Here is a 57,671-nt window from a genome sequence, read left to right on the forward strand (position 1 = left end):
TAATATTTTATTATATACTTATTAAACTGTTAAAGTTAATCGTTTTTTAGAAATATGTGAGGGATTATAATGAAGCAATCCATTTATCGTCTTTTTATTGAACTAACAAATAAGAAATGGTCCTCTTATATGATCAGGAAATTTGTACAGTCACCTTTGAGTCGGCCGTTTGTTTCATCATTCATTAAAACGTACAAAATAAATGTGGATGAAATAGAAGGTCGGGTAGCTGACTATAAAACATTACATGACTTCTTTATAAGAAACCTGAAGGAAGATGCGAGGGTCGTACAATATAGTGAGAAACAAGCAGTTAGTCCAGTTGATGGCTCCCTTGCCAGTACCGGAGTCATTTCCGAGTCCCTTGAAATAGAGGTGAAAGGAAAGACGTACTCCATTCTTGATATGCTTGGTAGTGCAGAGAAAGCTTCTGATTATTGCGGGGGAGAATTTGCGGTGTTTTATCTGAGTCCTGCAAATTATCATCGCATACACAGCCCCGTGTCAGGCACGATTCTCGGCAGGTGGTCACTTGGACAGCATTCTTACCCTGTTAATGAGCTGGGGTTGATGTACGGCAAAGAAGCACTTTCAAAGAATTTCCGCTCCATTACGGAGCTTCAACATGTAAAGGGCAAAGTGGCTGTAGTAAAGGTAGGGGCCATGTTTGTCAACAGCGTTGATTATGTTCATGAAGGAAAAGAGTGGAAACAAGGCGAAGAAGTCGCATACTTCAGCTTCGGCTCCACCGTGATCCTTTTATTTGAAAGGGATACATTCCAATTCTCAAGGAACAAAGAAATTCCAAGGAATGTAACCGTCGGGGAAACAATAGGAGATTTCACTCAATAAAAAAGAGGACGGATTTGATATAAATCCGTCCCATTTCATGTTAGTATTCTACGAAGTAGCTTTTATTTTATTAGTAAGAGATCGACGGTGAATTTCCATTTCGATGAGGCGAATGAATTCTGTATTGAGTTTCAACTCCAACGCTTTGAAATAAGAATCAATCAACAGTTCGTCCGATAATTTCCTCATTAATGCCACCTCCATAACCATCATCTTTTTTTATTTCGAAATATTAAGTTTTGTACGTTTTTAAGTAGTAATTAAACTTTACCAAATTTATTTTTTTAGAACAAGCGTTCCGTTATCCACAGTTCACGGTGGATAAGTTGTGACTAACTTGTATATAACTGGTAAATAAGCCATATTCATGTCTTGTATAATGTGAATAAGGTTATCCACAACCATGAAGGAAACTGGAAATTTGTCGAAAAATATTTATTCTCTTTGGGAATATTTATGGAATCCCAGGAATATATGTGATTTATTTTGAATCTGCAGGGAAAATTGGTTATCATTAATCTGTTATAGGTTAAAAGATACTAATAGAAAGAATTTGGAATCCGCAGAAATCAATGGACGTGGAGCTATACAATTTAAAAAAAGTAAAATATTAAAGTGAATAAATGATAAAGAAATTTGAGGTGCTGCAAGTGATAAAGCAATTTTTACCCGATGAACAGGTTCAGGATATTTTCAGTATCCGTCCGGAGTATTTAAAAGAAAAGGGAATTAAAGCGATCATTACAGATTTAGACAATACGTTAGTGGAATGGGACCGCCCCAATGCCACCCCTAAATTAATTCAGTGGTTTAAAGAGATGCAGGAACATGGAATCCTTGTGACCATTGTGTCCAATAATAATAAAAACAGGGTGGGAGCATTTGCAGAACCTTTAGGCGTTCCGTTTATTTTTCAGGCCCGTAAGCCAATGGGACGTGCTTTTAAGAGGGCGATTCAGGAAATGGGTGTGAAGAAGGAAGAATCGGTCGTGATTGGAGACCAGCTGTTAACGGATGTTTTGGGCGGAAATCGAAACGGTTTCCATACGATACTGGTTGTTCCCGTTGCTCAATCAGATGGGTTCATCACAAAGTTCAATCGTCGAGTTGAACGCAGAATAATGAAGTTTTTCAAGCGTAAAGGCATGCTTGAGTGGGAGGATAAAAAGTGAGTCAAGTTGTATGTATAGGATGTGGCGTTGAAATCCAGACGGAGAATAAGGAAGGAATGGGGTATGCACCTCCTTCGGCTCTTCAAAAAGAAGAGATTATTTGTCAACGTTGCTTTAGATTAAAGCATTATAATGAAGTCCAGGATGTCCCCTTAACGGATGATGACTTCTTGAAAATATTAAATGAACTTGGTGATTCAGAAGGGTTGATTGTCAAGATTGTCGATATATTTGATTTCAATGGGAGCTGGCTGCCTGGATTGCATCGTTTCGTGGGGTCTAACCCGATTCTGCTAATCGGAAACAAAGTGGATCTTCTCCCCAAGTCTGTGAAACCCTCCAAGCTGATTCATTGGATGAAGCATGAAGCAAGTCAATTAGGGTTAAAGCCTATTGATGTTCAGTTAGTGAGTGCTGCAAAAGGTCAGGGGATTACCGAAGCGATCGAAGCGATTGAACATTATCGAAACGGGAAAGACGTGTATGTAGTAGGGTGTACAAACGTTGGGAAATCAACGTTTATAAACCGTATTATCAAGCATGTATCAGGTGAACAAGATGTCATTACGACGTCTCACTTCCCTGGCACCACTCTCGATATGATTCAAATTCCACTTGATGACGAAGAATCACTCATAGACACGCCGGGAATTATTAATCATCATCAGATGGCCCATTTTATTGATAAACAGGATTTGAAAATCATTACTCCCAAGAAAGAGATCAAGCCGAGAACCTTCCAGTTGAATCCGGAACAAACCCTTTTCTTCGGTGGATTGGCACGCTTTGACTTCATGGCGGGTGAGCGTCAGGCATTTACCTGTTATTTCTCAAATGAACTATCCATTCATCGCACAAAGATTGAGAAAGCCGATGAGCTCTATATGAACCATGCAGGAGAACTGTTGCAGCCGCCAAGAAAAGATGATATGGGCACATTCCCTCTACTTGTGAGGCATGAGTTCAGAATTAAAGAAGCAAAAACAGATATCGTCTTCTCAGGTTTAGGATGGATTACAGTGAATGACAGAGGGGCGACCATTGCTGCCCATGTTCCTAAAGGCGTTAGTGTTTTCTTGAGAAAATCATTAATCTAGGAGGGATTCTGTGGCTCTATATGGTGTTATAGGAGATCCGATTGCCCATTCTATGTCTCCCGAGATGCATAATGCTGCGTTCCAAGAATGTGGAATGGATTCTGTATACGTGAAATTTCACGTGAGAAAAGAGCAGCTTTCCCAAGCCATTAATGGAATAAAGGCTTTGGGAATTCAAGGAGTGAATGTGACAGTTCCCCATAAGGAACATGTCATGCCTCTCTTAGATGGAATCGATCCATTGGCAGGGGCGATCGGGGCAGTGAATACGATTGTCAATGAAAACGGTAAGCTGATCGGTTATAATACAGACGGTCTTGGGTTTGTTGAAGGCTTGAAAAATATAGCAGATGACCAACTTGAAGATAAATCGATGCTGATTATCGGTGCCGGTGGTGCTGCGAGAGCCATTTATTATTCTCTTGCTTCTTTAGGAGTAAAGAGAATCGATGTGACCAACCGGACTGCATTGAGAGCAGAAAATATGATTAAAGCGTGCCCTTTCGATTTAAACTCGCGCTTTCTATCTCTTGAGGCTGCTGAAAACAGATTGGACCAATATGATGTAATCATCCATACAACATCTATAGGAATGTTTCCTCATATAAAAGGGAGTCCATTAACGATCAAAGAGTTAAAAGAGGGGTGCATCGTTAGTGACATTATCTATAACCCTTTAGAAACAGCATTATTAAAGCAAGCGAATCAGAAAGGTGCTCGTACTCAAAATGGTCTTGATATGTTTGTGTACCAGGGAGCCCTTTCATTTGAAAAGTGGACTGGAATCTTTCCACCGTATTCGATAATGAAAAACACCGTATTACAACAACTAGGAGGTCAACATGTTAACAGGTAAACAAAAAAGATATTTACGTTCAGAAGCACATCATTTAAATCCGGTTTTCCAAGTGGGAAAAGGCGGAGTCAATGAAAATATGATTAAAACAATCGGAGAAGCGATTGAAGTAAGAGAACTGATGAAAATCAGTGTTCTTCAAAACTGTGATATGGATAAGTCAGAGGTAGCTGACCAGCTATCAAAAGGCGTAGGAGCAGAGGTTGTCCAGGTAATTGGAAGTACCATCGTCCTTTACAAAGAATCGAAGGAAAACAAGCAATTAATCCTACCACGATAAGGATTGATAAAATGATGAAAAAGGTTGGACTCCTGGGAGGGACATTTAATCCTCCTCATATGGGCCACTTGGTTATTGCCGAGCAGGTGTTGAAGAAGGCAAATTTAGATGAAATTCGATTTCTTCCTAATCATGCCCCTCCTCATAAACAGGTGGATGATCGTGTAACGGCGAATCAGCGCCTCTTCATGCTGCAACAAGCGATTAAGGGCAACCCCCACTTTTCCATTGAGGTGATTGAATTGGAAAGGGAGGGTGCCTCTTACACCTACGACACCATCAAGCTATTAACCGAGAGGGAAGAGGAAACCGAGTTTTCTTTTATAATAGGCGGGGATATGATCGAATATCTCCCGAAGTGGTATCGAATCGGAGATCTTCAGGAAATGGTAAGGTTTATTGGTGTCAATCGTCCTTCCTATTCACATGAGACTTCGTTTGATGTTCAGTTGATTGAGGTTCCAGAAATTGATATTTCTTCTTCCTATATTCGCGACACAGTGAAAAAGGGACAATCGGTTCGCTACTTAGTTCCAGATGATGTGTGTCGATTCATAAAGGAGGAGAAGTTGTATGAATAGGGAAAAAGCCTTGGAAATCGTAAAAGACCATTTAACGGAACATCGCTATATACACACTTGTGGTGTCTTGGACACAAGTATAGAGCTTGCGAAACGGTATGGAGCCGATGAGAAAAAGGCGGAAATAGCGGCGATTTTCCATGACTATGCGAAGTTCCGGGATAAGCATGAAATGCGAAGAATCATTGTAGAAGAGAAGCTGGCTCAGGATCTTTTGCTGTACAATAGTGAGCTCTGGCATGCACCTGTAGGAGCCTTACTTGTAGAGCGTGAAGTTGGTATACAGGATGAAGATATTTTAAATGCCATTCGCTACCACACTTCAGGAAAAGAAGAGATGACCACTCTGGACAAAGTGATCTATTTAGCTGATTACATCGAGCCGAATCGACAATTTCCCGGGGTGGAAGAAGTGAGGGAACTCGCCAAAGAATCATTAGATCAAGGCATTTTAAAGGCTCTTCAAAATACAATGACGTTTTTAATGAAAAAAAATCAAGCGATCTATCCGGATACATTTCGCTTTTATAACGGATTAATTTTAAACCAGAGGAGATGAAGGAATGGAACAAAATTTAGTAGAATTAGCGTTTAATGCCGCTGATGATAAACGTGCTGAAGATATTGTTGTATTAGATATGAAAGGTGTTTCTTTAATTGCGGATTATTTCCTGATTTGTCACGGGAACTCAGACAAACAGGTACAGGCAATTGCCCGTGAATTAAAGGACAAAGCAGAAGAAAATGGCTATTCAGTCAAACGGTTGGAAGGATTTGATCAAGCACGCTGGATCTTAGTCGACTTAGGTGATGTAGTCGCTCACGTGTTCCATAAAGAGGAAAGAGGTTACTATAATCTTGAGCGCTTATGGGGAGATGCATCTTTCGTTGAAGTTGGACAAGGTGAGAGTCACTAAATGAGTTATGAACGTTTTGCTTATATGTACGATTATTTAATGCAGGACGTCCCATATGATGGCTGGTTGGAGTTTGTCGATAAACAAGCCAAGGCCCATTCAATCCAAGGGAAAAGTGTTCTTGACATCGCTTGTGGCACAGGGGAATTATCGCTGCGCCTAGTCCGGGACGGTTACGATGTAACAGGTGTTGACCTCTCCCAGGATATGCTGATGGTTGCTCAGGAAAAGGCATTAGAAATGAACGTAAAGCTTAATCTGTTTCAACAGGATATGTCAAAGCTTGATTCACTTGGTGAATACGATCTTATCACGATTTTTTGTGATTCCCTGAATTACCTGGAAGACGAACTTGATGTTGAAAATACGTTTAAAAGTGTATTTGCTCATCTGAAGCAGGGTGGCTTATTCCTATTTGATGTGCATTCCATTTTTAAAATGACGCAAATATTTATTAACAAGACGTATACCCTGACGGATGATCAGGTTTCATACATTTGGGATTGCTTTCCTGGAGAAGTGCCCAATAGTGTAGAGCATGAACTGACTTTTTTCGTGAAAGTTGAGGAAACGAATCAGTACGAAAGAGTAGAAGAGCTTCACAAACAGCGGACATACCCCATTCTTACCTTAAAGGAATGGTTAAAGGATGCAGGGTTCGAAGTGTTGGAGATCTCTGCAGACTTCACGGGAGAAGCTCCTACAGACCATAGTGAAAGAATTTTCTTTACCTGTAAGAAGAAATAATAAAAAGCCGGATCGTCTCTGAAAAGAGAAATGGTCCGGCTTTTTTGAATGGCCTTATCAAAAGGATTTATAAAAAAGTTCTGCAAAGTTTGTTGCTATTGTAGAGAAGAAAGTACTAGTTGATTTCCGCTCCAGGATGCTCGCTTTCCGCGGGGCTGGCGGTGAGCCTCCTCGGCTGCGCCTCCGGGGTCTCACCTGTCCAGCTACGGGGCTTAGGGGCTCGAGGTCATAAGCCAAGTCTGCCAAAAAGGCAAAGTGCGCCTTTCCGGCAGACTCGTCTTATGCTTGTCGCCCCTGAGCTAAGCCCCTCCGCTTTTCGTACTGTCCAGCTATTCCCGCAGGAGTCGAGCATCCTTCCGCTTCAATCAACATTCTGAGCATGTATCTTTAAGGAAATTAATCAGAACAAGAATTTTAGCAAACAACCTTAATTAAGGGTAGAGATTGATTTCCCTTTTATGAAAGAAGAATTATATTTTCTAGTTAAATGACTTTCTTGTACATGTTGAAGCTCTGTCACAGAAATTATGTTGAAGATGGTGAGGGGAACTGCGTAGACTCCTGCGGATGTACGGGCGTGCCAAGACCCCGTTCGGCTAAGCTGAGGAGGCTCGGCCGAACGCTAGCTGCAAGCGGAGCAGTTCCCCTCACCATCCAGCACACATTAATTGACAGAGCAATGCAGAACTTATGTTAAAAATAACAATCTTTGCGAAAAGAGCGTTAAAAAAGAAGGGAAAATTCATTTTATGTCGAAATATAAAAAAGGAGTCCTGCTAGACTCCAAATTGTGATTTCGTTCCTTCAATGTCATCCACGAACTTTTCTTGTGTAGCTTCAAATAATTTTTCGAAAACATCTCCTAATTCCCTTTCCATGACTGAAATGCCTATTCCGGTCACTCCACCTTTTACACAAACTTTCTCTTGAAGTGTCGGTAATGTATAAATATTTTTCTTTAATAAGTCCCCAAGACCAACTAGCATTTCGGATGCCAGAACAGTAGCCGTCTCCCTGTCAATTTCCGTCACTTCCACAGCAGCGTTAATAAATCTTTGTGTGACATAACTGAAAAAAGCCGGCCCGCAGCTGACAATGTCAGAAGCCACTCGCGTCACATTTTCATCAATCACTACAGGTGTGGAAATATGCTCAGCCAGCCTCGTTAAATCTCGTCTCCATTTATCTGAACAATGACTTCCATACGTTAAAAGTGACACCCCGCTTAGTGCGCGATTTGTAATGCTTGGAATGAATCGGGCGCAGGAACTGGTCAGTAACGACTCTAGCTGATCCACGCTAACTGGACTGGTTATCGAAACAACGCATTTGTCCTTTGTAAAGCTTTTCTTATTCTCCTGAATCACATCATACACATCATGAGGTTTCACACAAAGGAAGATCAAGTCAGATGACGCAATTACGTCTTCATTTGAATACCTCACATTCACTTTGTTCCATTTCTCTTTTATATCCTCGGCCTTTTTTATTGAACGATTCGTAATATGAAGATGTGAAGGAGAAATCGCTTTTGATTCAATGAGAGCTTCAATAATGATTTTCCCCATGTTTCCCGTTCCAATGATACCTACTTTCATGTGCAGCCCTCCTTCTATCACACTCTCTCCTAAAACTTATGAATTTCTTGCAATGAATATTCCACCAGAGGTGATTTCCTGTGCAGTCCCTAATTGAAAAATACAGAACAGTCCTTGTGATTCTGATGATTTGTGCCATTGTCCTGATTGCATATATATTAAAAAATGCTTCCGCAGCTCCAGTGAAAGAGGCTACTTTTACAGCAGCCCCTGCTAAAAAAGAAAAGGAGCTTGAAGAAGTGGAATCCGTCGAAAAAGTGTATGTTGACGTAAAGGGAGAGGTTGTTCACCCTGGATTGTATGAGGTGAGGCAGGGCGATCGGCTGAAGTTTGTAATCGATCGAGCCGGTGGTTTCACCGCAGAAGCAGATAAGAAAGTGATCAATTTAGCTGTAAAGGTATCAGACGAAATGATGATTTATGTACCCAAAATCGGAGAAATTGAAACAACCCGGCTGGCTCCTTCGATGCCCGGGGCCGATTCAGGAAAGGATGGAATAAACATTAATACTGCCACACAACAGGAATTCGAAACCCTGCCAGGAATTGGTCCTGCCAAAGCGTCGACTTTTATCCAATATCGTGAAGAAAATGGTCCCTTTAAGGCTATAGAAGAAATTAAAAACATCTCTGGAGTCGGTGAAAAAACCTTTGAGAAATTAAAAGAATATATTTATGTTCAATGAATTGACGAACATAGGAAGTCTTTATACACTTAAACAGACAAATAAAATGTAGCTAAAAATCAAAGAAGGAGGAATGGGGATGGAAAGAATCGCTTGGCATCAATATTTTATGGCTCAAAGTCAGCTCCTTGCCCTGCGCAGTACGTGTACAAGACTGGCAGTCGGGGCAACCATCGTTCGTGAAAAACGAATCATTGCAGGAGGTTATAATGGGTCCATTGCAGGAGGGGATCATTGTATAGATGAAGGATGTTATGTGATTGACAATCACTGCGTGAGGACGATCCATGCCGAAATGAATGCCCTGCTGCAATGTTCAAAGTTCGGCGTGGGAACGGAGAATGCGGATATTTATGTTACGCACTTCCCATGTCTTCAATGCTGTAAGGCTCTTATTCAGGCAGGAATCAAAACGGTTTATTACGCAAAAGACTATAAAAATCATCCTTACGCCATTGAACTTTTCGAAAAGGCAAGCGTCCATGTTGAGAAAGTTGCTTTTGACGAAAGCAGCACCGACGTAAAACACAAAGAAAAAGCCTCCATGATGGTCCAATTAATTGAAGACTTGAGAAAACAGGGTGCTGCAGAAGAAAAGCTCAATTACTATGAACAAGAATACATAAAACTCTTTAATGAATAGAGGAATATGCCTTTACCTGGCATTTTCAGTACTTTCAGGGACGCTGATGGCACTTCAATTCCATTGGGGTGCTGTCGTTCTTGCTTTGCTCCTTCTATCCCTTTTCCTCAGGAAAATGACCTTCACCGTTCTTCTTTTCTGCTTCTTATTTCTTTTCATTTCCTTTTTCAATACCACGATTCAAGAAAAAAGGCAGAAAACCGTTCTGCCATCAGAACCTGCACCAAACGTCTTTCAAATCGTAATCAATGACATACCAACCATCGATGGAAGTACCTTTGTTTCCTTGGCCAAAATAAAGAAGGAAAAGGTTCTCGTGCGCTTTTATTTCTCTTCAGAGGAAGAAAAACGACAATTTCAACAAGTGAAGCCCGGTTTTGTCTGCGAAGTGAAAGGAGAGTTGACAGAACCCAAACCGAATAAAAATCCAAACTTATTTCATTATAAAAGTTATTTAGCTCAGCGGGGAGTTTATTGGATTCTCGACGTACAAGCTTTCGGGGGATGCGTGGATCAAGGCAAATGGAAACACGCCCTCATACATCTGAGATTCAATGGACTGAAGAAAATCGAAAGGGAATTTCCATCTTCAACAGTAGGAGTGACCCAAGCGTTGATGTTTGGGGAAACGAATATGATCTCAGAAGATACGATGCAGGCATTCAGGGAGCTCGGCGTCGTTCATTTACTGGCGATTTCGGGCTTGCACGTCGGGTTGATCTTTGCCATTCTCCATTATTTCCTATTAAGAGTAGGCATTACAAAAGAAGCGGTGACATGGATAGGGATTTTTTTACTCCTATGTTACATCGTACTGACAGGAGCATCACCTTCTGTTATCAGGGCATCCTCCATGCTGATTGTGATTCTTATGAGCAGAAAAGTGGCAAAGGGCTTAAATACGATTGACAGTCTGGCGGTAGTGTTCATCATCATTGTATTATACGAACCCTTTTCTATTTTCAATGTGGGATTTCAGCTGTCATTTATAGTGAGTTTTTCTCTTGTTGTATCTTCATCAGCTATTTTATATACCTCTTCATCCATCGTTCAATTGCTTAAAGTAACGCTTGTTGCCCAGCTATCTTCACTGCCCATCGTCATCTATCATTTCTATGAATTCTCTTTGATAGGCTTTCTCACGAATCTTCTTTATGTACCCCTTTTCTCGATCATGGTTCTTCCCCTTTGCATCATTGTCTATTTTCTGACGTCTTTTCTATCTCTCGAGTGGTTGCTGCTCATTTATAAATACCTTCTGGATTGCATACAATGGATCTCTTCGGCGATTGCATCTTTTCCATTCAGTACAATTGTGCTGGGGAAGCCTCACTTTCTTTTGCTGCTCGGTTATTTCATCGTTATTTACGTTGTGTTCGTTTGGTTTGAACAAAGGAAATATATGCTTTCCGGATTGTTCTTGATTCTTTATGGAGCCTCGCACCTGCTCATCAACACCTATAATCCCTATGGAGAGATCGTATTCATGGATGTTGGACAAGGTGATGCTACATTGATCAAGCTGCCATACAATCGAGGAACCTATCTTATCGATACAGGTGGGGAAATGCAGTTTCCGAAAGAAAAATGGGAAGAGAGAAAGAATCGTTTTTCTGTAGGGGAAGACATCGTCGTTCCTTTTTTGAAAAGTAAAGGTATCACATCCATTGACACCCTGATATTAACACACGGAGATCTCGATCATATTGGCGGAACAGAAGCGGTTCTTGAGGAAATGAAAGTGAAGGAAGTCTTGATCAGCCCTAACAGCGAGGATAAAGGTGAAATGAAAAAAATCGTGAAATTCGCCCGGCAAAAGAGGGTTCCTGTTAAGGAAGCCCGGTATCCATTCAGTTGGGATGGTGATAAGGATGGGCTGCATGTTGTTTCGCCACAGGATGAGGAATATGAAGGCAATAATGACTCCATTGTCTTATATGGAGAAATCGGATCTTTGAAATGGTTATTTACCGGGGATTTAGAAGAGCGAGGGGAGAAAGAGTTCATCCGAACCTTTGATTTGCCGATTGATGTGTTAAAAGTAGGTCATCATGGGAGTAATACGAGTACAACTGAAGAGTTCCTCGTTGAAACGAATCCGTCTGTTGCGGTGATCTCTGCGGGTGAAACCAATCGATTTGGGCACCCTCATCCTGAAGTAGTGGAACGATTGGAGAGAAGAGGAATGACTATATATAGCACCGGAGAAAATGGGGCGATAACCTATCGTTTTGGGGATAAAAAAGGAACGTTTTCAGCCCACCTGCCATAGGATGTATTACAAAACAAATTAAGCGCTAATGAAAAAGGGGCAGACCCATCACAAAGAGTCAGGCGCCTTCAAACCATCTGTATGATACACCAGTACCATATATGGCGATTGAAGAAACCGGAATCTTTAAGGTCTGCCTCCTATCTTTCATTAAGAGCCAATTAACTTAATAACAGTTGCAATAACGAACATTGTAGCAAAGAATCCAAAAGAAACAATAAAGCCAACGCCTGAATCTACTGCATCATTTCTTTTTGATTGTACATTCTTTTCAAATTGGTTCACAACTACCCCTCCTATTTCTATTCTAGTATAGAACATCGCTATTAAAAAATCTATACTTCCCTTTACTTTTTCCTTTACTGACAAGAGTTGTCACCTATAAGTTCGCCATCCTGGGTGACACTAATCATTACAAAGGAAATACCGCTTAACGGAAAAGGTTCCTAGGTCTTCTCCGTTAACGTTAATATAGATATAGGGGGTGTCCCATATGACGGATGTCCCCTTTACCCCTTGTCAAAACCAAAAAGCTTTTTTACCATAGAGTAGAGAAAAGAATTAATGGAGAGTGCTGACTTGGTTATTGATATTTGGAAGAAAATAGAGAAATCTCAATTCTCAGCTATATATTTAGTTTACGGAAATGAGTCATTTATTATTAATGAAACGAAACAAAGAATAGTCTCAAGTGCCCTTTCAGAAGAAGAAATGGATTTTAATTTTTCCAGTTATGATCTGGAAGAAACTCCGATAGAAGTAGCGATAGAAGATGCAGAAACCTTTCCGTTTATGGGAGAGAGAAGGGTTGTCATTATCCAAAACCCTGTTTTTTTGACAGCTGAAAAAACAAAAGAGAAGGTAGAGCATAACATTAAACGATTGGAACAATACATACAATCCCCTGCTCCCTATACAGTTCTGGTCTTTACGGCGAATTATGAAAAACTGGACGAGCGTAAGAAGATTACGAAGTCCTTGAAGAAACTGGCAGAAGTCGTAGAGGCAAAAAAGCTGAACGAGTATGAGTTAAAATCGTGGGTAAGAGAACGGGCTGCCTCTAATAGTGTTCAGATAGATGAAGATGCAATTGAATTACTGCTCACCCTCGCTGGAACAAACTTAATGATGCTCACCCAAGAGTTGGACAAACTTTCCTTATATGCAAGCGATACAAATAGAATCGATGTGGAAGTGGTGGAACGATTAACAGCAAGGTCCCTGGAACAAAATATTTTTACCCTAGTGGATAAGGTCGTTCAAAGAAGGATTGATGAGGCATTAAGAATTTATTACGATCTCCTCAAGCAAAATGAAGAGCCATTGAAAATTCTTTCGATCCTGGCAGGACAGTTCAGGCTCATATACGGAACGAAAGAACTATCACGAAGAGGATACGGCCAGCAAAAAATCGCGTCCTACTTGAAAGTTCATCCTTTCCGGGTCAAACTGGCAGCAGGGCAGGCGAAGCACTTCAACGATAAACAACTTGCCCATATCATCGAATTGTTATCACAAGGAGATTACGAAATCAAAACAGGAAAAATCAAAAAAGAATTGATGATTGAAATGTTTTTGTTTAAACTTCATGATCAGAGCTTTACATGAAGACTTTCGATTCGTTAATGATAGAGATCAAAAGAAAAACCACCTGCCCTTGGGGCGAGGTGGTTTTTTCAATTAGTTCGCTTTTTTCATTAGGCGAGACTTTTGACGATCCGCAGCGTTTTTGTGGATAAGACCTTTTTGAGCTGCTTTGTCTAATTGACGAACCGCTTCTGTTGCTAATTCTTTTGCGTTATCTGCGCTGTTAGCAGCTGCAGCTTCTGCTTTCTTGATAGCAGTACGCATTGAAGATTTCACAGCAGCGTTTTGAGCGTTACGCTCGTTGCTAGTTTTTACACGCTTGATAGCTGATTTAATATTTGGCATTCCTGTCACCTCCTATAAAAGGATCGAGATTCTATGTGACTCGATTTAAATTCCTAAACAATAAGAACAAATGATATTTTATCAAACGAACAGTGATATTGCAATACTATGTAGTGAAATTAAACGTGTGAATGAACCCATACGAAAAAGGTAAACATAAAAAATAGTAGATAAGATCCCAAGCTTGGAGGTAGAGTCGAAATGAAGAACGAAGAAATCGATCTAAGTAAATATTCCGTACGTACCGATCTTGCCGTTGAAGCAAGAGAAATGGTGGTCAGTGATAAAGCGGAGGATACGTCATCGATACAAGGTGTCATGATTAAAGAGAAGGAAGAAGATGGGGTGAAAGTTTCCCTTGTCACCGTTACACCTGAAGGGGAAGAGAAAATCGGTAAAAAACCTGGTAATTACTTAACCATCGAGGCTCATGGAATTCGCCAGGAAGATGCAGAACTGCAACAAAGAGTAGAAAAAGTATTTGCGAATGAATTTAATCAGTTTTTAATTAACAATAATATCAGTAAAAATGCAAGCTGCTTGATTGTTGGACTCGGAAACTGGAATGTAACCCCCGATTCATTGGGACCCCGCGTATGTGAGGATATCATCGTGACGAGACATCTTTTTGAACTGCAGCCGGAATCAGTGGAAGAGGGCTATCGACCGGTCAGTGCCCTCGTTCCTGGTGTGATGGGGCTAACGGGAATTGAAACGAGCGATATCATTTTCGGTGTTGTGGAAAAATCCAAACCCGACTTTATCATCGCCATCGATGCCCTTGCTTCCCGTTCCATTGAGCGCGTCAATTCCACCATCCAGATTTCTGATACAGGTATACATCCGGGATCTGGAGTTGGTAATAAACGAAAAGGTCTCGATCAGGAAACGTTAGGTGTTCCGGTTATTGCCATCGGTGTTCCGACCGTACTCGATGCTGTCACCATCGTAAGTGATACAGTGGACTTTCTTTTAAAACATTTTGGAAAAGAGATGAGAGAAGGGGGGCGGCCTTCGAGATCTCTCGCCCCGGCAGGATTAAGCTTCGGTGAAAGAAGAAAATTAACCGAAGAAGATCTTCCGGAAGAACAGCATCGTCAAACATTCATGGGAATTGTGGGGACCCTCGAGGATCAGGAAAAACGAAAACTGATTCATGAGGTGTTAGCTCCGATCGGTCACAACCTGATGGTCACCCCTAAAGAAGTGGACGTGTTCATGGAAGATATGGCCAACCTCATAGCAAGCGGATTGAATGCGGCACTACATGATGCCGTTGATCAGGAAAATACGGGGTATCAGACTAGATAGGTTGAAGATGAAAGTAGCGCCTTAGGGGTAGGTAGTGAACCTTGAGGCGTTTTTTTGTAGTGGATTCATTGGAGAGAAACCATTTCGCCGATATATTAGGAATTTCGCCGTTAAATTGAAAAATTCGCCGATATCCAAAAATGTAGATGGAATATATCTATAAAAAATGGGATTTATATGAAGCTGACACCGGAGATGATAGATAAAAGGAGTGATCTTTACCTGAAAGAGATTAATCCATCTTGAAAATTGCAGTTCTCCCTTCAAAAATTGAAACTTCCTACTCACCTCACTACACCTCACCCTAGCTATCGAACCCCACCCCCACCTTGCCACCCATCCTAAAAATAATAGATTCCCCCGTTTAACTTTCCACCAATAACCTCATAATGACTACTAAATATAGTTCTACTATCTCTAGTAATGACATACATTGTACTAGAGTAGAGTAAAGGAAAGGGTGGGAGAATGAGGTCGTATAAAGCGTCCAATTATGTAGTAGCGATTAATATGTCAACGATACTGAAAGGGATGTTGATCTTCGTAGTAGGATTACTCTCCGTTTTTTCGATAACGGGCATCCTCACTTCCTTAAACCCTGAGTATAGAATTACATCGCATTCATTGAATCAAGCGGCTTCCAATGTGAAGGGTGATGCATTATATAAGATCTTGGCATTAGAAAACCGGTCTTTTAATCAAATATTGACTGAAGAAGAGCAGGCTTTACCGAATTTTTCATCCCTCCTTTTTCAGGTGGCTACCAATGTGAGCTTTGAAGATCCCCGAAGCTTCCTGGGGAGAGAACTGCCGGGATTTTCGATTTTTGATGGTGACATTCTAGTGGCCGGGGAGGGGACGGATTTTACGAATATGCCGATCGAATCTGTCCCTCCTCCCGAAGCACTTGAGGCTGGGAATGAAGCACCACTCAAGAATGTAGAGAATTTTAATGAATCGGATCAAAAGAGTGGAGATGTGTCCCCGCCTTTATCAACTGGAGATAAAAAGACGGTTCATCTTTACTTCACACATACCCGTGAATCCTATCTGCCTTACTTGGAGGGAGTAACAAATCCTGATTCAGCCATGCATTCGGAAGTAAATGTCACCAAGGTGGGAGATATGGTGAAGAAGCATTTAGAGGGACTTGGGATTGGAACGACCATCGATAAAACCGATGTGATAGCGAACCTGAACAATAAAGGATTGGATTATTGGGCTGCATATCAGGAGTCCAGGCCCTTAGTCCAGGCTGCCATGACGAGTAATAAAGACTTGCTGTATCTCGTTGACATACATCGTGATTCACAAAGAAGGGCTGTTACGACGGGAACCATTAATGGCAAATCCTATGCCAAGCTCGCGTTTGTAGTCGGGGAAGAGCATCCGAATTACGAACAGAATTTAAAGGTGGCAACAGAGCTTCATAAGTTATTGGAAGCTAACTATAAAGGTATTTCACGTGGAGTGATTGCGAAAAAGGGAAGCGGTACAAACGGTAAGTTCAATCAGGATCTTTCAAGTAACGCCATGTTACTGGAGTTTGGCGGAGTGGATAATACGTTTGAAGAATTGGAACGATCCGCGCAGGCTTTCGCCGAAGTATTCGCTGATTATTATTGGCAGGCTGAAAAGGTGAATCATATACCTGTCACTCCTGCAGTAAGTCAGTAATAAAAAGGATGAATGAAACCATGACGAAATTCTTTTTTAAATGTGCACTGCTTATATCTGCATTATTTATTGGGGTTCTGATGGGAATGCAGTATGCCAATCAGGGGATTGTGGAAATGAAGGGGCATGAACAGCAGAACTTCACTTCTCCGGTGGGAGTGAGTCAGGACGGGGAAGGGAACGTGGAGGCGTCTTTCCTCGGGAATGAAGTTGAATCCAAAACGTTAAGCGAAAAGAAAGAGAAATTAGAAGATATGAAAGCCTTTAATGCCTTTTCTTCGATCGGGAAAGCACTGGCGAATACCATTGAAAGTATTACCAACGAAATAATGAACTTTATCGCTTCGTTAATCTAAATATAAGCGGGAAGAGAAGGCTGGAAAACAGTACTGCCTTCTCTTTTTGATGTCCAATAATAAGTGGATTTGTGCCATCGAATTAAAAGTGTCCTGCTTTAAAATGGACAATTCCTGCATAGCCCTTTAGTTTACATTGAATAATATATTGTCTACTGCTATAATTCAAAATAGTGTACATGTGTGGAAATAACAGGAGTTGAACGTATAATGAACCGTGAAGAGAAATTAGAAAGACAATCAAGAATTAGAAACTTTTCGATCATTGCTCATATAGATCATGGGAAATCTACCCTTGCCGATCGTATTTTAGAGAAAACGAAAGCACTGACGGCACGAGAAATGAAAGAGCAATTGCTAGATTCAATGGATCTGGAAAGAGAACGTGGAATCACAATCAAATTAAATTCTGTGCAATTAAAGTATCAAGCGAAAGACGGGGAAGAATACATCTTTCATCTCATTGATACACCAGGGCACGTCGACTTTACATACGAAGTATCTCGTAGTTTAGCTGCTTGTGAAGGGGCCATCCTTGTAGTGGATGCTGCTCAAGGGATTGAAGCCCAAACATTGGCGAACGTGTATCTTGCCTTAGATAATAACTTGGAAATCCTTCCAGTTATCAATAAAATCGATCTTCCGGCAGCAGATCCGGAAAGAGTGCGTCAAGAAGTGGAAGACGTGATCGGACTTGATGCATCTGAAGCGGTACTTGCCTCTGCTAAAGCAGGGATCGGGATTGAAGAAATCCTGGAGCAAGTGGTTGAGAAGGTACCTGCACCAGTTGGAGATCCCGATGCGCCATTAAAAGCGCTGATCTTCGATTCCTTATATGATGCATATAGAGGAGTCGTTGCCTACATCCGTGTGATGGAAGGCAGCGTCAAAGTAGGGGATAAGGTTCGTATGATGGCAACAGGGAAAGAGTTTGAAGTGACCGAGATCGGTGTCTTCACTCCGAAAGCGACGGGTCAGAAAGAACTGACAGTCGGGGATGTTGGTTACCTGACGGCCGCTATCAAAAACGTTGGGGACACCCGTGTAGGGGATACCATCACCCTGGCGAAAAACCCTGCACAGGAAGCATTACCTGGATACCGCCGACTGAACCCGATGGTCTATTGCGGTTTATATCCAATCGATTCAAACCGCTATAACGATCTTAGAGAAGCACTTGAAAAGCTTGAATTGAATGACTCTGCACTTCAGTACGAGCCGGAAACATCTCAAGCGTTAGGATTTGGATTCCGTTGTGGATTCTTAGGCCTTCTTCATATGGAAATCATCCAAGAGCGTATTGAGCGTGAATTTAAGATTGACCTTATTACGACAGCGCCAAGTGTTATCTATCATGTTAAGCTGACAGATGGGGAAGAAGTGAAAGTGGATAATCCGTCCATGATGCCGGATCCTCAAAAAGTGGATCATGTTGAAGAGCCTTATGTTAAAGCTACCATCATGGTTCCAAACGATTACGTCGGTGCCGTAATGGAGCTCTGTCAAGGAAAACGAGGTAACTTCATCGACATGCAGTATATGGATGATACGCGAGTGAACATCGTATATGAAATTCCACTTGCTGAAATTGTGTATGATTTCTTCGATCAGCTAAAATCCAATACGAAAGGATATGCTTCATTTGATTATGAGCTGATTGGATACAAAGAATCCAAGCTTGTGAAAATGGATATCCTTTTAAACGCTGAAAATGTCGACGCTTTAAGCTTTATTGTTCACCGCGACTTCGCTTATGAACGCGGGAAGCTAATTGTTGAGAAGTTGAAGGAATTAATTCCAAGACAGCAATTCGAAGTTCCCGTCCAGGCAGCGATCGGTCAAAAGATCGTCGCAAGATCGACCATTAAGGCCATTCGTAAAAACGTTCTGGCAAAATGTTACGGTGGAGATATCTCACGTAAACGTAAACTTCTTGATAAACAAAAAGAAGGTAAAAAACGTATGAAGTCCGTTGGTTCTGTTGAAGTTCCACAAGAAGCCTTTATGGCCGTATTGAAAATGGACGATACAGATAAAAAATAATTGTCTTGATGATAAAGGGGGAAAGTGGCTTGTACTAAACAAGCACTGCTTACCCCCTTTTCTCTATGAATGCCCCCAAAGGAGGGATAAACTTGGTGAAATCAGCTTATATTCATATACCTTTCTGTGAACATATCTGTCACTATTGTGATTTTAATAAAGTCTTTTTAGAAGGACAGCCTGTAAACGAATACTTAACAAGCTTAGGGAATGAAATGAAGCATAGGGTCATGACCCAAGACAAACTTGATACAATTTTTGTCGGGGGCGGCACTCCTACTTCATTGAATGCAAGCCAGCTGGAAACGTTATGCGAATCCATCACTACTCATTTGCCTTTTGATCAGGGTGAATTCACTTTTGAAGCAAACCCTGGAGATTTGACCGAAGATAAACTCCGAGTCTTAAAGGACCACGGTGTGAATCGGTTGAGCTTTGGTGTCCAGTCATTCAATGATGAGCTTCTAAAAGGAATAGGACGCACGCATAAAAGCGAAGATGTGTATACATCTGTGGAAACGGCTCAAAAAGTAGGATTCTCGAATATCAGCATTGATCTGATTTATAGCCTGCCTAAGCAAACAGAGCAAGATTTCCAGGATACATTAAAGAAAGCACTTGACCTTGATCTTCCCCATTACTCGGCTTATTCGCTTATCGTAGAGCCAAAGACGGTTTTCTACAACCTGATGAGAAAAGGGAAGCTGCCACTTCCAACTCAAGATCAGGAAGCGGCCATGTACGAAATCTTGATCGAAACGATGGAGAAATATGGGATCAATCAATATGAAATCAGTAATTTTGCTAAACGGGGATTTGAAAGCCAACATAATCTCGTTTATTGGAACAATAATGAATATTATGGTTTAGGTGCCGGTGCACACGGATATATAAACGGAGTACGTTATTCCAATTACGGTCCCCTAAAAAAATATATGGACCCGATTGCAGAAGGTTTCCTGCCCACCATCCAGCAGCATGAAGTCACCAAAGCCGAAATGATGGAAGAGGAAATGTTCCTCGGCTTACGTAAGGTAGAGGGAGTGAGTAAATCTGTATTCCAGCACAAATTTGGCTGCAGTATCGAATCTGTATTCGGTTCATCCATTGAAGAAATGGAGAAACGAAAACTGCTTACTGTGAATGAAGAGCGGGTTGCGCTTACGAAACAGGGTCGCTTTTTAGGAAACGAAGTATTTCAATCTTTCCTTGGTGTAATCTAATGGATGCATCCTAAAGGTGTATGGTATTTATGTTCGTCTACAGCTAGTAACTCATGCTTAGAAAGTTGATTGGAGCGGAAGGTGCTCGACTCCTGCGGGGATAGCGGGAAAGTAGGAAAAGCGGAGGCGGCTCGACCAGCCCCGACAAGCATAAGGTGAATGGGCCGGGAAGGCGTTTCTTGCCTTCTTGGGCCATTTAGCTTATGACCTCGAGGGGCTAGCCGCCGGAGCTAGACAGTTGAGACCTCACAGCGAAGCCCGAGGAGGCTCAACTCACGCCCCGCGGAAAGCGAGCACCTGAAGCGGAAATCAACCACTACTCGCTTTTTCAAAAGCAACTGACTTTACGAAAAGAGCCAATCTAATATATTGACATCCCTTTTCTGATTTGATAATTTATTAATTAGATTTAGCACTCATCAGAAGAGAGTGCTAACAGGGGTGATGAATGTTGTTAACAGATCGACAACTTCTAATTCTTCAAGTGATCATTGATGATTTTATTCTATCAGCTCAGCCTGTCGGTTCCAGGAGCTTGTCCAAGAAGGATGAGATTTCGTTCAGTTCGGCTACGATTCGAAATGAAATGGCTGATTTGGAGGAATTGGGTTTTATTGAAAAAACACATACTTCTTCAGGACGTGTTCCATCTGAAAAGGGTTATCGTTATTACGTGGATCACTTGCTTTCTCCTCAGAAATTAAAGAAGAACGATGTTCATGCATTACGCTCTATTTTCACAGAGCGAATATATGAATTGGAGAAAGTGGTCCAGAAATCGGCAAAGATTCTATCAGAGCTGACGAATTATACGACAATCGTATTAGGACCTGATTTGAAGGAGAATAAGCTGAAGAAAATTCAACTTATCCCTCTGAACAAAGATACGGCTATTGCCATTATCGTGACGGATAACGGGCATGTTGAAAATAAACTGTTCCACATCCCGCCTACAATGGACGCAGCAGAGCTTGAGAAGCTCGTGTACATCCTGAATGACCGGCTATCGGGGGTCCCGATTAGTGAATTGAACGATAAAATCTTTAAGGAAGTCGCTCTTTTACTTAGAGAGCATATTCAGAACTATGATTTTATCCTCCACTCCATCACGGACTCTTTTAATCCATCGGTCACAGATAAGCTGTTCTTTGGAGGGAAAACCAATATACTTAATCAGCCTGAGTTTAATGATGTCCAAAAGGTTCGTATGCTCCTTGAAATGATTGAACAGGAAGAGAGTATCTACAACTTGATTCGGCCTTCCGCTACAGGATTGAATATTAAGATTGGGAAAGAAAATGATCATCTTGCTATGGAGAATTGTAGTCTCATAACCGCTACTTATTCTATTGGTAAAGAACAATTAGGTTCCATTGCGATTATCGGGCCTACTCGAATGGAGTATTCCCGTGTCGTTAGTTTACTTAATTTCTTTTCAAATGATATGTCCAAGGTTCTTACGAAACTGTATCAAAGTGAAGATTAGTGGACATATTGTATAAAGGAAAAAAGGACCCCGGAAGCAGGTTTGATTGACTTCCGGCGCCTTGAATTGGTCGCAGATTTTTAAGGAGGTGAATGTTATGTCTGAAGAAACAAAACAAGAACAGCAAGAAGCAAAAGAGGAAAAAAGCGAAGCGGTTGAAGAAGTATTCGCTGAAGAACCTCAAGTAGAAGTAGTAACAGAAGAAGAACACGAATCAGATGAGCTTTCACAATTAGAAGAAAAGCTGAATGAGTCTGAAAATCGTTATCTTCGTTTAAGAGCTGATTTCGATAACTTCCGCCGACGCGTAAATGTTGAAAACGAAGCGAAGGAGAAATATCGTGCTCAAGGTCTGATTACTGAACTATTGCCAGCACTTGATAATTTCGAGCGTGCTTTAAATATAGAAGCTGATAATGATCAAACGAAAACACTGCTACAAGGAATGGAAATGGTTCACAGAAGCATTGTTGAAGCCCTTAAGAAAGAGGGAGTAGAGCCAATTGAAGCAGTAGGTCAACAGTTTGATCCTCATTTGCATCAAGCTGTTATGCAAACAGAAGAGGAAAACGTCGATAGCAATGTTGTTGTTGAGGAATTCCAAAAAGGATACAAACTGAAAGACAGAGTAATTCGTCCTTCCATGGTGAAGGTCAATCAATAATAAAGACATTACATATACAAATTAGGGAGGTTTCTTACTATGAGTAAAATAATCGGTATTGACTTAGGTACGACAAACTCATGTGTATCAGTACTTGAAGGCGGAGAGCCAAAGGTCATTGCAAATGCAGAAGGAAACCGCACAACTCCTTCAGTTGTTGCGTTCAAAAATGGTGAAAAGCAGGTTGGGGAAGTAGCGAAGCGTCAAGCCATCACGAATCCAAACACGATCATCTCAGTGAAACGTCACATGGGGACAGATCACAAAGTAGAAGCTGAAGGAAAAGAATATACGCCACAAGAAATTTCAGCTATGATTCTTCAACATTTAAAATCATATGCAGAAGACTATCTTGGGGAAAAAGTTGAAAAAGCGGTTATCACAGTACCTGCTTACTTCAATGATGCAGAACGTCAAGCTACAAAAGACGCCGGGAAAATCGCGGGTCTTGAAGTTGAGCGTATCATCAACGAACCAACGGCAGCTGCACTGGCATACGGCTTAGACAAGATGGACCAAGATCAAACGATCCTTGTTTATGACCTTGGTGGCGGTACATTTGACGTATCTATCCTTGAACTTGGTGACGGTGTATTCGAAGTACGTTCTACTGCCGGCGACAACCGACTAGGTGGAGACGACTTTGACCAAGTGATCATCGATTATCTTGTAGCTGAATTCAAAAAAGAGAACGGCATCGACCTTTCTAAAGATAAAATGGCTCTTCAACGTCTTAAAGACGCTGCTGAGAAAGCGAAGAAAGATCTTTCAGGAGTTACTTCAACTCAGATCTCACTTCCATTCATCACGGCTGGAGAAGCTGGACCACTTCACCTGGAAGTGACTCTTTCAAGAGCGAAATTCGATGAAATCTCTTCAGATCTTGTAGAACGTACAATGGGTCCAACTCGTCAAGCGATGAAAGATGCTGGTCTTTCTGCAAGTGAAATCGATAAAATCATTCTTGTTGGTGGGTCAACTCGTATCCCGGCTGTACAAGAAGCGATCAGAAAAGAAACAGGTAAAGAGCCATCTAAAGGTGTTAACCCTGACGAAGTTGTAGCGATGGGGGCAGCGATTCAAGGTGGAGTTCTGACTGGAGACGTAAAAGACGTTGTCTTACTTGACGTTACACCACTATCACTTGGTATCGAAACAATGGGTGGCGTATCAACGAAGTTGATCGAGCGTAACACTACGATCCCGACGTCTAAATCACAAACATTCTCAACTGCTGCGGATAATCAGACAGCTGTTGATATCCATGTATTACAAGGTGAGCGCCCAATGGCTGCTGATAACAAAACGCTAGGTCGTTTCCAATTAGCGGACATTCCGCCGGCACCACGGGGCGTACCTCAAATCGAAGTGAAATTCGATATTGATAAGAACGGTATCGTGAATGTAAGTGCGAAGGACCTTGGAACAGGTAAAGAGCAAAACATCACAATCAAATCTTCTACAGGTCTTTCAGATGATGAAGTAGAACGCATGGTGAAGGAAGCAGAAGAAAATGCCGAAGCGGATAAAAAACGTAAAGAGGAAGTTGAACTTCGCAACGAAGCCGACCAACTTGTATTCCAAACGGAAAAAACGTTAAAAGATCTTGAAGGCAAAGTAGAAGAAGATGAAGTGAAAAAAGCGGAAGATGCGAAAGCTGAACTGAAAGAAGCGATCGAGAAAGACGATTTAGATCTTATCCGTGAAAAGAAAGATGCATTACAGGAAATCGTTCAAAGCTTAACGATGAAGCTTTATGAGCAGGCTCAAGCGGAAGCTCAAGCAGCTCAAGGAGCAGAAGGCGAAGCTTCGAAAGACGACGATGTAGTCGACGCTGAATACGAAGAAGTAAACGACGACAAGAAATAATCCAGAATGAACGAAAAAGTCAAAGTCAGGGCGGTTCTTGGCTTTGACTTTTTCTATGATTGAAGGGAGTGGAAGATGATTCAATTCATCTAACAGACACAATCAAATATAAGGAATGTTGAGTTTTTATTGATAATAGTCGAAGCTCAATGTTAAAATAACCTTTATGCAAAGGATTCGGGAGTGGTGTTTTAATGAGTAAACGGGACTATTATGAGGTACTCGGTGTCGGAAAAGATGCCTCAAAAGACGAAATGAAGAAAGCATACCGCAAGCTCTCCAAAAAATATCATCCGGATATTAATAAAGAAGCGGATGCGGACGAGAAATTCAAAGAAATATCGGAAGCCTATGAAGTATTAAGTGATGATCAGAAACGTGCACAATATGATCGTTTTGGACATACGGACCCTAACCAAGGTTTCGGCGGTGGCGCAGACTTTGGCGGCGGCGGTTTCGGTGGTTTCGAAGACATCTTTAATACGTTCTTCGGTGGCGGCGGAGGCCGCAGAAGAGATCCGAATGCCCCTAGACAAGGTGCGGACCTTCAGTATACGATGTCTCTGACATTTGAAGAAGCGGTATTTGGAAAAGAAACAGAAATCGAGATTCCGAGAGAGGAAGAATGTGACACTTGCCATGGTTCTGGTGCGAAGCCGGGAACAAAGGTCAATACATGTTCTCACTGTAATGGATCTGGTCAATTAAATGTGGAACAAAATACACCGTTCGGCCGCATTGTGAACAGACGCGTTTGTCACTACTGTAACGGTACAGGTAAACAAATCAAGGAAAAATGTTCTACATGTGGCGGTGCTGGTAAAGTACAGAAGCGCCGTAAAATCTCTGTGAAAATTCCGGCTGGTATCGATGATGGTCAACAGCTGCGTGTTACTGGTCAAGGTGAACCAGGTATAAATGGTGGACCAGCGGGTGACTTGTACGTTGTCTTCCACGTTCGCTCACATGATTTCTTCGAACGTAACGGAGATGATATTTATTGCGAAATGCCTGTGACGTTTGCACAAGCTGCATTAGGTGATGAAATTGAGGTACCAACGCTGCACGGAAAAGTAAAGCTGAAAGTACCTGCGGGAACTCAAACAAGCACGAGATTCCGTTTGAAAGGTAAAGGAGTACCGAATGTACGTGGATACGGTACAGGTGATCAGCATGTTCAAGTGAAGGTGGTTACTCCTTCTAAATTAACGGATAAGCAAAAGCAACTATTAAGAGAGTTTGCGGATATTAGCGGACAGGTACCAGACGAACAGCATGAAAGCTTTTTTGATAAAGTAAAAAAAGCCTTTAAAGGCGAATAACTAAAGAACGGAGTTGGTAGATCAATGAAATGGTCAGAAATCAGTATTCTTACTACGAATGAAGCGATTGAACCTATTTCAAACATTCTTCATGAATCTGGAGCAAGCGGTGTGGTCATTGAAGACCCTGCCGAATTAATTAAGGAAAGAGAAGATATGTTTGGAGAGATCTACCAACTCAATCCTGATGATTATCCGAGTGAAGGTGTCTTAGTCAAAGCGTATTTACCCGTAAATAGCTTTCTTGGTGAAACCGTTGATGAGATCAAGCAGGGCATTACGAACCTGGTTACGTATGATATCGACATTGGTGAAAACAAAGTGGAGATTTCAGAAGTGAATGAGGAAGAATGGGCAACGGCGTGGAAGAAATACTACCATCCTGTGAAGATCTCCGATAAATTTACAATCGTCCCTACTTGGGAAGACTATACACCGGTTCACAGTGACGAACTCATCATTGAACTGGATCCAGGAATGGCATTCGGGACAGGAACTCATCCTACAACGGTCATGTGTATCCAGGCTCTTGAGAGAATCGTTAAAGAACATGATACGGTCATCGATGTAGGAACAGGTTCAGGTGTATTATCCATTGCTGCTGCACAGTTGGCTGCAGACAATGTAAGAGCGTATGACCTGGATGAAGTGGCTGTTCGTTCAGCAAGACTAAACGTGAAGCTGAACAAAGTCCAACAAACTGTGACGGTCGACGAGAACAATTTATTGAATGGCGTTACAGGGCAAGCCGATGTGATTGTAGCGAACATTTTGGCTGAAATCATTTTACGCTTTACAGATGATGCCTACGAACTTGTGAAACCGGGCGGATTCTTTATCACCTCTGGGATTATCCAGCCTAAGAAGCAAGAAGTACGTGACGCACTGGAGACTGCCGGATTTATAATAGAAGAAATTATGGTTATGGAAGACTGGGTCGCTATTATCGCTAAGAAGCCTATGTAAAGGCAAGTAAAAAACGGTGGAGTTGAAACTGTATGCAACGATATTTTATAGATGACATATATCGAGAAAATGATCCGATTACGATAACAGGGGATGACTATCATCATATTGTTCGTGTCATGAGAATGAAGGAAGATGATGAAGTATTTGCTGTTTTCAAGGATCAAGCATCAGCGCTTGCCCGTATTGAAACGATTTCCAGTGACGCAGTAGAACTATCAATAGTAAAATGGGAAACAACGACGAAAGAATTACCAATTAAAGTAACCATTGCGAGCGGACTGCCGAAAGGGGATAAATTGGAGTTGATTTTCCAAAAGGGAACAGAGCTTGGAGCCACTCAATTTATCCCTTTTAATGCGGATCGCTCCATTGTGAAGTGGGACGATAAGAAAGCAAGGAAAAAGGTAGAGCGATGGGAGAAAATCGTCAAGGAAGCAGCTGAACAGTCTCATAGACTCCTTGTTCCCGATGTATCTGCACCCATTTCATTGAAACAATTAATACAGGCGCAGTTTGATTTCAAACTGATCGCTTATGAAGAAGAAGCAAGAGCTGGAGAAAAAGGAAATCTTTCAAAGGTGTTATCGACGATTGAGAATGGACAAAGTGTCCTGGTCGTATTCGGTCCTGAAGGTGGATTAACGGAAAAAGAAGTAGAGATGTGTAAGAGCGCAGGATTTATTTCCTGTGGTTTAGGTCCCAGAATCTTACGGACGGAGACTGCTCCATTGTATGTCCTATCAGCCATCAGCTATCAATTAGAACTTATGAGGTGATTGTAATGCCATCAGTAGCGTTTCACACTCTAGGGTGTAAAGTGAACCACTACGAAACAGAAGCCATTTGGCAACTATTTAAAGAAGAAGGATACGAACGTGTAGAATATGATTCGATCGCAGATGTATATGTCATTAACACATGCACGGTAACGAATACAGGGGATAAGAAAAGCAGACAGGTCATTCGTCGTGCCATCCGTAAGAACCCTGACGGTGTGATTTGTGTAACAGGGTGCTACGCTCAAACATCCCCTGCCGAAATTATGGCGATTCCGGGCGTTGATGTCGTGGTTGGTACCCAAGACCGAAGAAAAATGTTAACGTACATTGAAGAATATAAACAAGAACGCCAACCAATCAATGGTGTTACAAACATTATGAAAAATCGTGTATATGAAGAGCTGGATGTTCCGGCATTCACGGATCGTACTCGTGCCTCTCTTAAAATCCAGGAAGGGTGCAATAACTTCTGTACATTCTGTATTATTCCATGGGCTCGTGGACTTATGAGATCCCGTGACCCTGAAGAAGTGATTCATCAAGCTCAACAGCTTGTGGATGCAGGGTATAAAGAGATTGTCCTGACAGGAATTCACACAGGTGGATACGGAGAGGACATGAAAGACTACAACCTTGCCATGCTTCTTAAAGACTTGGAGCAAAAAGTGAAGGGTCTGAAAAGAATTCGTATCTCTTCCATCGAAGCCAGTCAACTGACGGATGAAGTCATTGAAGTGATTGATCAATCCAATATTGTTGTCAGACACTTACACATTCCACTTCAATCAGGATCCAATACGGTCCTTAAGAGAATGCGCAGAAAGTATACGATGGAATTCTTTGCAGAGCGCTTGGAAAAGCTTAAAAAGGCTTTACCGGGTCTTGCAGTTACATCTGATGTCATTGTCGGTTTCCCTGGTGAAACGGAAGAAGAATTTATGGAAACATATAACTTCATCAATGAACATAAATTCTCAGAGCTTCATGTGTTCCCATACTCGAAGCGAACAGGTACACCTGCAGCACGTATGGACGACCAAATCGATGAAGATATCAAGAACGAACGAGTTCATCGTTTGATTGAACTTTCGAATCAATTAGCGAAAGAATACGCTTCTCAGTTTGAAAATGAAGTATTAGAGGTTATCCCTGAAGAAATTTACCAAGATGATCTCTATGTTGGATACACGGATAATTACTTGAAAGTGGTTTTCCCTGCAACGGAAGACATGGTAGGAAAGCTTGTGAAAGTGAAAATCGCGAAAGCAGGCTATCCTTTAAACGAAGGTCAATTTGTACGTGTACTTGAAGAAACAGAAGAAAAAGCCGCAATTTAACGATCAAGGCACCTGACAATGGTTGGGTGCTTTTTTGTTTTTGCACAATAATACTTTGTAACCACTTTCTTTTTTTTGCTTAGAATCAATTTATCTATTGATAAGTGAAGAAGAAGGTTGTAAACTATTAATGTCAATATATTAAATGAAATGGTTCTTTTTTTTAAACTAATAGTGCAAACGATTGCATTAAATGTAAGCGTTTGTATCTTACTATACTTTGATGAGGTGTTACGATGAAAAAGGCATGGCGTAAAGAAGCGGTAGGCTATCAAATCTATCCTAGAAGTTTTCAGGATTCAAACGGAGACGGAATTGGCGACTTACAGGGCGTGATTCAACGTTTGGATTATATTAAAGAATTAGGTATCGATGTGATCTGGATTTGTCCAATGTACAAATCACCTAATGATGATAATGGATATGATATTTCAGATTATCAGGATATCATGGAGGATTTCGGTACGATGGAAGACTTCGATCAACTCCTTAAAGAGGTCCATAAGAGAGATATGAAGCTGATCATCGATCTTGTGCTTAACCATACAAGTGACGAACATCCATGGTTTATTGAGTCTAAGAGTTCTAAAGACAATCCAAAACGTGATTGGTATATTTGGAGAGATGGGGTCAAAGGCAAGGAGCCGAATAACTGGGAGAGCATCTTTGGAGGGTCGGCATGGAAGTATGACGAAGAAACAGATCAATATTTCCTTCACGTATTCTCTACGAAGCAGCCTGATTTGAACTGGGAAAATGAAGAAGTGCGCGATGCTCTTTATGATACTGTCAACTGGTGGCTTGATAAAGGAATCGATGGCTTTAGAATCGATGCCATCAGCCATATTAAGAAACGTCCGGGTCTTCCTGATATGCCAAATCCGAAAAAGCAAAAATACGTTTCTTCTTTCGATATGCATATGAACCAAAAAGGGATTCATACGTTCCTTCAAGAATTCAAAGATCGGACGTATGGAAATTATGATGTCATGTCTGTAGGAGAAGCGAATGGCGTGAAGGCTGATGAAGCAGAACTATGGGTTGGTAAAGAAAACGGTAAAATGGATATGATCTTCCAATTCGAACATCTAGGTTTATGGGACGCTGAAACAAATCCTGACCTGGACATCGTCGAATTGAAAAAGGTGCTCTCGCGTTGGCAAAAAGGACTTGAAGGCAACGGCTGGAATGCACTATTCATTGAAAATCATGATAAACCCCGCGTTGTGTCCACTTGGGGGAACGACAAAGAATACTGGAAAGAAAGTGCCACAGCTATGGCAACCATGTATTTCTTAATGCAGGGAACACCGTTCATTTACCAGGGACAAGAAATTGGCATGACGAATGTTCAATTTCCTTCGATTGAAGATTATGATGATGTAGCAGTCAAGAATTTATATCGTCTTAAGCGTGAAGAAGGCGTATCTCATAAGGATATTATGGAAATCATCTGGGCATCATCCCGTGACAACAGCAGAACGCCAATGCAATGGTCAGACGGTGAAAACAGCGGGTTTACTAGCGGAACACCTTGGATGAAAGTGAATCCAAACTATAAAACAATCAATGTAAAAGCTCAGGAAAAGGATGAAAAATCCATCCTGAATTTCTACAAAAAGATGATCCAATTAAAGAAAAATGAAGATGTCTTCACGTACGGAATCTATGACCTGCTACTTGAAAAAGACAAGCAAATTTATGCTTATACCCGCACAGGTGAAGATCAATCCATGATCGTGATCACAAACCTTTCCACCAAGAACACCGTTTGTGACCTTAAAGACTTAGAAGTATCTTCATCGGACCTTTTACTGAATAACTATGATGTAGACAGCCATGAAAATGTAAGCAAGTTAACTCTTAAGCCATATGAGGCGAGAGTGTATCGTTTGAAATAATGAGGATTGCAACCCTGGTGATTGAATACCGGGGTTGTTTTTCATTGGCTCTATTCTTAAAAATTGTTGTTATTTAAGAGAAGGAAACAGGTAGAGTGATCAAAACTTAGACCGTTCCTTTCCGCTCCAGGCACTTGCTTTCCGCGGGGAGGAAGTCGAGCCTCCTCGACGTTCCGTCTGTGGGGTCTCGACCTTTCCTCTATATCCCGCAGGAGTCAAGTGCCTTCCGCTACAATCCACTTTGTTCTTCTACATTCTGAATGCCTAATAATATAGATAGACGGACTTGGGTTGAATTTACGGTTGCTTTGGATTAAAACCAAGAAGGACATCGAAACGCAAGAAGAAGGTCACTGATAAATCTAATCAACTTTTTCAACTTGAAGTAATTCTAATAAAATCAATATAAATTTCTTTGGAAAACAACCTCATTTAAAGAGAGTAGTGGTCGATTTCCTCTTGTGTAATTCTGTTTTCTTAAGATTGTTTTTTTGTCCCTATAAGCTCTGACACGAATATTTCTTATAGATGGTGAGGGGAACTGCGTAGACTCCTGCGGAAGAACGGCCGCACGTCCGTGGAAAGCGAAGCGGTTCCCCTCACCATCTAAGCACACACACTGGTTGACGGAGCACCTTGCACCTTGGCAGACTTTATGTTAGAAAACAACAAACTTTGTTAAAAGAGAATTAAAAAATGAAAAGGTTTTCTTTTTTTGGAGATGCTATGAAGAAATGCTCGTCTTTTTCTCTTTGATTTGATATGATAGGAGAGGTACGGACAACTGTTAAAGGAGAGATAATGAATGACTACGAACATTGCAAGTATGATTGATCATACTTTACTTAAACCTGAATCAACGAAAGACCAAGTAGAAGTACTTTGCCAGGAAGCAAAAGAATTCAAGTTTGCTTCTGTGTGCGTTAACCCAACATGGGTTCAATATTCAAGCGAATTATTAAGCGGTACTGAAGTAAAAGTGTGTACAGTTATCGGTTTCCCACTGGGAGCTTCTACACCTGAAACGAAAGCATTCGAAACAAAAGATGCAATCGAAAAGGGAGCAACAGAGGTAGATATGGTCATCAATATCGGCGCATTAAAAAGTGGCGACCATGAACTGGTTAAGCGCGATATCGAAGCTGTTGTGGCAGCATCTAAAGGTAAAGCACTTTCAAAAGTAATCATCGAAACGTGCCTACTGACGGACGAAGAAAAAGTGAAGGCCTGCCAATTGGCTGTAGAAGCTGGAGCAGATTATGTGAAAACATCTACAGGTTTCTCTACTGGAGGAGCGACTGTGGAAGATATCGCTCTTATGAGAAAAACGGTTGGACCTGAAATCGGTGTGAAAGCTTCAGGTGGCGTACGCTCTGCTGAGGATGCACAAGCGATGATTGAAGCTGGAGCTACTCGTCTGGGAGCGAGCTCTGGTGTGAAAATCGTACAAGGCTTAACAAGTGACTCTGACTATTAATAAAAAAAGCTGATCGAGGTTATCATACCTCGTTCAGCTTTTTTTTGGATGGTGAATTCTTTCAATGAAACGTGCAAATTGATTAGTGAACGGCAGAACAAGGATCGAGCATAATATGTTAAATACGACACTGGCATGGGCTAATTGTAAATCGGGAGAGCCCGCTAAAGATTGAACCACGGTTCCGAGTAATGGGATTAGAGGAATAAAAAGAGCGACCCCGATAACGTTAAGCCATATGTGAGCGTAAGCCGTCAGCTTTGCTTGGATACCTCCACCAATGCTTGCGATAAAGGCGGTTATACACGTACCGACATTTGCTCCGAGCATAATGGCGATTCCTGCATGAAGATCAATGGAGCCGGCAGCCAGAAACCCCATCGTCACACCTGTCACAACGGTACTGGATTGAATGATCGCCGTTAATATACAACCAATCAAGAGTGCCAGGACAACATGCTCGTTCACTTCTGTGATATACGTGCGCAAGGATTCGTGAGAAGTTAATGGAGTAGCTAACCACTGGATCGCACGGATCGACGTAAAGATCAATCCAAACCCGATAAATATCATGCCCGTACTCCGTAAGGAAGGTGAGGGGAAGAAATACAGGATGCATCCGATGATCATGGATGGGACAATAAGATAATTCATATCCAGTGTGAACATTTCAAGGGTAAACGTTGTTCCAATATTGGATCCGAGCATAATTCCAATGGTCTGTCTGAACGGTATCAAGCCAGAGGAAGCAAGTCCCACAGTGAGTACCATAACGGCAGAACTGCTATGAATAAAGGCTGTCACAATCGTTCCTGTAAGAACACCCTTAGTGGGAGTGCTTGTTAAAAAATGAAGCCATTTCTTTATCTTCTGATTCGCAATATTAAAAAGTCCTGACCGCAGCCAAGTCATCCCAAGCAAAAAACATAAGATAAAAAAAATAAAGGCGATTCCATGTAAAATCATTTCATTCCTCCTACACACCAGCCTGCTTAATACAAATGTATGGAAGGAACGAGTGAGACATGCCTAATTATATGAGTGTTTTATGATAAATTGTTGACCTATTACATATCATATATTATAATGGCAAAGTACATGGATTTCTTTATGTAGATAAAGAATTCATCCAAGAAAGACATACACTTTCTGTCCCCTTGTGACAATGATCCAAGGGCAAAGCCATAACCTATTGGTGAAGTAAAGGACGCTGGGATTACATCTTGCGTCTGAAGAAATTGGTACAAACCATTTCTTGACTTTAACATGTAAGTGTAGTGTGTTCGGAGGGAGGGAAAGAGAGATGTCAAAAACAGTTGTTCGTAAAAACGAATCGCTTGAAGATGCTCTTCGTCGCTTCAAACGCTCAGTTTCTAAAACAGGAACTTTACAAGAGTTTAGAAAGCGCGAATTTTATGAAAAGCCAAGCGTAAAACGCAAAAAGAAATCAGAAGCTGCAAGAAAGCGTAAGTTCTAAGAGAGGGTGTAAGTATGAGTCTTCTCAATCGTTTAAATGATGATATGAAACAAGCGATGAAAAATAAAGAAAAAGAGAAGCTTTCTGTTATTCGTATGCTTAAAGCTTCACTTCAAAATGAAGCGATTAAACATGGGAATCAGGAACTCTCTGAAGACGAAGAGTTGACTGTCCTTTCTCGAGAAGTGAAGCAACGGAAAGACTCCCTCCAGGAATTTCAAAACGCTGGTCGCGAAGACCTCGTTGAAAAAATTCAAACAGAACTGACTTACGTCGAAATATATATGCCGAAGCAGCTTTCAGAAGAAGAAGTCTCTGCTATTGTTCAAGAAACAGTAGCGGAGGTAGGTGCTACTTCTAAAGCCGACATGGGCAAAGTGATGGGAGCAATCATGCCTAAATTAAAAGGGAAAGCCGATGGAGCTCTCGTCAACAAACTTGTTCTTCAACATTTATCATAAGATTAGAAAAACCGGGAAGCCTTGATGCTTTCCGGTTTTTTTATTATTGTTGAATGGATATTCATACCGGAGCGATAAGGGTTGAAAATAAGGATGCGAAAGTTGATAATAAAATGGATAAAGTCGATAATAAAAGGACCAAAGTCGATAATAAAGTGTCTAAAAACCATAATGAAAAGTCCCAAACGAGTCGTATCTAAGGTCAACCCATCAAAAACCACCCACATTTTTCAATTTTTTTACTATATTAATAATTTCCGCCCCAATAACATAATATTTTTAAAAAAGTTGAAACTATATTAATAGGTCATACGTACATAGAGTATCAAGGAATATTACCTGAAACGAGGGGGTTGCGTTGAAAAGAGGTCTACTTATATTTTTCATGATGATTCTCGGGTTTAGTTTCTTACAGCCCTTGTTAAGCTCTGCTGAGAATACAAAAAAAGTATACGTTATTCCTATTCACAAAGAAGTCGAGAAAGGCCTTCATGCATTTTTGGAGAGGGCGATAAGTGATGCAGAAGAAAACAATGCTGAACTTATTATATTTAATATTGATACGCCCGGTGGTCTGGTAACGGCAGCGGGTGATATTGGTCAGCTCCTTGATGGCGTGGAGACAAAGACGGTTTCCTTTGTGAATAATCATGCTTTATCGGCAGGTGCCTTCATATCCCTTCATGCAGATGAGATCTATATGGTTCCGAATGCTCAAATCGGTTCTGCGGCCGTGATTGATCAGGCGGGAAATGCAGCGGATAAGAAAGCTCAGAGTTACTGGCTTTCTGCCATGAAGAGTGCCGCCGAATCAAATGGGAGAGATCCTCAATATGCTTTAGCCATGGCCGATGAATCGGTAGTGATCGAAGAATTGGGGATTGAAAAAGGAGAGCTGCTGACTCTCGGTTCAAAAGAAGCCAAGCAAGTCGGCTACTCTGAAGGAACCGTTGCAAATCTGGATGAATTATATGAAACCCTTGGTGTCAATAAATCTTCGGTTGTAAATGTCGAAGAGACCTTTGCAGAGAAGTTGGCCCGATTTATTACAAATCCGGTCGTTGTACCAATCCTTCTTTCGTTGGCGAGCCTTGGGTTGATTGTTGAACTGTATTCACCAGGCTTTGGAATTGCCGGTTCAATCGGGTTGATTTCTCTTCTATTATTCTTTTATGGCCACTTAGTGGCAGGACTTGCCGGTTACGAAACCATCATCCTCTTTATCACTGGAATCGCCCTTATCGTTGCGGAATTTTTCCTCCCGGGGGGCATTGCAGGCGGACTTGGCATCGGGGCGATTCTCGCAAGTATCATGCTGGCAGGGGGCGATGTAGTGCAAATGGGAATTTCTCTTCTTATCGCTATTCTTATTGCCGTTGTGACAATGATTATATTTGTAAAGGTGTTTGGTAAAAAAATGAAATTATTTAACAAAATCATTTTAAAAGATTCAACAAGCACAGAAAGTGGATATGTATCAAACATCAATCGATTAGAGCTGATCGGTAAAGAAGGTGTAACCAAAACTCCTTTAAGACCATCTGGAACCGTGATCGTGGATGATGAAAGAATCGATGCTGTGACAGAAGGCGGCTTTATCAAAGCAGGCGAAAAGGTTAAGATAGTGAAGGTAGAAGGTTCAAGGATTGTTGTAAGAGACATTTCATAATACTTTAGGAGGTAAAAAGATATGGTAATAGGACCAAGTACGATTTTACTGCTCGTTGCGATCGTGGTGGGCATCATCGTTTTAGCTGTTTTATTTACATTTGTTCCAGTCATGCTGTGGATTTCTGCAATCGCAGCAGGAGTAAGAATCAGTATTTTCACACTAGTGGGGATGAGGTTGAGACGTGTTATCCCGAGTCGTGTGATCAATCCATTAATTAAAGCCCATAAAGCTGGAATCACGGTAACGATCAATCAGCTGGAGAGTCACTATTTAGCTGGTGGTAACGTAGACAGAGTGGTTAATGCACTGATTGCGGCTCATCGTGCGAATATTGAACTAACCTTTGAGCGTTGTGCGGCGATTGACCTTGCTGGTCGTGACGTACTTGAAGCGGTTCAAATGAGCGTTAACCCTAAAGTGATCGAAACACCGTTTATTGCCGGTGTTGCAATGGATGGAATAGAAGTGAAAGCCAAAGCGCGTATTACGGTTCGTGCAAATATTGACCGCCTTGTCGGGGGTGCCGGGGAAGAGACGATCGTTGCCCGTGTAGGGGAAGGGATTGTATCAACAATCGGTTCATCCGATAATCACAAGAAGGTGTTGGAAAATCCAGATCTGATTTCTCAAACGGTCCTTTCAAAAGGACTGGATGCAGGTACGGCATTCGAAATTCTCTCGATTGATATCGCGGACGTTGATATCGGCAAGAATATCGGAGCAGAACTGCAAACAGAGCAAGCAGAAGCTGATAAAAACATTGCACAAGCGAAAGCGGAAGAAAGAAGAGCAATGGCCGTTGCCAATGAGCAGGAAATGAAAGCAAGAGTAGAAGAAATGAGAGCGAAGGTTGTGGAAGCGGAAGCAGAAGTACCTCTTGCCATGGCTGAAGCACTAAGATCAGGCAATATCGGAGTGATGGACTATATGAACTTAAAGAACATCGACGCTGATACGGATATGAGAGACTCGATCGGGAAACTAACCGGGGATAAAAATGATCCGAAAAATTCTAAAGATAAGTAATTTCCCCTTGTGAGAAAGGAGTTTTCTCCATGGAACCTTTAATCATAGCCATACTGATCGGGCTCATCACGTCGATTTTCAATAAAGTGAAAGAGTCGCCTTCTACTAAACCAGTAAGGCAAAAACCGATTCAAACGGCGTCTCCCCCTCCTTCCGAACCTTATGAAAGAGGAAGAGAAAGGGAGAGAGAGAGACCGGCACGCAGCAGAGTGCCAAGAGAATACAAAGAACCATTGAAAGACGCAGCCTCTTCCATTCAAACCCGTTTTGAAGAAAAGAAGAAGGAAGCAGAATCAACGTATGCAGACTTGCAAAAGAAAGAAGAGCGGTATTCCCGCCGACTGGAAGCTCATCAAACAAGGGCAAAGAAAATAAGGGAGAAAAGGTCAACTCTCAACATCGATTTCAAAAATGAAGATGATATCGTAAAAGGATTTATCTTCTCAGAGGTATTTGGACCTCCGAGATCAAAAAAACGCCATCATCAAAAATAAGAGTGATGAAACCCCTTTTCATTTCATAAATATGAGATGAAAGGGGGTTCTTTTTTTATGGCGAAAAGCTTTTTACAACAAATGCGTAAGTGGATGACACAGAAGATGGATTTACCTGAAGATGTCATGATGGACCTTCCTCGCGTCACAATGATTGGACAAATTCATATCTATATAGAAAACCATCGCGGTCTGCTGACGTTCACAGATCGAGAGGTGCGGCTTCTGCTAAAACAAGGTCAACTTTTAATAAAAGGTGAGCAATTTGTCATCAAGATGATTCTTCCTGAAGAAATTCTTCTTCAGGGGAAGATCGTAGAAGTGATCTATTTAGAACAATAGGGGGGACCGATTTGAAGAACCAGTGGTTTACCTTTTTGAGAGGAAAGGTATTTGTAAAAATGGAAGGCAGATTAATTGAGAGGGTTATTAATCAATTGCTCCGGGCGGGTATCACGATTTGGAATGTGAAGAGGGCTGGAACGGAGACCATCACCTTTTACTTATCTTTAGAAGATGTACATAACTTCCGAAGAGCGGTACGGACATCCGAGTGTAAAGTGACATTTCTAAGAGGTCAGGGAGTTCCATTTCTGTTTAAGCGTTCCCTGAAGAACTCAGGGTTCATGATAGGTGGACTTGCTTTCTTCGTCATTGTGTTCCTGCTTTCCAATATGGTTTGGGACATTCAAATTAAAGGAGCATCACCCCAAACGGAGCACAGTATAAGAAAAGAGCTGGAAGAAATGGGAGTGTCGAAAGGAAAGCTGCAATTCTCCCTGCCGGATGTGGAAAATATCCAACGGGAGCTATCCTACAGGATGAACAATATTACATGGGTGGGGGTGGAATTGCAAGGGACAACCTTTCACTTCCAAGTGGTTGAGAAGAATGCCCCTGAACCATCTGAATCATCTGGTCTGCAGCATATTGTAGCCAAGAAGAAAGCAATTATCACTCAAATGTTTGTAGAAGAAGGAGACCCCCAGGTGAACGTCAATGACTATGTAAACAAAGGTCAGCTCCTCGTATCGGGTTTGATCGGGAATGAAAAAGATCCTAAAGGGGTTTCGGCCAAGGCGAAAATCCTGGGGGAAACATGGTATAAATCAAACGTGGATCTTCCATTGAAATCCCGATTTGTGGTTTTTAGCGGTAATGAAAAAAGAAAACATTATGTCGGAGTCGGTTCTTTCAATATTCCGATTTGGGGATTTGGCAAGGTTGAGTACAAAGAGTCCATCGTGGAAGAGAACAAAAAGAACCTTCGTTTTCTTAAATGGGAGCTGCCTATATATTATATTGATAAAAGCTTTAAAGAGAAAGAAGATGTAGAGAGAACGTATACAAAATCAGAAGCCATTGATGCTGCTAAGAAGCTGGCCAAAAGTAATTTGGAATCCAGCCTCCCTGAGGATGCAGAAGTCACAGGTGAAAAAATTTTGCAAGAAAAGGTTGAGAATGGTAAAGTTAGGGTAACAATTCACTTCAAAGTATTAGAAAACATTGCAGTAGGACAACCAATTATTCAAGGAGACTAACGAATGTCAGATGAAATCTTAATGAAATTACAACTTGAAAACCCCAACGAAGCCATCGCATTGTTTGGTGTTTCAGATTCTCACCTTAAATTAATAGAACAGGAATTACACGTTTCCATCGTAACAAGAGGCGAAGAATTGCTGGTTTCAGGTAAGGAAGAAGATGTAAGTCTCGCTCTTGAAGTTTCAGATCGACTCGTAGCTGTGATACGTAAAGGAATCAATATTGGCCAAAGAGATGTTCACTATGCACTGGAAATGGGCAAACAAGGCACACTTGAATACTTTACAGATTTGTACAATGAAGAAATTACGAAAAATGCAAAAGGTAAATCCATCAGGGTGAAAACTCTTGGGCAACGCCAATACATCCACGCTATCAAGAAACACGATATGGTGTTTGGGATTGGTCCTGCAGGTACGGGGAAAACCTATCTGGCTGTTGTAATGGCAGTACATGCGTTAAAAAACGGGCAGGTTAAAAAAATTATCCTTACACGCCCTGCTGTTGAAGCAGGAGAGAGCCTGGGCTTCCTTCCAGGTGACTTAAAGGAAAAGGTAGATCCTTATCTGCGTCCCCTATATGACGCCTTGCATGATGTACTGGGGGCCGAGCATACAGCTCGATTGATTGAAAGAGGAACCATTGAAATCGCTCCTCTGGCATATATGAGGGGTCGTACACTGGATGATGCGTTTGTCATATTGGATGAGGCCCAAAATACAACGAAAGCACAAATGAAAATGTTTTTAACCAGACTTGGCTTTGATTCGAAAATGATCATCACTGGAGATCGCTCTCAAGTGGATTTACCAAGAGGTAGCGAGTCAGGATTAATTTCTTCTGAAAGAATATTAAAGGATGTAAAAGGAGTATCGTTTATTTATCTTGATCAAGCGGATGTGGTTCGTCACCCATTGGTCGCTAAAATAATCGATGCGTATGAAACAATAGAAAAGTAATACGATAAAGAGATTGATCCAGTGTGTCATCCTTGAACAGAGATGACACATGCAGGATCAATCTTTTTTATAGGGTTTAACATAGATAATTAAGTAAAAAACTGTTATCATTTTACATAATTGATGGATTATTTTTTACTCGTGCTTTTTTTGTAAGCTCTTTACCTTGGACTGGTTGAAATTGTACTTACATAACAGGGGGTTCTTTATGCAAACGCACCCATTTTTACTCAAAATAAGGAGCTTTCTTAGCTACCGACTCTTTACCAATCTCTTATTTGTGTTACTTGGTATTATTGTTTTTGGGGTTTTATATGGAAACGTAAAACCAAAAACCCTGGATATCAATTTGTATGAAGAAGCTCCTACAACGATAAGGGCTCCTAAGAAATTCGTTGATGATGAGGCTACTGAGAAGAAGAGGGAAGAAGCAAAGGCTGAAGTAGCGAATGTCTATACCACGAAAGAAGGAGCCGTCGACAACTCCATATCCCTTCTTCGCTCACTCATTGAAAGTGTAAAAGAAGTGAAGGCGGAAACGAAGGATGAAGAAACCGAGGATCTAAAGCCTTCTCCCGGGGCTGATATAAATGAGCAGCTAAAGCTGCTTAAAGGGAAGCTTCCAAAGGATAAAGATAATAATGTGACCAATGGTTTGAATGACTCAGTATTAAAAACCCTTTTAGAAGCACCAGAAGAAGACTTGGATCGATTGGAGACGATCGTTTCCACTCAATTGAAAGTCATTATGGAGAATGGTGTGAAAGAGGATGAGTTAAAAGAAGCGAGATTCAATTTAGAACAAAGGATCACGAGCTATAGTTTTAAAGGTGATCTGACTACAGCGGCTGTTGCGCTTGGAAATGTTGCCCTTGAGCCTACTCAGTATTACGACGCAGAAAAAACCGATGAGTTGAAGAAACTCGCTGAGGTTAATGTTCAAAAGGTTGAAATCATTGAAGGTGGAGTCATTGTACAGGATGGAGACCTGATTACACCGAAAGTATACAGTATCCTGAAATCAATGGGGATGGTAGAAAATACGTTCTCTTTCAAGCCCTATATTGGACTAGCCCTCTTTGTCCTTGTCATAATCAGTTCTCTGTATTACTTTTTCTACACCCTGGAAGTAACAGAAGAACGAAAACAGAACTATTTAATCCTTACAAGTATCGTATTTGTGATTTCACTGCTGATCATGAAGATTGTGGGATTAATAGACCAGATGGAGATCAATGATATTGCCTTTATATTACCTGCTGCATTCACGGGGATGATACTGAGGATTTTATTGAATGAGCGGATTGCCATGATGATGATATTTATACTATCAGCCTGCTCAAGTATCGTCTTTCACCATCAGTTCTCTGGTTCAATCGATATAGAGATCGCTATTTATACGTTATTCAGTGGAGTTTCAGGGATTCTTTTCCTGGTGAGCCGCAATCAGCGCTCGAATATTTTAAGAGCGGGTATTTATGTAGCTCTTGTGAATATATTGATCCTGGCGTTTTTAGTTCTGTTAAGCGGTACTTCTTATTCCAATAGCGAATATGTGTATTATCTCGTGTTTGCCCTGGTATCAGGAATCGGTTCCTCTATATTAACAATCGGTTTCCTTCCGTTTTTCGAGGCCGGGTTTGGCATACTTTCTTCCATGAGGCTGGTGGAGCTATCAAGCCCTACACAACCATTATTAAAGAAGCTGCTGACCGATGCGCCGGGTACTTATCATCACAGTGTGATGGTAGCGAATCTTGCAGAATCTGCATGTGAATCCATTGGCGCAAACGGACTATTAGCGAGGGTCGGATGCTACTATCATGATGTTGGAAAGTCAAAGAGGCCACACTTTTTTATAGAAAATCAGCTAAATATGGAAAATCCCCATGATCGGGTCTCGCCTGAGACGAGTAGGGATGTTATTATAAGTCATGCTTCAGACGGTGCCGACATGCTGCGTAAGCATAAGTTGCCAAAGGAAATTGTAGATATTGCCGAGCAGCATCATGGCACGACGTTGTTGAAATATTTTTATTATAAGGCAAAGGAACAAGGGAAAGATGTTAAGGAAGAAGATTATCGATATCCCGGTCCTAAACCACAAACAAGGGAAGCGGCCATTATTAGCATTGCAGATAGTGTAGAAGCGGCTGTCAGATCGAAGACATCTCCCACTCAGGGAGAGATTCAACAGCTTGTTCATTCCATTGTACAAGACCGCCTGCAGGACGGTCAGTTTAACGAATGTGATATTTCATTGAAGCAATTGGAAACAGTCAAGAGGTCTCTCTGTGAGACGTTGAATGGAATCTTTCATCCGAGAATAGAATATCCGGAACTTAAAGCAAAAGGAGAAGAAGCATGACATTATTGATCGACTTTATTGATGAAACTGAAAAATTATCCGAAGAGGAAACAAGTTTGGTGCAAAACATCTTAAACTTTGCAGCAAAAAAAGAAGAGGTCGAAGATGACAGCGAAGTATCGGTTACGTTTGTGACGAACGAAAGAATCCAGGAAATCAATCGTGAATACCGCCACAAGGACCAGCCCACAGATGTGATTTCCTTTGCTCTTGAAGAATTGGGAGAGGACGAAGTTGAAATTGTAGGTGGTCAAATTCCCCGTGTACTCGGTGATATTATCATTTCCATCGATCGAGCCAAAGAGCAGGCGGAAGAATATAATCATTCATTTTCCCGTGAACTGGGTTTTCTTGCTCTTCACGGTTTCCTGCATTTATTGGGCTATGATCATATGGAAGCAATGGATGAAAAGAAAATGTTTCAGAGACAAAAGGATATTTTAGATGAATATGGACTCAAAAGGGACTAAGTTCGGCCTATTCAGGTTCTTGAAGTCTTTTGAGTATGCCGTAGACGGGATTAAATCTGTATGGGCCACGGAGCAGAATTTCAGGATTCACTCATGTGTAGGGATAATTGTTTTTATCTTAGCGTATATGCTGTCTGTATCTGCCATGGAATGGATCATCCTGATCATATTGGTGTTTTCGGTGTTGGCACTTGAAACAATGAATACAGCGATTGAAAAGGCTGTGGACCTTTCAACTTCAGACTACCATCCCTTGGCGAAAACGGCAAAGGACCTTGCTTCGGCTGCCGTATTACTCTTTGCGTTCTGTACTGCGATTGTTGGTGTCATTATATTTCTTCCAAAGCTACTTGAGCTTATTTCTGCTCTTTGATGGAAGCAAAGAAGATACGAATACCAAGGCTGCAAGAGAGAAATTGAACGATTTCTCTCTTGCAGCCTTTAATTCATTTGAAAACGTTCTTATACTTGTATAGAATAAGTGGAGCAAAGGACAAAATCAATAAATAGTTTGAATTATCTAACTATTTTATTACAAAATGATAACAGCCCATTTTCTTTTATGAAAATTGTAGTAAAATGAATGTGTAAGGGTTAAAAGGAGAGTTAAACGAATGAATGCAGAACAATTGATACAAGAAGCTAAACTAGCGAGAGAAAAAGCATACGTACCCTATAGTAAATTCAAGGTGGGAGCGGCCCTTCTGTCAAAGGATGGTAAGGTCTATCACGGTTGTAATATCGAGAATGCAGCCTATAGCATGTGTAATTGTGCCGAACGAACAGCTCTATTCAAAGCTTACTCAGAAGGCGATACAGACTATTCAATGATTGCGGTTGTAGCAGACACGGCAAGACCGGTGCCACCATGTGGAGCCTGTCGTCAGGTCATTTCGGAATTATGCCCGAAAGAAATGAAAGTCGTACTGACAAATCTTAAAGGCGATGTGGAAGAACTAACCGTTGCAGAACTATTACCAGGAGCTTTTTCACCGGAGGATTTAAATGAGTAATATTGGAAGTAATACAGAATACAAATCAGGCTTCATCTCCATCATCGGACGACCGAACGTTGGGAAATCCACTTTCCTGAACCGTGTAATCGGTCAAAAGATTGCAATTATGAGTGATAAGCCTCAAACAACACGAAACAAAGTTCAGGGAGTTTACACGACAGATGATGCACAAATGATATTCATCGACACTCCAGGGATACACAAACCGAAACACAAACTGGGAGACTTCATGATGAAGATTGCTCAGAACACTTTAAAAGAAGTGGACGTCATTTTGTTCATGGTCAATGTTGAAGAAGGATTAGGAAAAGGGGATCATTTCATTATTGAGAAGTTAAAAGGGGTAAAAACACCCGTTTTCCTTATTCTGAATAAAATTGACCAAATCCATCCAGATGCGTTATTGCCAATGATTCAACAATACAATGACCTGTTTCCTTTCGCGGCGACTGTTCCGATTTCAGCACTTGAAGGAAATAACGTAGATAATCTTTTGCAACTATTAAAGGATCAATTACCAGAAGGACCTCAATTCTATCCGGCTGATCAAATTACCGACCATCCGGAACGTTTCATCGTTTCAGAACTCATTCGTGAGAAGGTCCTGCATCTGACAAGGGAAGAGATCCCTCACAGTATTGCAGTCGTAATCGATAAAATGGAGAGAAAGCAAGAGAAGGATCTTATCGATGTTATCGCCACCATTATTGTGGAGAGAGATTCACAAAAAGGAATTGTGATTGGAAAACAGGGATCCATGCTTAAAGAAGTTGGAAAGCGTTCCCGTGTAGACATTGAGAACCTATTGGGATCAAAGGTTTATCTTGAACTATGGGTGAAGGTCCAAAAGGATTGGAGGAACCGATCTTCCACCCTTCGTGACTTTGGCTTTAGCGATGACGAATATTGATGATTAAATTAACAATATTTAGGCCACATCTTTTAGAGAGAAAATGCTCATTCTAATCACAAGAAAGCTTATGAAGTCTTGCTAGTTTAAATCCAGAAAGGTGGGTTTTTTATGTTAGACTTAACATGGAAATTTTTTTCGCAGACAGGAAGTATAGACACCTATTTACTTTTTAAGGAGCTTGAAAAGGAGACGGTTGAGGATCCTTACAGCTTTGAAGAAGAAACAGCGGAAGTTGATTTTCCTTTAACGTGATAAGTTTGTCATCACCCGGGTGGATTGATATCGGGAGGTGGCTATATGCTACAGAAGTGTGAAGGAATCGTTATTCGAACGAATCATTACGGTGAGTCGAACAAAATTGTTACCATATACACACGAGAATTCGGAAAGATTGGATTGATGGCTAGAGGGGCAAAGAAACCTAATAGCCGTCTATCCGCCATTTCACAATTGTTTACATATGGTTATTTCCTTTTTATTAAAGGAAGTGGGCTGGGGACTCTCCAACAGGGAGAGATGGTTGAATCGTTAAGGCATGTAAGGGAAGATTTGTTTAAGACGGCTTATGCCACTTACATCGTCGACCTTCTCGACAAAGCGACGGAGGACCGGAAACCGAACCCATTTCTATTTGAATTGCTTTACAAGACCATTCACTATTTAAATGAAGACTATGATCCTGAGATTCTTATGCACATATTTGAAATGAAGATGCTCCCGGTATTGGGGCTGTATCCTCATTTGAATGGATGTAGTGTATGCGGGGAAGCTGATGGTGAGTTCGCCTTTTCCTTTAAAGAAAATGGATTCATCTGTCATCGCTGTCTAAGTGAAGATCCTCATCATTTTCCGATCTCACAAAGCACTGTGAAGCTTCTGAGGGTATTTTACTATTTTGATCTCAATCGATTGGGAAATATATCGGTAAAAGATGAAACAAAACTTCAATTGAAGCGGGTAATCAGGACTTATTACGATGAAAATTCAGGTTTAACATTAAAATCCAGAAGGTTCCTCGACCAAATGGATAACCTAAAGGACTTATTCTAGCTTATAAAGCTGCTTGTGATTATATAGAAATGGCCCATTCACGATATGTGAATGGGCCTGTTTTTTATGTGTCTGCTAGCTCCGGGGCTTAGAGGCTCGAGGTCATAAGTCAAACATACCAAAAAGGCAAAGAACGCCTTTCCGGTATGTTCGTCTTATGCTTGTCGCCTCTGGGCAAAGCCCCTCCGCTTTAGGTTTTAAAATTGAATTTTTCCCTGTAAAAATGCTTTAACTTCGCTGATAGGCATTCTTACCTGATCCATTGTGTCACGGTCACGCACGGTCACTTGACGATCTTCAACGGAGTCAAAGTCAAATGTGATACAGAATGGTGTACCGATTTCATCTTGACGACGGTAGCGTTTACCGATTGATGCTGTTTCGTCGAAGTCAATCATAAGATCCTGTGATAATTCTTCATACACCTTGAATGCATCATCAGACAACTTCTTCGAAAGCGGCAGTACCGCAGCCTTGAATGGAGCCAGTGCCGGATGGAAACGAAGCACTGTACGTGAATCATTTTCAAGCTCCTCTTCTTCAAAGGCATCACACAGGAACGCAAGAGTTACACGGTCTGCTCCGAGAGACGGTTCGATACAGTATGGTACATACTTTTCGTTTGTTTGAGGATCCATGTAATGGAAATCCTCATTAGAATGTTCCATATGACGCTTTAGATCAAAGTCTGTACGATCTGCTACGCCCCAAAGCTCTCCCCATCCGAATGGGAATTTGTATTCAATATCCGTAGTTGCATTGCTGTAATGGGATAATTCGTCTTTATCATGATCGCGTAAACGCATGTTATCTTCGTTCATTCCCAGGTTAAGCAACCAGTTTTTACAGAATTCACGCCAGTAAGAGAACCACTCGAGGTCTTCGCCTGGTTTACAGAAGAATTCCAGTTCCATTTGTTCAAATTCACGTGTTCTGAATGTGAAGTTACCAGGTGTAATTTCATTACGGAAGCTTTTTCCGACTTGTGCAATACCAAATGGCATTTTCTTACGCATGGAACGCTGCACATTTTTGAAGTTGACAAAGATTCCTTGAGCCGTTTCAGGGCGTAAATAGATTTCGTTTGTTGAAGATTCCGTAACGCCTTGGTGAGTTTTAAACATTAAATCGAATTGACGGATATCCGTGAAGTCCTGGCTTCCGCAATCCGGGCACGCTATGCTGTGCTCCTTGATGATTTCTTCCATTTTCTCAAACGAAAGTCCATCCACTATCATTTCAATACCTTTTTCTTCAAGGGCATTTTCAATGATTTTGTCTGCACGGTGGCGTGTTTTACACTGCTTACAGTCGATCATTGGATCGTTGAAGTTTCCAACGTGACCAGAGGCTACCCAGGTTTGTGGATTCATTAAAATACTTGCATCGAGACCCACGTTGTAAGGGGACTCCTGTACGAATTTTTTCCACCATGCTTTCTTAATATTGTTTTTTAATTCTACACCTAATGGACCGTAATCCCACGTGTTAGCAAGTCCTCCGTAAATTTCAGAACCCGGGAAAACAAATCCGCGATGCTTCGCTAAATTTACTACTTGTTCCATTGACATAAAAGTCACTCCTTTTCATCATGTATGTAAATAAAATAAAAAAGCTCGTCCCTAGGCGCATGGCCTAGGGACGAGCTTGATACTCGCGGTTCCACCCTAGTTGATATACGTGTCATACATGTATACCCACTTTTAAAGTTTAAATAGCTCGGGATTGCCGTTTCCTTGCTTTCCAGGCTTTCACCCTCCCTGGTCGCTTGAGTGCAGCAAGTACTTATCGATCCGTCATAGCATTATTGGTTGTAAGATGAAGATATTTTATCATGATGCTTGAATAAAAACAACTATTGATCTCATGAAGAGAAAAGATTTGAAGTTTGTTTTAAAAAAAGATACTCTTTGTAAAGTGAAATTTAAAATATAGTGTTGACACAATAGAATGATAATATGCTCTTTTCATTTCGATTAAATAGTATATAATATTTCATATAAAGTATAACATAAATAGTCTGTTCGTTAGGTGGTGAGTAACAATCGAACTTAATAAGCGTCAAGAACATATCTTACAAATAGTTAAAGACAACGGACCTATCACTGGTGAACAAATCGCCGATCAATTAAACTTGACCAGGGCAACTCTCAGACCTGATCTAGCCATTCTGACCATGGCGGGTTACCTTGATGCCCGTCCCAGAGTGGGATATTTCTATACAGGGAAAACAGGAACGCAGCTGTTGACAGAAAACCTTAACAAAATATATGTTAAGGATTATCAATCGATTCCTGTAGTGGTAAATGAAAATGTTTCTGTGTATGATGCCATTGTTACAATGTTCCTGGAGGACGTAGGGACATTATTTGTAGTCGATGCCAATACGTATTTAGTTGGAGTTCTATCTCGTAAGGATCTTTTAAGAGCGAGCATCGGGAAGCAGGAACTTAGTACCTTGCCGGTGAATATTATTATGACGAGAATGCCCAATATTACCGTCTGTGAAAAAGATGACCAGCTAATAGGCGTAGCCAAAGACTTGATTCATAAGCAAATTGACTCTGTTCCTGTGATTAAGAAAACAGAAAAAGGCGATTTAGAGGTAATAGGCAGAATTACGAAAACCAATATCACGAAAGCATTTGTAGCATTAGCAGATGAATATTAGAAGGTGGTGAACGATCGTGAGAGAACCGATCATCTATGTTGTTTCCGACTCGGTGGGTGAAACTGCTGAACTAGTCACAAAAGCGGCGATTAGCCAATTCAATGGTTCCAATACGGTCATTAAACGCTTTCCGTATGTAGAGGACCTGGAACATATCGACGAAGTGATTTCCTTAGCGAAATTAAACCAGGGGCTTATTGTTTACACCCTGGTAAAGCCGGATATGCGGGCGTATATTAAAAAAGAAGCTGAAAGAGAAGAGTTATACGCTTTCGATATTATCGGTCCATTAATGGATAAATATCAATCAGTTTACCAAAAGGAACCATTGTTCGAGCCAGGAACGGTAAGAAAGTTGGATGATGATTACTTTAAGAAAGTAGAAGCCATTGAGTTTGCCGTTAAGTACGACGACGGCAGAGATCCTCGCGGTATCCTTAGAGCGGATATTGTCTTAGTGGGTGTATCAAGAACATCGAAAACGCCATTATCACAATACCTTGCACTGAAGAGAATTAAAGTGGCCAATGTACCACTCGTACCGGAAGTCGATCCTCCAGAGGAACTGTTTATGGTTTCTCCGAAGAAATGTTTCGGATTAAAGATCAGCCCTGAGAAGTTAAATACAATCCGCCGTGAAAGATTAAAATCATTGGGATTGAACGATCAGGCGAGCTATGCGAATATTCAACGGATCGAAGATGAGCTGAAATATTTCGAGAAAATCACCGATCGGATCGGGTGTCATGTGATCGACGTAACGAACAAAGCGGTTGAAGAAACAGCGAATGTCATTACCAATATCTATCAGCACTCAAACGATTAACTTTTAAGTAAAAAAGAATGATTCTTTCCCTGAATAAAGTGGAAGAATCATTCTTTTTTTGGGTGAATATAAACATTAGCATAGAAAGGTTTCATTTACCTGAGTTTTTATAGTGGTCAAACCTGTCCGATTATACTATAATAAAAAATTGTGATAAAAATATTTAAAATAGGTTTAGACTAAACCCTTAAGGAATAAACTAATTATTGTGATATGTCAAGTCTCGTCTCAATTAAAATTCGACAATTTTAATCAAATCTCTAGGAAAGTTCATAAAGAGAGAAGGATAATACGGAGTGATGTAGAATAGTTAGTATGAGCGAACATAAGTCTATCGTCTATGTAGATGCAGATGCTTGCCCGGTAAAACAGGAAATCATTAAAATTACCAGAGTATATGGATTTGAAGTTGTTTTTGTTGCTTCTCATGCCCATAGAAAGAACACACCTGACCAAGGCAGGTGGGTATATGTCGATAGTTCGAAAGAAGCGGCTGACTTATACATTATGAACCATGTCAGACCCCAGGATGTACTGGTAACCCAGGATATTGGATTGGCAAGCTTGGTCTTGCCGAAAAAAGTTTATGCAATCTCTCCCAGGGGAAAAGCCTACAGGGAAGAGAGTATAGTCACCGCACTCGATTATCGATACGTCGCAGCAAAAGAACGCCGTAAAGGAAACTATGGTAAAGGTCCTAAACCTTTTACAAATGAAGACAGAGAAACATTTTGTATTTGCTTCGATAAAATCTTGTCGGAAATTGCAGGAGAATCTTAATAAATACAGAATGGATTAAGAGGGTAAATAAAAACAGGTGATAAATCGTGTCTGAAAGAATCCCTGAAGATAAGTTAAATAAAATTTTATCGTCAACTGATATCGTAGATGTCGTCAGTGATTATGTACAACTGAAAAAGCAGGGGCGCAATTATTTTGGTTTGTGTCCGTTTCATGGAGAGAATACTCCATCTTTTTCTGTTTCCCCTGACAAACAAATATTTCACTGCTTCGGATGCGGAGCCGGAGGAAATGCGTTTACGTTTTTAATGGATGTTGATGGTTTAAGCTTCCTGGAAGCAGCGCAAAAGCTTGGCTCTAAAGTAGGAGAAGAAATCTCCATTCAAACCTCTTCATCTGAAAGGGAACTTCCCCCTCAAGAAGATGAAAAGCAAATGATGGAAGCTCATGGGTTATTAAGTAAATTTTACCATCATCTCCTTCTAAATACAAAGGAAGGTCAGGAAGCCCTCGAATATTTGTTGGACCGGGGGTTTACTACTGAAAGTATTACTAAATTTCAGATTGGATGGTCACTTCCAAGCTGGGATTTCACGGTTAAGTTCCTTCAGAAACGAGGCTATTCCCTGGAGCTGATGGAAGAGGCGGGTTTACTCGTTAGAAGAGAAAGAGACAATTCCTTCTTAGATCGCTTCAGAGGAAGAATCATGTTTCCTATTGTTGATACCAAAGGGAACACGGTCGCATTTTCAGGAAGAAGCATTGATTCAAATGATGAACCGAAGTACTTAAACAGTCCGGAAACGAAAATTTTTAACAAAAGCAGCATTCTTTATAATTATCACGGCGCACGTGCAATGATTAGAAGAAAGCAACAGGCCATCCTGTTTGAAGGATTTGCCGACGTCATCTCAGCTAATGAAGCAGAAGTGGAAAATGGTGTAGCCACTATGGGTACTTCATTAACAGAGCAGCAAATAGGCTTGCTCAAGCGTCTAACGGATTCCGTTATCATTTGTTATGATGGTGATTCTGCTGGAGTGGAAGCTGCATTCCGGGCAGGAAATCTTCTTCACAATCATCAGCTGAATATTCGTGTCGCTTCAATACCGGAACAATTAGACCCTGATGACTACATTTCCAAATATGGTTCAACAAAGTTTCAACAAGATGTAATAGGGGCAAGCTTAACGTTCATGGCATTTAAGCTTCGGTACTATAAGCTGAAGAAAAACTTAAACGATGAAGGAGATCGCCTGAAGTATATAGAAGAAATACTTAAGGAAATTACTCATCTGAGTAAGGCGGTTGAAAAGGATTATTATTTAAGGTATTTGGCGGATGAGTTCGAACTATCTTTAGAGGCTCTTCAAGAGCAGTTAACTGAACTGGAAGGCCCGGACAAACGGAAGTCTAAACCACCTAAACAGATAGGTATGCAAGGTACTTTCACCAGGCAGACTCAGTCTAAATTGTTACCCGCATACCAAACTGCTGAGAGAAGATTGATTGCCTATATGCTTAAGGATCCGAATATCGCTTACAAGGTGCAAGAGTGGCTTGCAGGTACTAACCTTAATATTGATGAACATCAGGCTATTATTACTTATTTATTGGGTTATTATGAAGAAGGTCTACCTCCAAGTGCCAGTGCCTTTATTGGGTATCTTCCCGATGAGAGGTTAAGAAGGATCGTAACGGACATTGAAATGATGTCTATTAGCGAAGAAAGTACGGACCAAGAATTAGTAGATTATGTCAATCAGGTGTTAAAACATCAAAAGATGTTGAGAATAAAAGAAAAAGAAGTGGAAAGAAAAGAAGCAGAACGACTGAAGGATTACCGAAAAGAAGCACAAATAGCAATGGAAATCTTACAGCTGCGTAAGTCTCTATAATAAGGTTTTGTAAGGAAGTTGGAAGGAGGGGAACAAATGGCTGAAAAGTCAGCGCGTTCCAAACAAATAGCGTCAGAATTAACTGTTGATCAGGTGAAAGAATTTTTAGTTAACCAAGGTAAAAAAAGAGGAGTCCTCACATACGAAGATATTGCTGATAAATTATCAGGGTTCGAGTTGGATTCAGATCAAATGGATGAATTTTACGAACAATTAGGTGAACAGGGTGTAGAAATCATCAATGAAAATGACGAAGATGATGATCCGGGTGCCACGGAGTTAGAGAAGGAAGAGGAAGAAGAATTCAATCTGAATGATTTAAGTGTTCCTCCAGGGGTTAAAATAAATGATCCGGTTCGTATGTATCTGAAAGAAATCGGAAGAGTCGACCTTTTATCTGCAGAGGAAGAGATAAATCTAGCCAAGAGAATTGAAGAGGGCGATGAGGAAGCTAAACGACGTCTCGCTGAAGCGAACTTAAGACTGGTTGTCAGTATCGCTAAGCGTTACGTCGGTCGCGGTATGCTATTCCTGGACCTTATCCAGGAAGGGAATATGGGTCTGATTAAAGCGGTAGAAAAGTTTGATTACCGCAAGGGGTACAAATTCAGTACGTATGCAACTTGGTGGATTCGCCAAGCCATCACACGTGCTATCGCTGATCAGGCCAGAACGATTCGTATCCCGGTTCATATGGTGGAAACCATTAACAAACTGATTCGCGTTCAAAGACAACTATTACAAGACTTAGGGCGTGAACCGGCACCGGAAGAAATCGCAGAAGAAATGGATTTGACACCTGAAAAGGTTCGGGAAATTCTTAAAATTGCTCAAGAGCCGGTATCCCTTGAAACACCGATTGGTGAAGAAGACGATTCTCATCTTGGTGACTTCATTGAAGATGCAGAAGCTCAATCTCCTTCAGAACATGCTGCTTACGAACTTTTAAAAGAACAGCTTGAAGATGTACTGGATACTTTAACAGATCGTGAAGAAAATGTTCTTCGTTTACGCTTTGGTCTGGATGATGGCAGGACACGTACGCTTGAAGAAGTAGGAAAGGTCTTCGGTGTAACACGGGAGCGTATTCGTCAGATAGAAGCAAAAGCTCTTAGAAAACTGCGTCATCCAAGCAGAAGCAAACGATTAAAAGACTTTTTGGAATAGAACCCATTTGCTGCCTCTATTATGCGTAGAGGTGGTTTTTTTTTGCCCAAATTAAAGGGTTTTTTATCACCTTTGACGAATGTAGCTAAAGGATTCATCTGCTAAAGGTGTGGCAATTGTGAATACAGAAAGAGATTCAAGAAAAGAATTGATTGTAAATAAAATACAATTTTGGAAGCAAACCAACATGCTGCCAGAGCACTAATGTGATCATCTCCTTGCATTGTATACCGAAGGAAAAACACAATGATCAAAAGAATGCCCAAACGAGAAACTTATTTTCAACCTGTGCGATTTGATAATTTCATTATTTGTCATTTATTTTACTGAATTGTCAATCGTTTTGCAAACAACGATTTTGGCAAGTTTTGTCGGATTAATAGTAGGGATAGGAATTTATTATACTAAGAAACAATTGTCTCCTCTACTCTTGTATATGGCTACCACTTGTATACTTCTTCTCCCCTCCATAGAAATAACAGGAGAGTTATTCGCTGGGAGTTCTTTCGGAATGTACATAACCTTATTTTTGAACAGTTTCCTTTGGAAAAGTGCAGGTTGGAAATAGAGGCTGAGTTATTTTCGCTTTCAGGTTACGCAGTGGAACCCTACTAATTATTTATATATTACTATAACTTCTGAAAATTTAAAAGTTTTTTAAAGTTGAGAAAATTCACCATTCCCTTTTATAATAAGAATGAGAGCGCATTCATAGAGTGCAGTGATTATGTTTGAAAGCGCTATTATGGAAATGGAGTTAGGGCTTTCAGTCATCAAAGTTAGACAAGGGGGATAAGGATGAATTTTGACTTAACACAAGAACAAACAATGATTAAAAAGACAATCAGGGAATTTGCTGAAGAAGAAGTGGCACCTGGTGCGTTGGACCGGGACCGCACAAAGGAGTTTCCTAAAGAAATTTTCAAGAAGCTTTCTGATCTGGGTATGATGGGACTTCCGTTTCCCGAGGAATATGGGGGGGCAGGCGCCGATACGGTCAGTTTCGCAATTGTAACCGAAGAGCTAAGCCGGGCTTGTGCGTCGACAGGTATTACGTACTCTGCTCATATTTCTCTGGGGGGAGCCCCCATTAACCTATTTGGTTCTCATGAACAAAAGCAGGAATACTTAACGCCAATCTGTACAGGGGAATCATTTGGCGCTTTCGGCCTGACTGAACCTAATGCAGGTTCCGATGCAGGTGGAACCCAAACCACTGCAGAGGATAAAGGGGATAAATGGGTTATTAACGGTAATAAGTGTTATATTACCAATGCAAGCTACGCCAATCATCTCGCTTTAACAGCGATTACAGGTAGAAACAATGGAAACAAGGAAATAAGTGCGATTATCGTTCCGACTAAAGCAAAAGGATTTACGGTCATCGATAATTATGAAAAAATGGGGCTTCATTCATCAAACACGACTGAGTTGGTCCTTGAAGATGTAGAAGTCCCTAAAGAAAACCTGTTGGGGAATGAAGGAGAAGGATTCAAGCAGTTCCTTGTCACCCTGGATGGGGGCAGGATTGGAATCGGTGCTATGGCTGTCGGTGTGGCACAGGCTGCCTTTGATAAAGCCCTGCAGTACTCCAAGGAAAGAAAGCAATTTGGCAAAACCTTATCCCAATTTCAAGTCACTCAATTTAAGCTTGCTGACATGGCAATGAAGATTGAACTGGCAAGGAACATGGTTCATAAGGCAGCATGGTTGAAAGATCAGGGAAGACCATTTTCGAAAGAAGCCTCCATGTGTAAGCTGTATGCTTCAGAAATCAGTATGGAAGTAGCGGATGAAGCCATTCAGATTCATGGTGGATACGGATACATGAAAGAATATCATGTTGAAAGGTATCTACGGGATGCCAAGCTCCTTGAAATCGGGGAAGGGACCTCAGAAGTCCAGAGAATGGTCATTTCAAGGCTGATAGGATGTCAATAAGGTGAAAACACTATAACAGCAATCAGGAGCTCTATTGGTCCGCTCTGGGACAGTAGGGCTCTCCTTCTTTAAATGAAAACTTACCTTATTTAACATGAAATGTGTCTAATTTGTGAGAAAGATGGAAAAGTTAATTGATAGTACTTTTACTTTGTCGTTTTTTACAGTAAAATATAAAGTGTTGAAAAGAGCACTATTTTTGGATTTTGTACATAAAGGAGGTTAAAATCATGAATCGTAATCCAATCATTCCATTCGTACTTATCATGGCTCTTGGAATTGGTCTTGTTTTCTTCTTATCTTTAGAAGGCCTTAACAACGCTGATGAAAAAGCAAAAGAAGAAGGTCACGGGGAAATGGAAGGTAAAGAAGGGGAAGAGGCTTCCAGCGGGGAATTCGATCCTGAAGCAGCTTACAAAGATAACTGTTTATCTTGTCATGGTGGGAACTATGAAGGTGGAGCAGGTCCAGCCCTAAAGGGAACTGAACTTTCTAAAGATGAAATTAAAGAAACGATTAAAAATGGTAAAGGTATCATGCCAGCCGGTTTAATTGCTGAAGAAAATCTAGATGCGATGGCAGACTGGATCAAGTCACTTAAATAATCAATGATTGAAAAAGGTTCTTTGTCTTTTAGGCAAAGGGCTTTTTTTATAGAGAAAAGTTGGTTAAAATGATTAACGTACATGATGTATCCAATAAAAATGATAAAGGTGAACGAATGAATATTCAACAATTATCAAAACGACTAGAAACAGTTGTTTCATACATACCCAAGCAATCTAAAATCGCTGATATCGGTTCGGATCATGCATACTTACCGTGCTATGCCGTCAATAAAGGCATTGCGTCCTCTGCCATTGCAGGAGAAGTAGTGAAGGGTCCATATTTTTCTGCCAAGAAACAAGTGGAAGATGCCGAATTAACTCAAGAGGTCGAAGTAAGATTAGGGAATGGCCTGGAAGTGATTTCTCCAGGTGAAGTGGATTGTATTACGATCGCCGGAATGGGGGGCACATTGATTGCCTCTATCCTGGAGGCGGGTAAAGCAAAGCTGACCAATCAACCCAGGTTGGTCCTTCAGCCTAATGTGAGTGCAAGGTCCATCCGAACGTGGCTTATGGACAATGAATGGGACTTAATAGGGGAAGACATTCTTGTAGAAGATGATAAGGTATATGAAATTCTAGTGGCGGAGAAAGGGAATCCGAGACGCCACTACTCTGGCGAGCTTGAAAAAGAGTTGCTGCTCGGTCCATTTTTGATGAAGGAGCGTAATAATGCATTTTTGAAAAAATGGAATCAGGAACTTCATCAATGGAAGAATATATTGAATAACATGGAAAAAGCCGAAAAAACGGATGCGTTGGAAGAACGTAAACGGGAACTTATTCAAAAAATAAAAATGGTGGAGGAGGTTCTTATCCTATGAAGACCGTATACGGCCATGAGATCATCCAGCTGTTTGAGCAATTTTCACCAAAGTATTTAGCAGAAGAAGGGGATCCGATTGGTCTTCAAATTGGTAAGTTGAACGAAAAGGTTGAAAATGTGATGATCACCCTGGATGTATTGGAGAATGTGGTGGATGAAGCAATCAAAAACAACGTGAAATTAATCATTGCTCACCATCCACCGCTTTTTCGTCCACTAAAGTCCCTGCAAACGGACACGTATCAGGGACGGATGATCGAGAAGTTAATCAAGCATGATATTGCCGTGTATGCGGCTCATACGAATCTTGATGTGGCGACGGGGGGAGTGAATGACCTTCTGGCCGATATGCTGCATTTGCAGGATACGTCTGTACTCGTTCCTACTCACCATGAGGAGCTCCGTAAATTGGTCGTTTATGTGCCTAAAGAAAATGCAAAGGAACTTCGAACGGCCCTCGGTAATGCGGGAGCCGGGCACATCGGAAACTATTCACATTGCAGCTTTTCGACTGAAGGAAAGGGAAGATTCCTCCCTGAGGAAGGCACGAACCCTCATACCGGGAAGCAAGGCTCCCTTGAGGAAGTAGCTGAAGAGAAAGTGGAGACGGTTTATCCTGTTTCTTTAGAGAAAAAGGTGTTGAAAGCCATGTTTACCCATCATCCTTATGAAGAAGTTGCCTATGATATCTATTCCCTTAAAAACGGATCACCCGCTTTAGGCTTAGGTAGAATCGGACATTTACAAAATGAGATGAGTCTTAAGGAATTTGCTTTAGTTGTGAAAGAAACATTTGGTATGGACGGAATCAGAGTCATCGGTGATGGGGACGCGAAAGTGAAGAAAGTAGCGATGCTTGGCGGAGATGGAAATAAGTTTATCGGAAAAGCGAAAAGACAGGGAGCGGATGTATTCGTTTCAGGAGATATTTATTACCATACCGCCCACGATGCCATGATGATGGGGCTGAATGTAGTTGATGCAGGTCATCACATCGAAAAGGTCATGAAGGATGGAGTGGCCAGTCATTTAGCGAAAAAATCCTCTGAAAAAGGATATATCGTCAATATATTCGCGTCAAAAGCTGAAACCAATCCATTTACGTATATGTAAAGATGAAAGGCCCCTTAGAAATCCTAAGGGGCCTTTCGCTTTATTTTGTTCCCAATTTCGCTTTTCGTACTTTAGGGAGAATTTTATTTAATGGAACATTTCGCTCTCTTGTCCAAGTGGATTCATCATTTGGATCAAATACTTCAAGGAATTTAATGACTTCTTTTACGATTGGAGTAGGAGTGGATGCCCCGGCTGTTACAGCAACGATGCCCGCATCTTTAATCCATTCGATATCCAATTCACTAATGTCGGAAATCCGATGTGCAGGAGTACCTGCGATATCCTTTGATACCTGAGCAAGGCGGTTGGAGTTATTACTCTTAGGATCTCCAACAACGATAAGGACATCTGCATCTCCAGCTTGTTCAGCGACTGCTTC

General features: G+C 41.1%; 58 protein-coding genes (1 of these 58 running past the window's edge). 51 read left to right on the plus strand and 7 right to left on the minus strand.

Annotation, left to right across the window (positions count from 1 at the left end; all coding sequences use genetic code 11):
- Nucleotides 1-69: 69 nt before the first annotated feature.
- Entirely contained in the window at nucleotides 70-852 is a 783-nt protein-coding gene (locus ACFQWC_RS01730; protein WP_299738566.1) for a phosphatidylserine decarboxylase, read from the plus strand.
- Between the two features lie 48 nt (nucleotides 853-900).
- Here the strand turns inward: ACFQWC_RS01730 and sda are convergent, their stop codons facing one another.
- Nucleotides 901-1,041 (minus strand): sporulation histidine kinase inhibitor Sda, encoded by a 141-nt coding sequence (sda, locus tag ACFQWC_RS01735; RefSeq protein WP_044339579.1) that lies wholly within the window; start codon nucleotides 1,039-1,041, stop codon nucleotides 901-903.
- A 434-nt stretch (nucleotides 1,042-1,475) separates the two neighbouring features.
- Between sda and ACFQWC_RS01740 the strand changes: the two genes are divergently transcribed.
- The 8 genes from ACFQWC_RS01740 to ACFQWC_RS01775 are packed head-to-tail and all read left to right on the plus strand — an operon-like array spanning nucleotide 1,476 to nucleotide 6,502.
- Nucleotides 1,476-2,024: a YqeG family HAD IIIA-type phosphatase gene (locus ACFQWC_RS01740; protein ID WP_299738562.1), complete on the plus strand. Its 549-nt coding sequence runs from the start codon at nucleotides 1,476-1,478 to the stop codon at nucleotides 2,022-2,024.
- Entirely contained in the window at nucleotides 2,021-3,121 is a 1,101-nt protein-coding gene (yqeH, locus tag ACFQWC_RS01745) for a ribosome biogenesis GTPase YqeH (protein WP_377105786.1), read from the plus strand. Before ACFQWC_RS01740 ends, yqeH begins: the two co-directional genes overlap by 4 nt.
- 10 nt (nucleotides 3,122-3,131) lie before the next feature.
- Nucleotides 3,132-3,977: a shikimate dehydrogenase gene (aroE, locus tag ACFQWC_RS01750; protein ID WP_377105788.1), complete on the plus strand. Its 846-nt coding sequence runs from the start codon at nucleotides 3,132-3,134 to the stop codon at nucleotides 3,975-3,977.
- The gene (gene yhbY / locus ACFQWC_RS01755) at nucleotides 3,964-4,257 is read left to right on the plus strand and encodes a ribosome assembly RNA-binding protein YhbY (RefSeq protein WP_377105790.1); all 294 of its coding nucleotides are present in this window, start codon (nucleotides 3,964-3,966) and stop codon (nucleotides 4,255-4,257) included. The genes aroE and yhbY overlap by 14 nt, the downstream gene beginning before the upstream one ends.
- 14 nt (nucleotides 4,258-4,271) lie before the next feature.
- Complete coding sequence (locus tag ACFQWC_RS01760) at nucleotides 4,272-4,838, plus strand: nicotinate-nucleotide adenylyltransferase (RefSeq protein WP_377107202.1); 567 nt, start codon at nucleotides 4,272-4,274, stop codon at nucleotides 4,836-4,838.
- Nucleotides 4,831-5,397, plus strand: a complete 567-nt coding sequence (gene yqeK / locus ACFQWC_RS01765) for a bis(5'-nucleosyl)-tetraphosphatase (symmetrical) YqeK (RefSeq protein WP_377105792.1) — start codon at nucleotides 4,831-4,833, stop codon at nucleotides 5,395-5,397. The genes ACFQWC_RS01760 and yqeK overlap by 8 nt, the downstream gene beginning before the upstream one ends.
- A gap of 4 nt (nucleotides 5,398-5,401) precedes the next feature.
- On the plus strand, nucleotides 5,402-5,755 hold the full coding sequence (gene rsfS / locus ACFQWC_RS01770) for a ribosome silencing factor (protein ID WP_299738552.1): 354 nt from the start codon (nucleotides 5,402-5,404) through the stop codon (nucleotides 5,753-5,755).
- Nucleotides 5,756-6,502 carry a class I SAM-dependent DNA methyltransferase gene (locus ACFQWC_RS01775; protein WP_377105795.1) on the plus strand — a complete coding sequence of 249 codons (747 nt, stop codon included), beginning with the start codon at nucleotides 5,756-5,758 and terminating at the stop codon, nucleotides 6,500-6,502.
- A 776-nt stretch (nucleotides 6,503-7,278) separates the two neighbouring features.
- On the opposite strand, the gene comER is transcribed toward ACFQWC_RS01775, so the two are convergent.
- A complete protein-coding gene (gene comER / locus ACFQWC_RS01780; protein WP_299738548.1) occupies nucleotides 7,279-8,100 on the minus strand; it encodes a late competence protein ComER in 822 nt (273 codons plus the stop codon).
- Between the two features lie 80 nt (nucleotides 8,101-8,180).
- On the opposite strand from comER, the gene ACFQWC_RS01785 reads away from it, so the two are divergent.
- From ACFQWC_RS01785 to ACFQWC_RS01795, 3 genes are all read left to right on the plus strand, one after another.
- Complete coding sequence (locus ACFQWC_RS01785; RefSeq protein WP_377105797.1) at nucleotides 8,181-8,786, plus strand: helix-hairpin-helix domain-containing protein; 606 nt, start codon at nucleotides 8,181-8,183, stop codon at nucleotides 8,784-8,786.
- 79 nt (nucleotides 8,787-8,865) lie between these two features.
- On the plus strand, nucleotides 8,866-9,429 hold the full coding sequence (locus ACFQWC_RS01790) for a ComE operon protein 2 (protein ID WP_377105799.1): 564 nt from the start codon (nucleotides 8,866-8,868) through the stop codon (nucleotides 9,427-9,429).
- Between the two features lie 46 nt (nucleotides 9,430-9,475).
- On the plus strand, nucleotides 9,476-11,701 hold the full coding sequence (locus ACFQWC_RS01795; protein ID WP_377105801.1) for a DNA internalization-related competence protein ComEC/Rec2: 2,226 nt from the start codon (nucleotides 9,476-9,478) through the stop codon (nucleotides 11,699-11,701).
- Nucleotides 11,702-11,851: 150 nt separating this feature from the next.
- On the opposite strand, the gene ACFQWC_RS01800 is transcribed toward ACFQWC_RS01795, so the two are convergent.
- Complete coding sequence (locus ACFQWC_RS01800; protein ID WP_044339687.1) at nucleotides 11,852-11,986, minus strand: YqzM family protein; 135 nt, start codon at nucleotides 11,984-11,986, stop codon at nucleotides 11,852-11,854.
- A gap of 294 nt (nucleotides 11,987-12,280) precedes the next feature.
- Here ACFQWC_RS01800 and holA point away from each other — a divergent pair, with 294 nt between their 5' ends.
- Nucleotides 12,281-13,309, plus strand: coding sequence for a DNA polymerase III subunit delta (holA, locus tag ACFQWC_RS01805; RefSeq protein ID WP_341356607.1), 1,029 nt, complete (start codon nucleotides 12,281-12,283; stop codon nucleotides 13,307-13,309).
- A gap of 72 nt (nucleotides 13,310-13,381) precedes the next feature.
- Here holA and rpsT read toward each other — a convergent pair whose 3' ends face one another.
- The gene (gene rpsT, locus ACFQWC_RS01810) at nucleotides 13,382-13,633 is read right to left on the minus strand and encodes a 30S ribosomal protein S20 (RefSeq protein ID WP_377105804.1); all 252 of its coding nucleotides are present in this window, start codon (nucleotides 13,631-13,633) and stop codon (nucleotides 13,382-13,384) included.
- A 201-nt stretch (nucleotides 13,634-13,834) separates the two neighbouring features.
- On the opposite strand from rpsT, the gene gpr reads away from it, so the two are divergent.
- The 14 genes from gpr to deoC all read left to right on the plus strand — a co-directional run bounded on the left by gpr (nucleotide 13,835) and on the right by deoC (nucleotide 32,047).
- Nucleotides 13,835-14,944 carry a GPR endopeptidase gene (gpr, locus tag ACFQWC_RS01815; protein WP_299738538.1) on the plus strand — a complete coding sequence of 370 codons (1,110 nt, stop codon included), beginning with the start codon at nucleotides 13,835-13,837 and terminating at the stop codon, nucleotides 14,942-14,944.
- A 468-nt stretch (nucleotides 14,945-15,412) separates the two neighbouring features.
- Entirely contained in the window at nucleotides 15,413-16,621 is a 1,209-nt protein-coding gene (gene spoIIP / locus ACFQWC_RS01820) for a stage II sporulation protein P (RefSeq protein WP_377105806.1), read from the plus strand.
- A 20-nt stretch (nucleotides 16,622-16,641) separates the two neighbouring features.
- Nucleotides 16,642-16,977 (plus strand): DUF3679 domain-containing protein, encoded by a 336-nt coding sequence (locus ACFQWC_RS01825; protein WP_299738534.1) that lies wholly within the window; start codon nucleotides 16,642-16,644, stop codon nucleotides 16,975-16,977.
- Between the two features lie 210 nt (nucleotides 16,978-17,187).
- Nucleotides 17,188-19,020, plus strand: coding sequence for a translation elongation factor 4 (gene lepA / locus ACFQWC_RS01830; protein ID WP_374054341.1), 1,833 nt, complete (start codon nucleotides 17,188-17,190; stop codon nucleotides 19,018-19,020).
- Nucleotides 19,021-19,085: 65 nt separating this feature from the next.
- Nucleotides 19,086-20,243 carry a radical SAM family heme chaperone HemW gene (gene hemW, locus ACFQWC_RS01835; protein ID WP_377105809.1) on the plus strand — a complete coding sequence of 386 codons (1,158 nt, stop codon included), beginning with the start codon at nucleotides 19,086-19,088 and terminating at the stop codon, nucleotides 20,241-20,243.
- Nucleotides 20,244-20,694: 451 nt separating this feature from the next.
- Entirely contained in the window at nucleotides 20,695-21,729 is a 1,035-nt protein-coding gene (gene hrcA, locus ACFQWC_RS01840; RefSeq protein WP_044339688.1) for a heat-inducible transcriptional repressor HrcA, read from the plus strand.
- A gap of 97 nt (nucleotides 21,730-21,826) precedes the next feature.
- Nucleotides 21,827-22,393 carry a nucleotide exchange factor GrpE gene (grpE, locus tag ACFQWC_RS01845; protein WP_341356605.1) on the plus strand — a complete coding sequence of 189 codons (567 nt, stop codon included), beginning with the start codon at nucleotides 21,827-21,829 and terminating at the stop codon, nucleotides 22,391-22,393.
- Nucleotides 22,394-22,432: 39 nt separating this feature from the next.
- Entirely contained in the window at nucleotides 22,433-24,262 is a 1,830-nt protein-coding gene (dnaK, locus tag ACFQWC_RS01850) for a molecular chaperone DnaK (RefSeq protein ID WP_044339598.1), read from the plus strand.
- 194 nt (nucleotides 24,263-24,456) lie between these two features.
- Nucleotides 24,457-25,584: a molecular chaperone DnaJ gene (gene dnaJ, locus ACFQWC_RS01855; protein ID WP_299738526.1), complete on the plus strand. Its 1,128-nt coding sequence runs from the start codon at nucleotides 24,457-24,459 to the stop codon at nucleotides 25,582-25,584.
- A gap of 24 nt (nucleotides 25,585-25,608) precedes the next feature.
- Nucleotides 25,609-26,550 (plus strand): 50S ribosomal protein L11 methyltransferase, encoded by a 942-nt coding sequence (gene prmA, locus ACFQWC_RS01860; protein WP_299738524.1) that lies wholly within the window; start codon nucleotides 25,609-25,611, stop codon nucleotides 26,548-26,550.
- A gap of 32 nt (nucleotides 26,551-26,582) precedes the next feature.
- The gene (locus tag ACFQWC_RS01865) at nucleotides 26,583-27,329 is read left to right on the plus strand and encodes a 16S rRNA (uracil(1498)-N(3))-methyltransferase (RefSeq protein WP_299738522.1); all 747 of its coding nucleotides are present in this window, start codon (nucleotides 26,583-26,585) and stop codon (nucleotides 27,327-27,329) included.
- 5 nt (nucleotides 27,330-27,334) lie between these two features.
- The gene (mtaB, locus tag ACFQWC_RS01870; RefSeq protein ID WP_299738520.1) at nucleotides 27,335-28,669 is read left to right on the plus strand and encodes a tRNA (N(6)-L-threonylcarbamoyladenosine(37)-C(2))-methylthiotransferase MtaB; all 1,335 of its coding nucleotides are present in this window, start codon (nucleotides 27,335-27,337) and stop codon (nucleotides 28,667-28,669) included.
- Nucleotides 28,670-28,905: 236 nt separating this feature from the next.
- Entirely contained in the window at nucleotides 28,906-30,570 is a 1,665-nt protein-coding gene (locus tag ACFQWC_RS01875) for a glycoside hydrolase family 13 protein (protein WP_299738518.1), read from the plus strand.
- Nucleotides 30,571-31,375: 805 nt separating this feature from the next.
- A complete protein-coding gene (deoC, locus tag ACFQWC_RS01880) occupies nucleotides 31,376-32,047 on the plus strand; it encodes a deoxyribose-phosphate aldolase (protein ID WP_044339604.1) in 672 nt (223 codons plus the stop codon).
- A gap of 33 nt (nucleotides 32,048-32,080) precedes the next feature.
- Here deoC and ACFQWC_RS01885 read toward each other — a convergent pair whose 3' ends face one another.
- Complete coding sequence (locus tag ACFQWC_RS01885; RefSeq protein ID WP_299738516.1) at nucleotides 32,081-33,013, minus strand: Na/Pi symporter; 933 nt, start codon at nucleotides 33,011-33,013, stop codon at nucleotides 32,081-32,083.
- A gap of 337 nt (nucleotides 33,014-33,350) precedes the next feature.
- Here ACFQWC_RS01885 and rpsU point away from each other — a divergent pair, with 337 nt between their 5' ends.
- The 15 genes from rpsU (at nucleotide 33,351) to recO (ending at nucleotide 45,498) form a co-directional block, all read left to right on the plus strand.
- Nucleotides 33,351-33,524, plus strand: coding sequence for a 30S ribosomal protein S21 (gene rpsU, locus ACFQWC_RS01890; protein WP_032087602.1), 174 nt, complete (start codon nucleotides 33,351-33,353; stop codon nucleotides 33,522-33,524).
- Between the two features lie 14 nt (nucleotides 33,525-33,538).
- Nucleotides 33,539-33,985, plus strand: a complete 447-nt coding sequence (locus ACFQWC_RS01895) for a GatB/YqeY domain-containing protein (RefSeq protein WP_299738503.1) — start codon at nucleotides 33,539-33,541, stop codon at nucleotides 33,983-33,985.
- Nucleotides 33,986-34,343: 358 nt separating this feature from the next.
- Nucleotides 34,344-35,654, plus strand: coding sequence for an NfeD family protein (locus ACFQWC_RS01900; protein WP_377105816.1), 1,311 nt, complete (start codon nucleotides 34,344-34,346; stop codon nucleotides 35,652-35,654).
- A 27-nt stretch (nucleotides 35,655-35,681) separates the two neighbouring features.
- The gene (gene floA, locus ACFQWC_RS01905; protein ID WP_299739623.1) at nucleotides 35,682-36,683 is read left to right on the plus strand and encodes a flotillin-like protein FloA; all 1,002 of its coding nucleotides are present in this window, start codon (nucleotides 35,682-35,684) and stop codon (nucleotides 36,681-36,683) included.
- A gap of 29 nt (nucleotides 36,684-36,712) precedes the next feature.
- Nucleotides 36,713-37,177 (plus strand): hypothetical protein, encoded by a 465-nt coding sequence (locus tag ACFQWC_RS01910; protein WP_299738501.1) that lies wholly within the window; start codon nucleotides 36,713-36,715, stop codon nucleotides 37,175-37,177.
- A 57-nt stretch (nucleotides 37,178-37,234) separates the two neighbouring features.
- On the plus strand, nucleotides 37,235-37,519 hold the full coding sequence (gene yqfC / locus ACFQWC_RS01915) for a sporulation protein YqfC (protein WP_034757499.1): 285 nt from the start codon (nucleotides 37,235-37,237) through the stop codon (nucleotides 37,517-37,519).
- An 11-nt stretch (nucleotides 37,520-37,530) separates the two neighbouring features.
- Complete coding sequence (yqfD, locus tag ACFQWC_RS01920; protein WP_299738497.1) at nucleotides 37,531-38,718, plus strand: sporulation protein YqfD; 1,188 nt, start codon at nucleotides 37,531-37,533, stop codon at nucleotides 38,716-38,718.
- A gap of 3 nt (nucleotides 38,719-38,721) precedes the next feature.
- A complete protein-coding gene (locus ACFQWC_RS01925) occupies nucleotides 38,722-39,681 on the plus strand; it encodes a PhoH family protein (RefSeq protein WP_299738496.1) in 960 nt (319 codons plus the stop codon).
- Nucleotides 39,682-39,889: 208 nt separating this feature from the next.
- Nucleotides 39,890-42,049 (plus strand): HD family phosphohydrolase, encoded by a 2,160-nt coding sequence (locus tag ACFQWC_RS01930; protein WP_377105820.1) that lies wholly within the window; start codon nucleotides 39,890-39,892, stop codon nucleotides 42,047-42,049.
- On the plus strand, nucleotides 42,046-42,519 hold the full coding sequence (gene ybeY, locus ACFQWC_RS01935) for an rRNA maturation RNase YbeY (RefSeq protein WP_299738492.1): 474 nt from the start codon (nucleotides 42,046-42,048) through the stop codon (nucleotides 42,517-42,519). The genes ACFQWC_RS01930 and ybeY overlap by 4 nt, the downstream gene beginning before the upstream one ends.
- Nucleotides 42,494-42,892, plus strand: coding sequence for a diacylglycerol kinase (locus ACFQWC_RS01940; RefSeq protein ID WP_377105822.1), 399 nt, complete (start codon nucleotides 42,494-42,496; stop codon nucleotides 42,890-42,892). Before ybeY ends, ACFQWC_RS01940 begins: the two co-directional genes overlap by 26 nt.
- Before the next feature lie 241 nt (nucleotides 42,893-43,133).
- Entirely contained in the window at nucleotides 43,134-43,532 is a 399-nt protein-coding gene (locus ACFQWC_RS01945) for a cytidine deaminase (RefSeq protein WP_034757514.1), read from the plus strand.
- On the plus strand, nucleotides 43,525-44,445 hold the full coding sequence (gene era / locus ACFQWC_RS01950) for a GTPase Era (protein WP_044339614.1): 921 nt from the start codon (nucleotides 43,525-43,527) through the stop codon (nucleotides 44,443-44,445). The genes ACFQWC_RS01945 and era overlap by 8 nt, the downstream gene beginning before the upstream one ends.
- A 111-nt stretch (nucleotides 44,446-44,556) precedes the next feature.
- Nucleotides 44,557-44,700, plus strand: coding sequence for a YqzL family protein (locus ACFQWC_RS01955; RefSeq protein ID WP_341356603.1), 144 nt, complete (start codon nucleotides 44,557-44,559; stop codon nucleotides 44,698-44,700).
- A 45-nt stretch (nucleotides 44,701-44,745) separates the two neighbouring features.
- Nucleotides 44,746-45,498, plus strand: coding sequence for a DNA repair protein RecO (recO, locus tag ACFQWC_RS01960; protein WP_299738479.1), 753 nt, complete (start codon nucleotides 44,746-44,748; stop codon nucleotides 45,496-45,498).
- A gap of 197 nt (nucleotides 45,499-45,695) precedes the next feature.
- Here recO and ACFQWC_RS01965 read toward each other — a convergent pair whose 3' ends face one another.
- Entirely contained in the window at nucleotides 45,696-47,069 is a 1,374-nt protein-coding gene (locus ACFQWC_RS01965; RefSeq protein WP_299738477.1) for a glycine--tRNA ligase, read from the minus strand.
- A gap of 473 nt (nucleotides 47,070-47,542) precedes the next feature.
- Between ACFQWC_RS01965 and ccpN the strand changes: the two genes are divergently transcribed.
- From ccpN to ACFQWC_RS02010, 9 genes are all read left to right on the plus strand, one after another.
- Complete coding sequence (ccpN, locus tag ACFQWC_RS01970) at nucleotides 47,543-48,169, plus strand: transcriptional regulator CcpN (RefSeq protein WP_044339617.1); 627 nt, start codon at nucleotides 47,543-47,545, stop codon at nucleotides 48,167-48,169.
- A 13-nt stretch (nucleotides 48,170-48,182) separates the two neighbouring features.
- Entirely contained in the window at nucleotides 48,183-48,995 is an 813-nt protein-coding gene (locus ACFQWC_RS01975) for a pyruvate, water dikinase regulatory protein (RefSeq protein WP_299739618.1), read from the plus strand.
- Between the two features lie 315 nt (nucleotides 48,996-49,310).
- Nucleotides 49,311-49,775, plus strand: coding sequence for a YaiI/YqxD family protein (locus ACFQWC_RS01980; protein WP_299738475.1), 465 nt, complete (start codon nucleotides 49,311-49,313; stop codon nucleotides 49,773-49,775).
- 47 nt (nucleotides 49,776-49,822) lie between these two features.
- Nucleotides 49,823-51,634 carry a DNA primase gene (dnaG, locus tag ACFQWC_RS01985; RefSeq protein WP_299738473.1) on the plus strand — a complete coding sequence of 604 codons (1,812 nt, stop codon included), beginning with the start codon at nucleotides 49,823-49,825 and terminating at the stop codon, nucleotides 51,632-51,634.
- A gap of 36 nt (nucleotides 51,635-51,670) precedes the next feature.
- On the plus strand, nucleotides 51,671-52,801 hold the full coding sequence (rpoD, locus tag ACFQWC_RS01990) for an RNA polymerase sigma factor RpoD (RefSeq protein WP_044339621.1): 1,131 nt from the start codon (nucleotides 51,671-51,673) through the stop codon (nucleotides 52,799-52,801).
- A gap of 798 nt (nucleotides 52,802-53,599) precedes the next feature.
- Entirely contained in the window at nucleotides 53,600-54,742 is a 1,143-nt protein-coding gene (locus ACFQWC_RS01995; protein ID WP_299738470.1) for an acyl-CoA dehydrogenase, read from the plus strand.
- A gap of 230 nt (nucleotides 54,743-54,972) precedes the next feature.
- A complete protein-coding gene (gene cccA, locus ACFQWC_RS02000; RefSeq protein WP_044339623.1) occupies nucleotides 54,973-55,347 on the plus strand; it encodes a cytochrome c550 in 375 nt (124 codons plus the stop codon).
- 116 nt (nucleotides 55,348-55,463) lie between these two features.
- Nucleotides 55,464-56,174, plus strand: a complete 711-nt coding sequence (locus tag ACFQWC_RS02005; RefSeq protein WP_299739616.1) for a tRNA (adenine(22)-N(1))-methyltransferase — start codon at nucleotides 55,464-55,466, stop codon at nucleotides 56,172-56,174.
- Nucleotides 56,171-57,289 carry a Nif3-like dinuclear metal center hexameric protein gene (locus tag ACFQWC_RS02010; RefSeq protein WP_377105827.1) on the plus strand — a complete coding sequence of 373 codons (1,119 nt, stop codon included), beginning with the start codon at nucleotides 56,171-56,173 and terminating at the stop codon, nucleotides 57,287-57,289. The genes ACFQWC_RS02005 and ACFQWC_RS02010 overlap by 4 nt, the downstream gene beginning before the upstream one ends.
- A 40-nt stretch (nucleotides 57,290-57,329) precedes the next feature.
- Here ACFQWC_RS02010 and ACFQWC_RS02015 read toward each other — a convergent pair whose 3' ends face one another.
- On the minus strand, nucleotides 57,330-57,671 hold the end of the coding sequence (locus ACFQWC_RS02015) for a 4-hydroxy-3-methylbut-2-enyl diphosphate reductase (RefSeq protein WP_299738462.1). It continues 615 nt past the right edge of the window; only the last 342 of its 957 coding nucleotides appear in the window; its start codon lies off the right edge, out of view; it ends in the stop codon at nucleotides 57,330-57,332.

This window comes from Rossellomorea sp. GCM10028870 (assembly GCF_042666755.1).
Classification (GTDB): domain Bacteria; phylum Bacillota; class Bacilli; order Bacillales; family Bacillaceae_B; genus Rossellomorea.

Bases quoted from the DNA above. Each gene is read 5' to 3' on its own strand.
- ACFQWC_RS01955 (WP_341356603.1), top strand. From the start codon at position 44,557: ATGTTAGACTTAACATGGAAATTTTTTTCGCAGACAGGAAGTATAGAC.
- yqfC (WP_034757499.1), top strand. From the start codon at position 37,235: ATGGCGAAAAGCTTTTTACAACAAATGCGTAAGTGGATGACACAGAAG.
- ACFQWC_RS01790 (WP_377105799.1), top strand. From the start codon at position 8,866: ATGGAAAGAATCGCTTGGCATCAATATTTTATGGCTCAAAGTCAGCTC.
- ACFQWC_RS01825 (WP_299738534.1), top strand. From the start codon at position 16,642: ATGACGAAATTCTTTTTTAAATGTGCACTGCTTATATCTGCATTATTT.
- dnaJ (WP_299738526.1), top strand. From the start codon at position 24,457: ATGAGTAAACGGGACTATTATGAGGTACTCGGTGTCGGAAAAGATGCC.
- ACFQWC_RS01895 (WP_299738503.1), top strand. From the start codon at position 33,539: ATGAGTCTTCTCAATCGTTTAAATGATGATATGAAACAAGCGATGAAA.
- ACFQWC_RS01875 (WP_299738518.1), top strand. From the start codon at position 28,906: ATGAAAAAGGCATGGCGTAAAGAAGCGGTAGGCTATCAAATCTATCCT.
- rsfS (WP_299738552.1), top strand. From the start codon at position 5,402: ATGGAACAAAATTTAGTAGAATTAGCGTTTAATGCCGCTGATGATAAA.
- prmA (WP_299738524.1), top strand. From the start codon at position 25,609: ATGAAATGGTCAGAAATCAGTATTCTTACTACGAATGAAGCGATTGAA.
- ACFQWC_RS01865 (WP_299738522.1), top strand. From the start codon at position 26,583: ATGCAACGATATTTTATAGATGACATATATCGAGAAAATGATCCGATT.
- ACFQWC_RS01925 (WP_299738496.1), top strand. From the start codon at position 38,722: ATGTCAGATGAAATCTTAATGAAATTACAACTTGAAAACCCCAACGAA.
- ACFQWC_RS01775 (WP_377105795.1), top strand. From the start codon at position 5,756: ATGAGTTATGAACGTTTTGCTTATATGTACGATTATTTAATGCAGGAC.
- ACFQWC_RS01940 (WP_377105822.1), top strand. From the start codon at position 42,494: ATGAATATGGACTCAAAAGGGACTAAGTTCGGCCTATTCAGGTTCTTG.
- grpE (WP_341356605.1), top strand. From the start codon at position 21,827: ATGTCTGAAGAAACAAAACAAGAACAGCAAGAAGCAAAAGAGGAAAAA.
- mtaB (WP_299738520.1), top strand. From the start codon at position 27,335: ATGCCATCAGTAGCGTTTCACACTCTAGGGTGTAAAGTGAACCACTAC.
- era (WP_044339614.1), top strand. From the start codon at position 43,525: ATGAGTAATATTGGAAGTAATACAGAATACAAATCAGGCTTCATCTCC.
- spoIIP (WP_377105806.1), top strand. From the start codon at position 15,413: ATGAGGTCGTATAAAGCGTCCAATTATGTAGTAGCGATTAATATGTCA.
- ACFQWC_RS01930 (WP_377105820.1), top strand. From the start codon at position 39,890: ATGCAAACGCACCCATTTTTACTCAAAATAAGGAGCTTTCTTAGCTAC.
- rpoD (WP_044339621.1), top strand. From the start codon at position 51,671: ATGGCTGAAAAGTCAGCGCGTTCCAAACAAATAGCGTCAGAATTAACT.
- cccA (WP_044339623.1), top strand. From the start codon at position 54,973: ATGAATCGTAATCCAATCATTCCATTCGTACTTATCATGGCTCTTGGA.
- ACFQWC_RS01795 (WP_377105801.1), top strand. From the start codon at position 9,476: ATGGCACTTCAATTCCATTGGGGTGCTGTCGTTCTTGCTTTGCTCCTT.
- ACFQWC_RS02005 (WP_299739616.1), top strand. From the start codon at position 55,464: ATGAATATTCAACAATTATCAAAACGACTAGAAACAGTTGTTTCATAC.
- ACFQWC_RS01730 (WP_299738566.1), top strand. From the start codon at position 70: ATGAAGCAATCCATTTATCGTCTTTTTATTGAACTAACAAATAAGAAA.
- dnaK (WP_044339598.1), top strand. From the start codon at position 22,433: ATGAGTAAAATAATCGGTATTGACTTAGGTACGACAAACTCATGTGTA.
- ACFQWC_RS01995 (WP_299738470.1), top strand. From the start codon at position 53,600: ATGAATTTTGACTTAACACAAGAACAAACAATGATTAAAAAGACAATC.
- deoC (WP_044339604.1), top strand. From the start codon at position 31,376: ATGACTACGAACATTGCAAGTATGATTGATCATACTTTACTTAAACCT.
- gpr (WP_299738538.1), top strand. From the start codon at position 13,835: ATGAAGAACGAAGAAATCGATCTAAGTAAATATTCCGTACGTACCGAT.
- rpsT (WP_377105804.1), bottom strand. From the start codon at position 13,633: ATGCCAAATATTAAATCAGCTATCAAGCGTGTAAAAACTAGCAACGAG.
- ACFQWC_RS01740 (WP_299738562.1), top strand. From the start codon at position 1,476: ATGATAAAGAAATTTGAGGTGCTGCAAGTGATAAAGCAATTTTTACCC.
- ACFQWC_RS01885 (WP_299738516.1), bottom strand. From the start codon at position 33,013: ATGATTTTACATGGAATCGCCTTTATTTTTTTTATCTTATGTTTTTTG.
- ACFQWC_RS01910 (WP_299738501.1), top strand. From the start codon at position 36,713: ATGGAACCTTTAATCATAGCCATACTGATCGGGCTCATCACGTCGATT.
- yqeK (WP_377105792.1), top strand. From the start codon at position 4,831: ATGAATAGGGAAAAAGCCTTGGAAATCGTAAAAGACCATTTAACGGAA.
- ACFQWC_RS01980 (WP_299738475.1), top strand. From the start codon at position 49,311: ATGAGCGAACATAAGTCTATCGTCTATGTAGATGCAGATGCTTGCCCG.
- yhbY (WP_377105790.1), top strand. From the start codon at position 3,964: ATGTTAACAGGTAAACAAAAAAGATATTTACGTTCAGAAGCACATCAT.
- ybeY (WP_299738492.1), top strand. From the start codon at position 42,046: ATGACATTATTGATCGACTTTATTGATGAAACTGAAAAATTATCCGAA.
- ACFQWC_RS01760 (WP_377107202.1), top strand. From the start codon at position 4,272: ATGAAAAAGGTTGGACTCCTGGGAGGGACATTTAATCCTCCTCATATG.
- lepA (WP_374054341.1), top strand. From the start codon at position 17,188: ATGAACCGTGAAGAGAAATTAGAAAGACAATCAAGAATTAGAAACTTT.
- ACFQWC_RS02010 (WP_377105827.1), top strand. From the start codon at position 56,171: ATGAAGACCGTATACGGCCATGAGATCATCCAGCTGTTTGAGCAATTT.
- rpsU (WP_032087602.1), top strand. From the start codon at position 33,351: ATGTCAAAAACAGTTGTTCGTAAAAACGAATCGCTTGAAGATGCTCTT.
- recO (WP_299738479.1), top strand. From the start codon at position 44,746: ATGCTACAGAAGTGTGAAGGAATCGTTATTCGAACGAATCATTACGGT.
- ACFQWC_RS01965 (WP_299738477.1), bottom strand. From the start codon at position 47,069: ATGTCAATGGAACAAGTAGTAAATTTAGCGAAGCATCGCGGATTTGTT.
- ACFQWC_RS01945 (WP_034757514.1), top strand. From the start codon at position 43,134: ATGAATGCAGAACAATTGATACAAGAAGCTAAACTAGCGAGAGAAAAA.
- comER (WP_299738548.1), bottom strand. From the start codon at position 8,100: ATGAAAGTAGGTATCATTGGAACGGGAAACATGGGGAAAATCATTATT.
- hemW (WP_377105809.1), top strand. From the start codon at position 19,086: ATGAATGCCCCCAAAGGAGGGATAAACTTGGTGAAATCAGCTTATATT.
- sda (WP_044339579.1), bottom strand. From the start codon at position 1,041: ATGAGGAAATTATCGGACGAACTGTTGATTGATTCTTATTTCAAAGCG.